Consider the following 57671-nt stretch of genomic DNA (forward strand, 5'->3'; position numbering starts at 1 on the left):
CGGGCGGCGGGCCCGCCGCCGGACCGGCTCCGGTCCCGGTCCCGAGGTACAGCGGTGCCGTGGACTCCACGTCCGGCTCCGTCCCCCGGCCCCCGTAGGCCGCCTCCGGCGGGAGCGGCGCCCCCGGGCCCGATGCCCCGTCCGCGGGCGGCGGGCCCGCCGTCGGACCGGCTCCGGTCCCGGTCCCGAGGTACAGCGGTGCCGTGGACTCCACGTCCGGCTCCGTCCCCCGGCCCCCGCGGGCCCCCTCCGGCGGGAGCGGCGCCCCCGCGCCCGGCACCGCACCGGCCGCCGGGCGCGGGTCCACGGGCTCGGGCGGCGACTGGAGGTTCACGTACGGGCGAATCCGCAGGGGGTCGAAGGCGCCCGGCGCCGGCCCGCTGCCCTCCACCCCGCCGCAGGCGCAGCCGGCACCCCGCGGCGCCGCGGGCGTGCCGCACTCAGGACAGACCGTTCCGGCCACTGTGGGTCCCTCCCCTAGAAGTCCTGCTGACTGGATCCCGCCCCCGGGAACTGGCAGCGATTATGCAGCCCGGAGTGACCCTCCCGACATCCCCGACCGTTCTCGGCAGGCCATAACGGGCCGGAACGCCCACGATGGAGGGGGAGACGGAGACAGTGAGGGAGGCGCCCATGACGCGGCCAGTCGGCACCCCGACCACCAGCCCCGCCCCCGGAACGGGGTACAACCGGCGCACGGTCCTGGTGCCCATCGGGGCGCTGCTGCTGGGCATGCTGCTCGCCGCGCTCGACCAGACGATCGTGTCGACCGCCCTGCCGACGATCGTCAGCGAGCTCGGCGGCATGGACCACCTGTCGTGGGTCGTCACCGCCTACATGCTCGCCTCCACCGCCGCCACGCCCCTGTGGGGCAAGCTCGGCGACCAGTACGGACGCAAGAAACTCTTCCAGACGGCCATCGTCATCTTCCTCCTCGGCTCCGTGCTGTGCGGCATCGCGCAGGACATGCCGCAGCTCATCGCCTACCGCGCCGTGCAGGGCCTGGGCGGCGGCGGGCTCATGGTGCTGTCCATGGCGATCGTCGGCGACCTCGTCCCGCCCCGGGACCGCGGCCGCTACCAGGGGATCTTCGGTGCCGTCTTCGGCGCGACCAGCGTCCTCGGGCCGCTCCTCGGCGGTGTCTTCACCGAACACCTCACCTGGCGCTGGGTGTTCTACATCAACGTGCCCGTGGGGATCGTCGCCCTCTTCGTCATCGCCGCCGCCCTGCACATCCCGGTCCGCCGCACCCCCCACACCATCGACTACCTCGGCACGTTCCTGATCGCCTCGGTCGCCACCTGCCTGGTGCTCGTCGCCTCCCTCGGCGGCACCACCTGGCCGTGGGGCTCCGCCCGGATCATCGGCCTCGCCGCCCTCGGCGCCGTGCTGCTCGTGGCGTTCGTGTACGCCGAGCGGCGCGCCGCCGAGCCCGTCCTGCCGCTGCGGCTGTTCCGGATCCGCACCTTCACGCTCGTCTCCGCCATCAGCTTCGTCATCGGCTTCGCGATGTTCGGCGCCATGACCTACCTGCCGACCTTCCTCCAGGTCGTGCAGCACATCAGCCCCACCATGTCCGGCGTCCACATGCTGCCGATGGTGGTCGGCATGCTGCTCACCTCCACCGTGTCCGGGCAGATCGTCAGCCGCACCGGCCGGTGGAAGGTCTTCCCCATCCTCGGCACCGCGATCACCACCGTGGGCCTGCTCCTCCTCCACCGGCTGCAGATGACCAGCCCCACGTGGGAGATGAGCGTGTACTTCTTCGTCTTCGGCGCCGGACTCGGCCTCGTCATGCAGGTCCTGGTGCTGGTCGCGCAGAACGCCGTCGGCTACGAGGACCTGGGCGTCGCCACCTCCGGCGCCACCTTCTTCCGCTCCATCGGCGCCTCCTTCGGCGTGGCCGTCTTCGGCACGATCTTCACCAACCGCCTCACCGGCAAGCTGGCCGACGCCCTCGCCGGCCAGGACGTCCCGCCCGGCGCCGACGCGCACACGATCTCCGCCGACCCGCGCGCCATCACCGAGCTGCCGCCCGCCCTGCGCCCGGTCGCGCTCGACGCGTACTCCACCTCCATCACGGACGTCTTCCTGTACGCGTCGCCGATCGTCCTGCTGGCCTTCGCCCTCGCCTGGTTCCTGCGCGAGGACCAGCTCCGCGGCTCCGTGACCGCGCCCGACCCGAGCGAGACCCTCGCCTCCAACCCCGTCGAGCGCTCGTCGTACGACGAGGTCGCCCGCGCCCTGTCCGTGCTCGGCTCCCGCGAGGGCCGCAAGGCCGTGTACGAGAGGATCACCGCCCGCGCGGGGATGGACCTGCTGCCCGCGGCCAGTTGGCTGCTGCTGCGCATCCGCCGCCACGGGACCGTGGAGCCGGGGCGGCTCGCCGAGGCCGCGTCCGTGCCGCTCAGGGCCGTCACGGACGCGTCCCGGCAGGTGGAGGAGCGGGGGCTGGCCCGCCGCGAGGGCCTCCAGATGATCCTCACCGACCGGGGCGTGGAGGCGGCGACCCGGCTGGCGCGCGCCCGCGAGGAGTCCCTCGCGGAGCTGCTCGGCGACTGGTGGGGGCCGGACCGGCCCACCGACCTCAACCAGCTCGTGCGGGAGCTGACCGCCGAGCTGTGCGGCTCGGACCGGGAGCACCCGGGGGCCGGGCCACCACCCCCGAACCACCGGACCTAGGAGGCCGCCGCACACCCGGCGACCGGTGCGGTGCGGCGCGGACCCGGGGGCCGGCACGGTGTGGACCGGTGCCCGGCGCGGCGCGGACCCGGAGATCGGCGCGGACCCGATGGCCGGCACGGTGTGGACCCGGAGGTCGGCACGGGACCGGGGGCCGGCGCGGGACCGGGGGGCCGAGGGCCGGGGCGGTCCCGCGCCGGGGTCAGGTCAGCTCCTTGCCGTACCAGACCTCCATGTACGGGCCCTCGCAGTACGCCGGGATCTCCCGGTAGCCGTGGCGGACGTACAGGGCGCGGGCCTCCACCAGGTCCAGGCGCGTGTTGAGCACCGTGCGCCGCGCGCCCAGCTCCGTGGCGGCGGCCTCCAGGGCGGTCAGCAGCAGCCCGGCGCCGCCCGTGCCGCGGAACGCGCGGCGGACGAAGACCCGGGTCAGCTCCGCCCGCCCGGCGTCCAGCAGCAGCACCCCGCCGCAGGCCGCCGGCCGCCCGCCGTACCGGCCCACCAGGAACCGGCCGGTCGGCGGCTCCAGGGCCTCCACGCCGTCGCCGGCCAGCCCCTCGTCGACCTCCCGGGGCGTGGCGGGGCGGCGCCAGTAGCGGCCGGCCACGTCGCCGTAGTAGTCGCGGCGCAACGCGGTCGCGTCGGCCGTGTCGTACCGCTCGGGGCGTATCTCCCAGTGCGCGGCCGGGTCCGTCGTCGGCACGGCCTTCAGGACACCACCCGGGCGACGAGCATCCCGTCGTAGCCCTTCACGCCGACCGTCTGGAACGCCGTCGCGTCCAGCCGGGGGTCGCGCGCGACGAGGTCGAACATCTCGCGCGTGCCGCGGACCGCCTCGTCGGCGGTCTCCCCGTCGACGACCCTGCCGCCGCGCACCACGTTGTCGACGACGATCACGCTGCCCGGGCGGGTCAGGCGCAGCGCCCACTCCACGTAGCGCGGGTTGTTCTTCTTGTCGGCGTCGACGAAGACCAGGTCGAAGGGGCCGGCGCCCTCCGCCTCCAGCTCCGGCAGCGTGTCCAGGGCGGCGCCCGTGCGGACCTCGGCCACCGCGTCGAGACCGGCCCCGGCCAGGTTGAGCCGGGCGACCTCGGCGTGCGCGGGGTCGTACTCCAGCGAGATCAGCCTGCCCTCCGGCGGCAGCGCCCGGGCCAGCCAGATGGAGCTGTACCCGCCGAGCGTGCCGATCTCCAGGATCGTGCGGGCGCCCTGGACACGGGCCAGCAGGTGCAGCAGCTTGCCCTGGTTGGGGGCGACCGCTATCTGCGGCAGGCCCGCCTCGTCGCTCGCGGCGAGCGCGGCGGTCAGCGCCTCGTCGGCGGGGGCGAGCAGGTCGGTGACGTACGCGTCGACGGCGCTCCAGCGCGCCTGGGGGTCCTGAGCGTTCTGGGTCATGATCGGGAACCTAGCCGACATCCGCCGCCGGTGCGGCGGGATTCCGCGCGGACACGGCGGAGCCCCCGGTGAACGTGGTCACCGGGGGCTTCCGCCGGGGGAGCGGCCGCGGGGGCGGCGGCTCAGTACCAGTGGTTGGTCTGCCAGAACTGCCAGGCGCCGCACGGGCTGCCGTAACGGTCGTTCATGTAGTCCAGGCCCCACTCGATCTGGGTGGCCGGGTTGGTCTTCCAGTCCGACCCCGCGGACGCCATCTTCGACCCGGGCAGGGCCTGGACCAGGCCGTACGCGCCGGACGAGGCGTTGGTGGCGGTGGGGTTCCAGCCGGACTCGTGCTCGACGATCTTGCTGAAGCACTGGTACTGGCCGGACGGGATCATCTTCTGGGCGACGGCCTGCGCCGAGCCGGTCGCGGCCGAGGCCGGGGTCGTCACCGCCATCATCGCGCCCGAGGCGCCCAGCAGCACGGTGGCGGCGGCGGCGACGGACTTGTTGCGGACGGAGAAACGGCTGGAGATGGAGCGGAACACGTCGTAAGGGACCTCACGTCGGGGACAGGGTTGCCGCGGGCATGCTGGAACCGGACCGGGGGTACCCGGGGGCTCAAGAGGCTTGCCAGAGGGCACTTCGGCGGGACCGCGAGGCGATCGCGCCGCCGTCGGTGCCCGGCGACGTCATCCACCAAAGCAAGATCGGCGGGCTATGGCAAAGCCCCCCTTGTACGAGGCACGACCGGAGACCCGTCCCCGCGGCGCGGCCCGTCCGGCGGCGGTCGGCGCAGGTCGCGACGAGCGGGCGGGCCGCCTTCCGGACCCCCGGGAAGTCCACTAACGGGGGTCGTATGTGACGTGGGCAATGTGACCCACATCACTCAGAAATGCCCCGGATGAGGGTTTTCGTCCCCTTCGAATGTGACCTGGGCCTCGAACGCCGCCCGTCGAGTCGCACGCCGGAGGGCCTTCAGGACCATCGATCCGATGGTCAGCGTCAGCACCGCCGTCAGCGCCGCCCGCCCCAGGTCCCAGCCCATGGAGGTGGCCAGGCAGTACGCCGCGAACCGCACGAGGTTCTCGTGGACCGGCTCGCCCGCGTGGAAGGCGATCCCGCTCGACCCCTCCGGCAGCGCCAGCACCCACCCCTGCAGGTTCATCGCCGTCCCGTACGCGAACGACGCCACCGCCCCGTACGCCGCCAGCACCAGCAGCTCGCCCCGGCCCCGCAGCCGGTCCGCGGCCGGCAGCAGCCCGGCGCCCATCGTGAACCACGCCATCGACAGCATCTGGTACGGCATCCACGGCCCGACCCCGCCGGTCAGCAGCGCCGACGCGAACATCGTCACGGCGCCCAGCACGAACCCGAAGCCCGGCCCCAGCACCCGGCCGCTCAGCACCATGAGGAAGAACATCGGCTCCAGGCCCGCCGTCCCCGCGCCCAGCGGCCGCAGCGCGGCGCCCACCGCCGCCAGCACGCCCAGCATCGCGACGGCCTTCGCGTCCATGCCCGAGTCGGCGATCGTCGCCACGACCACTCCGACGAGCAGCGGCAGCAGCGCCGCGAACAGCCACGGCGCGGCCCCCGCGTGCGCCTCCGCCAGGCCGGACGCGCCGTCCGCCAGCAGCGGCCAGCCGAACGCGGCCACCCCGACGGCGCTGATCAGGACCAGCGCGGCGACCGAGCGCGGGCCCAGCCGCACGGGACGCGCCGTCACAGCGCCGCCTCCACCTGCGCGACCGTCAGCCACGGCTGCGGGGCCAGCACCTTCGCGACCTGCGGGGCGAACGCCGGGGACGCCACGACGACCTCGTGGGTCGGCCCGTCGGCGACGACCTCCCCGTCGGCGAGGACCACCACCCGGTGCGCCAGCTCCGCCGCCAGCTCCACGTCGTGCGTGGCCATCACGATCGCGTGCCCGTCGGCGGCGAGGCGCCGCAGCACCTCCACGAGGCGCGCCTTCGCCGCGTAGTCCAGGCCCCGGGTCGGCTCGTCGAGCAGCAGCAGGCCGGGGCGGCCGGTCAGCACCACGGCCAGGGCCAGGGTCAGGCGCTGCCCCTCCGACAGGTCCCGCGGGTGCGTGCCGTCCGGTACGCCCGGCAGCAGCTCCGCCACCAGCGCGCGGCAGGTGCCCGGTTCGGCGCCGGCGTCCGCGTCGGCCGCCGCGCACTCGGCGGCGACCGTGTCCGCGTACAGCAGGTCGCGCGGCTCCTGCGGGACCAGGCCGACCTCGCGGATCAGTTCCGCGGGCGGGGTGCGGTGCGGGACGCGGCCCCCCACGAGGACGCGGCCGGAGGAGGGGGCGACCATGCCCGCGAGGGCGCCGAGCAGGGTGGACTTGCCGGCCCCGTTGCGGCCCATGAGGGCGACGGTCTCCCCGGGGCCGACCCCGAGGGCGACGCCCCGCAGCGCCTCCACGCGCCCCCGCGTGACGACGAGCCCGTCCACGCGGGCGAGGTCCGGGCCGGCGCTGGTGCCCCCGGGCGCCGGACGGCCCTCCTCGGCGCGGCGGCGAAACGGCCACCAGGACGGAGCCGGGCCGCCCCCGCGGCGGGCCCGCGCCCCGGCGGGAGCGGGCCGGGCGGGCGGTACGGGACCCGGGGACGCCGGTGGTACGGGGCCCGGGGACGCCGTCGGCCCGCCGGGCACTGGCGCCGGTACCCGGGACGCCAGGCGCTCGCGCAGCGGCTCCGCCCGCCGGCGGGCCTCGCGGACGGTGAGGGCCGGCGGGGTCCAGCCGGCGAGCCGGGACAGGGCGACCACCGGCGGGTGCACGGGCGACACCCGCATCACCTCCGCCGGCGCCCCCGCCACCAGGGGCGCGCCGGGCTCCCGCAGCAGCACCACCCGGTCCGCGTACTGCACCACCCGCTCCAGCCGGTGCTCGGCCATCAGGACCGTCGTGCCGAGGTCGTGCACGAGGCGCTGGAGGACGGCCAGGACCTCCTCGGCGGCGACCGGGTCCAGGGCGGACGTCGGCTCGTCCAGCACGAGGACCTTCGGGTGCGCGGTGAGGACCGAGCCGATCGCCACGCGCTGCCGCTGCCCGCCCGACAGGGTCGCGAGGGGCCGGTCCCGCAGGTCGGCGAGGCCCAGCAGGTCCAGGGTCTCCTCGACGCGGCGCCGCATCACCCCGGGCGGCAGGCCCAGCGACTCCATGCCGTACGCCAGCTCGTCCTCGACGACGTCGGTGACGAAGTGCGCGGACGGGTCCTGGCCCACCGTCCCGACCACGTCGGCCAGCTCGCGCGGCCGGTGCGTGCGCGTGTCGCGCCCGCCGACCGTCACCCGGCCCCGCAGCGTGCCGCCCGTGAAGTGCGGGACGAGCCCCGACACGGCGCCCAGCAGGGTCGACTTGCCGGCGCCGGACGGGCCGACGAGCAGGACCAGCTCGCCCTCCGGGACGGCCAGGTCCACGTCCCGCACGGCCGGCCCGGCGGAGCCCTCGTAGGTCACCGTGACGTTCTCGAAGCGGATCACCAGGGCTCCTCAGCGGTCTTTCGGTACGGGCGCGACGAACGCCGGCAGGAGGCCCACCAGCACGGACAGGGCGGGCCACAGCGGCAGCCGGGGCGCCGCCAGCGGGGTGACGCCCGGCCGCAGCGCGTCCCCGGCCGGCCCGGCGGAGGCCCACACGACCAGGGCGGCCACCGCGATCCCCGCCCCGGCGACCAGCCACGCCCGGGGCCCCCACCGGTCGGGCCGGTAGCGGGTGCGGGGCGTGCGCCGGCCGCCCAGCCACAGCCCGGCCAGCGCCGCCGCGGCGCCCCCGGCGAGCAGCGGCACGCCGTACCCGGCGCCCTCCACGGCGAGCAGCCCGTACGTGCCCGCGCACACGCCCAGCAGGCCGCCCAGCGTCAGCGCGGTCGTCGTGTGCCGCACGGCGGGCGGGACGGCCGCGGTGCGCCCGTACCCGCGCGCGTCCATCGACGCGGCCACCGCCACCGACCGCTCCAGCGCCCCCTCCAGGACCGGCAGCCCGATCTGGAGGACCGCCCGCACCCCGCCCGCGGGGCGACCGCGCAGCCGCCGGGCGGTCCGCAGCCGGGCCACGTCCGCGACCAGGTTCGGCGCGAACGTCATCGCGACGACCACGGCGACCCCGGCCTCGTACAGCGCGCCCGGCAGCGACTTCAGCAGCCGCGCCGGGTCGGCGAGGGCGTTCGCGGCGCCCACGCACACCAGCATCGCCGCCAGCTTCGCCCCGTCGTACAGGGCGAACACCAGTTGCTCGGCGGTGACCCGGCCGCCGATCCGCACGCCCCGCGCCCACTCGGGCAGCGGCACCTCGGGCAGCGTGACCAGCACGTGCGTGCCGGGGACGGGCGAGCCGAGCAGCGTGGAGAACAGCACCCGGACCACCAGGACGGCCAGGCCCAGCTTGAGGAACGCGCCGTACGAGCGGGCCCAGGGCGCGTCGGTGCGGCGCGCGGCGACCACGTACCCGGCGACGCCGACGACCAGGCCGAGCAGCAGCGGGTTGGTGGTGCGGGACGCGGCGACGGCCAGGCCGAGCGCCCAGAGCCACCAGGCGCCCGCGGGCACGGCGTTGGAGCGGTGCGCCTCGGGAGCGCGCAGCCTCATCGGCGGCCGTGCCGACGCGCCCGTACGAGGGCGGCGGCGCCGAGCGCCAGGACGGCGGCGGCCCCGGCGTACAGGCCCAGCGACGCGCCCCGGCCGCCGGGGGCGGCGCCGGGCGCGGCCGTCGCGGACGGTGACGTCGCCGGGGCGGGCGACGGCCGGCCGGCCGCCGCGGTGTCCACCTGTTCCCCGCAGCCCCGCTCCGGGTAGCCGGCGATGGCGCACAGCAGCGCCTGGCTGCTGTACCGCAGCGGCGCGGCCACGGCGGCGAGGGCGTCCGCGCCGGTCGCGTCGGGACGCACGCGCGCGCAGGCGGTGCGCCGCGCGGGCGGGGTCCCGCCCGGCGGGGCGTCGGCGGCGGTGCCGAAGTCGAGGACGAGCGCGACCCGCTTGGTGCCCTCCTCGGGCCGGGTGCCCGCGCAGATCGCGGCGAAGTCGGGGGCGAGGCGCGGCCGGTCGGCGTCCCGGCTGTCGGCGCTGACCGCGAACCGGTAGCCGTGGACGGCGCCGTCGTCGGGCCGGACGGTGGCCGGGCCCTGCGTGGCGTACGCCCACGCGCCGTCCCGGCCGCCCTCCCAGAACGACCAGTACCGGTAGCCGGCCGCGTGCGCCGTGCCGGGCACGGCCGGCACGGCGGCGAGCGCGGCCAGGCAGACCGCGAGCGCCCGGAACCGCCGGTACGCGCGCGTGGGGCCCGTCACGGCCGCCGCTTCCCGCGCCCGCTGAGCAGGAAGCCGACGCCGACACCGGCGACGAGGAACACCGCGACGATCAGCCAGACCGGGAAGCCGGACTCCTCCCGCTCCTCCCCGGCCTCCTGCCGCTCGTGGGTCTCGGGCGTCGACGCGGGCTTCGGGCCGGTCGCGTTGAGCTGCCGGACGAGGTCGGCGCCGCCGAAGTCGCGCGGGTCGGCCCCGGCCGTGTGCGCGGCGAGGACGAGCTGGGCGTACGCGGCGGGGCCGCCGTCCTTGGCCCACGCGGCCGAGTTCTCCTCCAGCCACGCGATCCCGGCGTCCGCCGCGTCGCGGTGCCCGGCGGCGGCGAGGGCGAGGACGGCGTCGGCGGTGTTGCCCACGTCGGGCTGGTCGGCGGGGGCGGTCGCGCCGGGCAGGGGCGGCAGGGTGAGGTGGCCGGTCCCCGCCAGGGCGTCCGCCAGGTACGCGGCGCCGTTGCGGGCGGCCCGCTCCGGAGTGGGCTTCGCGGCGTCCTCGCAGGTGGGACGCTGGTTGGGGGTGGCGCCGCGGACCAGCGCGTGCTTGCCGAGCCCGGCGAGGACGGCGGCCGCGGTGGCGTCGCCGTTGGGACGGAGGGTGCCGTCCTTCTCCGGCTGGTAGGCGAAGGCGCCGCCGCCCTGCCCGGCGGAGCAGGGCAGCGCGAACGTGAGCAGCGCGTCGTACGGGGTCTTGCCCGCGGCGGTCCGGAACCGGCCGGGCTCCTCGCCGGTGCCGGCGAGGGCGCTGATGACGAGGGAGGTGGAGTTGGCGTCGCTGGGGGAGCCGGGGTTGTAGCCCCAGCCGCCGTCCGGGTTCTGCACCTGCTTCAGCCACGCCACGGCGGTCCCGCGGGCCCCGCCGGTCTTCTCCGGGTGGCTGTCGACGCCCTTCAGCGCGTGCAGGGCGACGGCGGTCGCGTTGGTGTCGAGGGGCAGGTCGGCCGGGCAGGGCCGGTCCGTGTCGGCGCGGAAGGACGGGAACCCGCCGCCCGCGCACTGCTGGCCGAGGAGCCACGCCACGGCCTGCCCGGCGGGCTCGACGCCGACCGACTGCTGGGCGAGGAACGCCAGCGACTGCCGCCACACCCCGTCGTAGGCGGGGTCCGCGGTGCCGTACAGGCCGGCCGGCAGGGCGGGGGCCGCGGGCGACGACGACACGGGGGACGGCGCGGCGGACGGGGCGGCGGGGGACGACGCGGCGTCGGACGGCGCGGGGGACGGCGCGGCGAGCGCGGCGGGGGCCACTGCCCCGGCGCCGACCGCGAGCAGCACGGCGGTGGCGGCGAGTGCCGTGGCGCCGCGGCGAACGATGGTCATGGCGGGGTGCCTCTCCTCCGGGGCCGGACACCGGCGCGCGGGGGCACCAGGCTCGGCTCCGTACTCCTCGACGGTGCCGGTCACCGGGCCGTTCCCGGGGACGCGAGCCGGTCAGACCCGTGACGAGGCATTCCGGCTCGCCGCGCGGGGCGGCTCACGGCTGCGGGGTCAGCGCCGGATTCGCACCGGCTTCCCCCCGTACGGGCATGAAACGACGGGCACACTCTACCCGCGGGTCACCTGGCGGCCCGAGGGCGCTCCCCGGCCGCCTCGGGGCCGTCGATCAGCCGGCACGCCGTCTCGATGTCCAGCCGCACCTGCGCGATCGACGCCCGCCCGGACAGCCAGGTGACCAGCGCCGAGTGCCAGGTGTGCTCGATGACGCGGACCGCCGCGAGCTGCTGCGGCGTCGGGTGCTCCAGCCGCATGGCGTCCAGGATGATGGTCGTCGTCCGCCGCGACACGGTGTCCACCTCCGCGCTCACGCTCCGGTCGGCGAACGTCAGCGCCCGCACCATCGCGTCCGCCAACTGCGGCTCCCGCTGCAGCGCGCGAAACGCCCGCATCAGCGTCTCGGCGACCCGCTCCGCGGCGCTCTCCCCGGCCGGGGGCCGCCTGCGCAGCGTCGCGTGGAGGGCGTCGAGCTGGTCCTGCATCGTGGCGACCAGCAGGTGGACCTTGGAGGGGAAGTAGCGGTACAGCGTGCCCAGGGCGACCTCCGCCGCCTCCGCGACCTCCCGCATCTGCACGGCGTCGAAGCCGCCGCGGCCCGCCAGCCGCGCGCTGGCGTGGAGGATGCGGCGGCGGCGCGCCTCCTGCCGCGCGGTCAGGGGCGGTGACCCCGGCCTGCCTTCCACTGTCATAGGTCCCCGTCGATCCGTGCGTCGGACGTTTCCGCGCCGTCGTGTTCCGTGCCGTGGTGCGCGACAGTATGGCCCGGCCCCCGCCGTGGCGCGAATCACCTGTTCCGGTCCTCACAGGGGCGCTACCTGCCGGTAGATTCGAAGCTCCTCCGAGCGCCCGAGAACGACCAACTCTGAAACTTGTTCTAGATTAGCGCGACCGGTTACGCTCCGCCGGAGCGCAGGGATGGAAGGGGCCGCGAGTGACCGCTGAGGCCGTAGCAGCAGGCCCCCGGGCGGGCGCAGCAGCCGGTGGGGAAGGCCCGCTGCGCATCGCCCTCCTCACGTACAAGGGAAACCCGTTCTGCGGCGGCCAGGGCGTCTACGTACGGCACCTCTCCCGCGAGCTGGCCCGCCTCGGCCACACCGTCGAGGTGATCGGATCCCAGCCGTACCCGGTCCTCGACGCGGTCGGCGGAGGGGACGGCTCCCGGACGGGGGAGGGGAGCGTCACGCTCACCGAGCTGCCCAGCCTCGACCTGTACCGGCAGCCCGACCCGTTCCGCACCCCCCGGCGCGACGAGTACCGCGACTGGATCGACGCCCTGGAGGTCGCCACCATGTGGACCGGCGGCTTCCCCGAGCCGCTCACGTTCTCCCTGCGCGCCCGGCGCCTGCTGGCCGCCCGCCGCGGCGACTTCGACGTGGTCCACGACAACCAGACCCTCGGCTACGGGCTCCTCGCCCCGCTCGGCGCGCCGCTGGTCACCACGATCCACCACCCCGTCACCGTCGACCGGCAACTGGAGCTGGACGCCGCCCGCGACTGGAAGCGCCGCGCCTCCGTGCGCCGCTGGTACGCCTTCACGCGCATGCAGAAGCGCGTCGCGCGCCGCCTGCCGTCCGTCCTCACCGTCTCCGGCTCCTCCCGCCAGGAGATCGTCGACCACCTCGGCGTGCGCCCCGACCGCGTCCACGTCGTCCCCATCGGCGCCGACACGGACCTGTGGTCCCCGGACCCGTCCGTCGCCGAGGTCCCCGGCCGGATCGTCACCACCTCCAGCGCCGACGTGCCCCTCAAGGGCCTCGTGCACCTGGTCGAGGCGCTCGCCAAGCTGCGCACCGAGGTCCCCGGCGCGCACCTCGTCGTCGTCGGCAAGCGCGCCGAGGACGGCCCCGTCGCCCGCGCCATCGAGCGGTACGGCCTCGACGGCGCCGTCCGGTTCGTCAAGGGCATCGGCGACGCCGAACTCGTCGACCTCGTGCGCAGCGCCCAGGTCGCCTGCGTCCCCTCCCTGTACGAGGGGTTCTCGCTGCCCGCCGCCGAGGCCATGGCCACCGGCACGCCCCTGGTCGCCACGACCGGCGGCGCCATCCCGGAGGTCGCCGGACCGGACGGCGAGACGTGCCTGGCCGTGCCGCCCGGCGACGCCGGCGCCCTGGCCGCCGCGCTCGGCCGCCTCCTCGGCCCCGACGGCACCGCGCTGCGCGCCCGCCTCGGCGCCGCCGGGCGCGCCCGGGTCCTGGACCGCTTCACCTGGGCCCGCGCCGCGCAGGGCACCGCGGACCACTACCGCGAGGCCGTCGCCGCGCACGGAGCGCGCCGATGACGCCCCCGCCCCCCGCACCCCCGTCCCCCGCCACGGACCGTGAAAGCAGGCCCCGCACGTGCTGACCGTCGACTTCACCCGCTTCCCGCTCGCCCCCGGCGACCGCGTGCTCGACCTCGGCTGCGGCGCCGGGCGGCACGCGTTCGAGTGCTACCGGCGCGGGGCGCGGGTCGTGGCCCTCGACCGGAACGGCGAGGAGGTCCGCGAGGTCGCCAAGTGGTTCGCCGCCATGAAGGAGGCCGGTGAGGCCCCGGCCGGCGCCACCGCCACCGCGATGGAGGGCGACGCCCTCAACCTGCCGTTCCCCGACGCCTCGTTCGACGTGGTGATCATCTCCGAGGTGATGGAGCACATCCCCGACGACAAGGGCGTCCTCGCCGAGATGGTCCGCGTCCTCAAGCCGGGCGGCCGCATCGCCGTCACGGTCCCCCGCTACGGTCCCGAGAAGGTCTGCTGGGCCCTGTCCGACGCCTACCACGAGGTCGAGGGCGGCCACATCCGCATCTACAGGGCCGACGAGCTCCTCGGCCGGATCCGCGAGGCCGGACTCCGCCCGTACGGCAGCCACCACGCGCACGCCCTGCACTCCCCGTACTGGTGGCTGAAGTGCGCGTTCGGCGTGGACAACGACCGGGCGCTGCCCGTCCGCGCGTACCACAAGCTGCTGGTCTGGGACATCATGAAGAAGCCGCTGGCCACCCGGCTCGCCGAGCGGGCCCTCAACCCCGTCCTCGGCAAGAGCTTCGTGGTGTACGCGACCAAGCCCCACCTCCCGGCGGACGCCGCGCTGTGACGCCGCCCGAGCGCACCGAACACCTCACCCTGCCCGGCGTGCTGACCGCCGGGCAGGCCGCCGAGACCGTCGCCGGCATCCTCGCCGCCCAGCGCTCCAGCGGCGCCATCCCCTGGTTCCGCGGCCACCACCTCGATCCGTGGGACCACACCGAGGCCGCCATGGCCCTCGACGCCGCCGGGGAGCACGACGCCGCCGCCCGCGCCTACGCGTGGCTCGCCCGCCACCAGAACCCGGACGGCTCCTGGTACGCCGCCTACCACGACGGCGACGCCGACCGGCCGACGGACCTCGCCCGCGAGTCCAACTTCTGCGCGTACGTGGCCGTCGGCGTCTGGCACCACTACCTGACCACCGGCGACGAGGCGTTCCTCGACCGGATGTGGCCCGTCGTCCGCGCCGCCGTCGAGTTCGTCCTGCGCCTCCAGCAGCCCGGCGGGCAGGTCGGCTGGAAGCGGGAGGCGGACGGCACGCCCGTCACGGACGCCCTGCTCACCGGCAGCTCCTCCGTCCACCACGCCCTGCGCTGCGCCCTCGCCATCGCCGAGCACCGCGAGGAGCCCCAGCCGGACTGGGAGCTCGCCACCGGCGCCCTCGCCCACGCCGTCGCCCGCCACCCGGAGCGGTTCCTCGACAAGAGCCGCTACTCGATGGACTGGTACTACCCGGTCCTCGGCGGCGCCGTCACCGGCGCGGCGGCCAAGGAGCGCATCGAGAGCCGCTGGGACGAGTTCGTCGTCCCCGGCCTCGGCGTGCGGTGCGTCGTCCCCAACCCGTGGGTCACCGGCGGCGAGAGCTGCGAACTCGCCCTCACCCTCTGGGCGATGGGGGAGTCCGACCGGGCCGTGGACATCCTGCGCTCCATCGGCCACCTGCGCGCCGAGGGCGGCCTGTACTGGACCGGGTACGTCTTCGAGGGCAACCGCGCGGTCTGGCCCGAGGAGCTCACCACCTGGACGGCGGGCTCGCTGCTCCTCGCGGTCGCCGCGCTCGGCGGCGACGAGGCGACGGCGGCCGTGTTCGGCGGCGAGCGCCTGCCGGCCGGCCTGCCGCCGGACTGCTGCTGACCCCGCGGGGGGACGGCCACGCGAACGGGCCCGCCCACCGGCCTCTCGGCGCGGTGGGCGGGCCCGTCGTACGACACGGGGCGCGGGGTCAGCCGCGCTGGATGCCCGTCGTGTCCTGAAGGACGCCGCGGCGGCCGTCCTGCGTCTGCGCGACCAGGGCCGCGCCGCGCTGCTCCACGGCCAGGTACCAGGTGCCCGGCGCCAGCTCGGCGATCGGCGTCGGCGAGCCGTCCTCGGCGTACAGCGGACGCGCCACCGGCACGGCGAACCAGAACGGGGCGAAGTCCCCGGCCGGCGCGCCCTGCTGGGCCGTGGCCGGAGCGCCGTGCTGGTCGGGCCGCGGCTGCTGGGCGTCCACCGGACCGGGCTGGCCCGGCTGCTGGCCGCCGGCCGGGTAGCCGTAGCCGCCCGTACCGCCAGGCTGGACGCCCGGGTAGCCGTAGCCGGCGCCGCCCGTCACGCCCGGCTGGGCGCCGTACGGCTGCGGGGCCTGCGGGCGCGGCGCGCCCATCAGCGGCGCCTTCAGGGCCGGGACCAGCGGGGAGGCCACCGCGCCCGCGGCGAGCGCGATGGTGGCGAGCAGGCCGAGGATCAGACCGGCGCCCGCGGAGCTCACGTCGATGATGGTCCAGAACGCCGTCCACAGCGAGAAGACGGTGAAGGCGACACCGAACTGCCCCAGGTCCAGCCCGGCCACCTTGCGTCCCGGCACGGCCCGCGCGAGGACGATCAGCGCCGCGCCGATGACGCCCGCGAGGAACATGCTCATCAGCAGGCCGAGGCTGTCCCAGGCGTTGGGCACGTCGTAGTTCGAGCAGTCGAGCCCGCTGGGGCAGTCGATGCTGCTCAGGCCGAGGAACGAGGCGATGAACAGCACCACCGCTGCTCCGATCACCACGCCATCGCCTCGAGTGAGGGAGCGGATGTTCACGTGAAAAGTCCTTCGTCGGTTCGTGTCGTCGTCAGGGGTGGCGCGAAACACGGGGGGCGCCCCATCGTACGGACGAATGTATCGTCCGTACGGCCTACCGGAGGAGGTAGGTGCTGACCCCGTTCGCGATCCCCTGGGCGGCCTTCTGCCGCCACGCCGCGTCGGACAGCGCCGCGGCGTCCTGCGGGTCGCGCATGTTGCCGCACTCGACGAACACCTTGGGCACGGTCGACAGGTTCAGCCCGCCGAGGTCCTCGCGGACGACCAACCCCGTACCCCCGCCCAGGTAGTTGGCCGGGGCGGAACCGGTCGCCCGGGCGAACTCGGCCGCGACGCGCTCGCCGAGCGCACGCGACGGCGCGACGATCGGCGCCGTATCGGCCGCACCCGCCTTGACCAGGCCCGGGAGGATCACGTGGTGGCCCCGGTGGCCGGCCGCCGAGCCGTCCGCGTGGACGGAGACGACGGCGTCGGCGCCCCGCCCGCCGCCCGCCCCGTTGCCGATGCGGGCGCGCTCGTCGATGCACGGGCCGAAGGGCCGGTCGGCGTCGTGCGTCAGCTCCACGGTGGCCCCGAGGCGCTGGAGGGCCGCGCGGAGCCGGTGGGAGACGTCGAGGGTGAACGCCGCCTCCGCGTAACCGTCCCGGGTGGAAGTGCCGGTCGTGTCGCACTCCTTGTGACCGGTCCCGATATCCACCTTCTCGTTGATCTCCGAGGGGTGCTGAAAATTCCTCGGATTGTGACCTGGGTCGATCACGACGACCTTGCCCGCGAGCGGCGCGGACGCGGACGCACCGGCGGAGGGGGACGCGCCGGCCGGAGCGGACGCGGCGCCGTCTCCCCGGCCGTCGGCGCCCGGCCCGTCTCCCCGGCCGACGCCCGGCGGCCCGCCGGACGCCGCTCCCGTCACGGCCCACCCCCCGGCGAGCAGGGCGGCCGCGGCGAGCGGCACGGCGGCCAGGAGGACAGCCTTCCGGAGGCGGGTGCGCTGGTGCGCGTCGTCGTCGTACACGCGGGCGAGCCTAAGCGGTGGCGGGCGTTCCGGCTCGGGTCCCGGGGGCCGTTCGGCGCAGTACCCGCAGCGAGTCCGTCGCGGACACCTCCGTGAATGCCCCCGACTCCAGCGCCCGCAGGTAGATCCGGTACGGCGCCTGGCCGCCGTCCGCCGGGTCGGGGAACACGTCGTGGATGACGAGCAGCCCGCCCTCCGCGACGTGCGGCGCCCACCCCTCGTAGTCGTTCACCGCGTGCTCGTCGGTGTGCCCGCCGTCGACGAAGACCAGCCCCACCTGCCCGGCCCACACCCGCGCCACCTGCGGCGACCGGCCCACCACGGCGATGACGTGCTCCTCCAGCCCGGCCGCGTGCAGGGTGCGCCGGAACGCCGGCAGCGTGTCCATCAGGCCCACCTCGGGGTCCACGAGGGTCGGGTCGTGGTACTCCCAGCCCGGCTGCTGCTCCTCGCTGCCCCGGTGGTGGTCGACCGTGACGGCCACGGTGCCGGCCGCCCGCGCCGCGTCGGCCAGCAGGATCGTGGAGCGCCCGCAGTACGTGCCGACCTCCAGCAGCGGGAGCCCCAGCCGTCCCGCCTCGACGGCCGCCGCGTACAGCGCGAGCCCCTCCCGCACGGGCATGAACCCCTTGGCCGCCTCGAACGCGGCGAGCGTCTCCGGCGACGGCTCCGGCGTCTGCTCCGGGGTGGGTGCGGCGCTCATGGTCGGGGTCCTCCAGGTCGTACGGGCGAACGGAGGCCCATCGTCCCCCACGCCCCGCCGCCGGACGACGCCGCCCCGGCCGGTACGGGCGGGCCGTCCGCCGGTACGGGCAGGCCGTCCACCGGTACGGGCCGTCCACCGGTACGGGCAGACCGCCGGGGCAGGCCGTCCGCCGGGGCGGGCGGGTGCGACCGGCGCGAACGGCGGACCGCGCCGCGCGGGCGCCCGGCGGTGCCGCGGGTCCGGGCCCCGGGGCGCGCTCCCCGTGCGGCGACACCGGGATGTACGGGGCTCCGGCCAACTGCGACCATGACGGGCATGGCCCAGACCCGTACCGGAACCCCCGCCCCCGCCGTCGCCGCCGAATCCCAACTCCCCACCCGCCCCTGGGCGGTGATCCTCGCCGCCTGCGCCGGAACGTTCCTCGTCGTGCTCGACGTGTCCGTCGTGAACGTCGCCCTGCCGTCGATGCGCGCCGACCTCGGCATGTCCGCGCTGGCGTTGCAGTGGGTGGTGAACGCGTACTCCATAGCCTTCTCCGGGTTCATGCTGCTCGGCGGGCGGGCCGCCGACCTGTTCGGGCGGAAGCGGATGTTCCTGCTGGGCCTGGCAGTGTTCACCGCCGCCTCCGTGGCGGGCGGACTCGCCCAGGAGGGCTGGCAGTTGCTCGCCGCGCGCGCCGCGCAGGGGCTGGGCGCGGCCGTGCTGTCGCCGGCCACGCTGACCATCGTCACCAGCGCCGTACCGGAGGGCCCGGCCCGGACGCGGGCCATCAGCACGTGGGCGGCGGTCGGCGCGGGCGGCGGCGCGGCGGGCGGCCTCGTCGGCGGCCTCCTCACCGACCTGCTGAACTGGCGCTGGGTCCTCCTCGTCAACGTCCCCGTCGGCGCCCTCGTGCTGATCGCGGGCGCCGTGTGGGTGCGGGAGGCACGCACGGGCGCCGGGCGCCGCCTGGACCTGCCGGGCGCGGTCCTCGTGACCACCGGGCTCGCGGTGTTCGCGTACGGCGTGGTGCAGACCGAGCAGGCCGGCTGGACCGAGGCCCGGACGCTGGTGCCGCTGCTCGGCGGGGTGGCGCTGCTGGCCGCGTTCGTGGCGGTGGAGTCCCGTACCCGCGAACCGCTCGTGCCGCTGAAGGTGTTCCGGGCGCGGGCGGTGTCGGCGGCGAACGTCGCGCTGTTCGTCATCGGCTCGGCGACGTTCGCGTCCTGGTTCTTCCTGACGCTGTACGCGCAGAACGTCCTCGGCTACCGCCCGCTGGAGGCCGGGCTCGCCCTGATGCCCAGTTCGGCCGGGGTCGTCGCCGGCTCCAAGCTGGCGCCGCGCCTGATGCCGCGGTTCGGCGCCCGGGCCCTCGCGGTGGGCGGCGCGCTGATCACCGCGACCGGCTTCGCCTGGCAGTCGCTGATGGACGTGGACGGCACGTACGCCACGGACATCCTGGGGCCCGGGATCCTGATGATGACGGGGGTCGGGCTGGTCCTCACGCCGCTCGCCGCGATGGCCACCTCCGGGGCCGCGCCGGGCGACGCGGGCCTCGTGTCGGGCCTGGTCAACACCTCCCGCACGATGGGCGGCGCGGTCGGCCTGGCCGTCCTGTCGACGGTCGCCGCGTCCGGTGCGGCGGGGGCCGCCACCCCGGAGGCCCTCACCGCCGGGTACGCCCTCGCCTTCCGCACCGGCGCGGCCGTCCTCCTCGTGGCCGCCGCGCTGATGCTCCTCTGGCTGCCCCGCCGGACCTCCGCCCCGGCGCGGGGCGGGACGGCGCGCGACGGCGCCTGAGGGGAAAGGCGTTGCGACCCCGGTCCGGGCCGTGCCAGGGTGTCCGGGTCCGGCACCACACGCGTCCTCACCCAAGGGACTGAAGCCCATGATCGCGGCGTCCACCAGCGGCCGCCGTCGGCACTGACCGCTTCCCTCACGGCGGCCCCACGTCGTGGTGGTGCGCACCCGCGCGCACCGGTCCACCGACATCCCCGACATCCCTGCGTGAGGACACCCCACCGTGGACACAGACGTCCAGAGCTTCGCCGTCGCCCACCTCCGCCGCCGCCCCGCGGTCGTCGAGACCGGAGGCTTCGTCGTCGGCATCGACCCGGGCACCACCAGCCCGTACCTGAACTACGCCACTCCACTGCCCGGCGCGCGCCCCACGGCCCGCGACGTCGCCGCGCTCGTCGCGGCGTTCCGGGAGCGCGGGCTCACGCCCCGGCTGGAGTTCGCGCCGGACGCCGCGCCCGAGGTGGCGCCCGCCCTGCGCGAGGCCGGGTTCGCGACGGAGGCGGTGCACGAGTACCTGGTGTGCGCACCGGACACGTTCACCCCGCCGCCGGCCCCCGCGCCCCTGGTGCGGGCCCCGTCGACGGACGCGGAGTACGCCGCGGTCGACGCCGCCCTGTCCGAGGCGTTCGACGGCGGGTTCGCCCCGTCCACCGAAGGCGCGGCACGACTGCGCCGCGTCCAGGAGGGCGGCGGCGCCGTGCGTTTCGTCCGGGCCCCGGACGGCGGCTGCGCGGGCGCCGCCACCTGCTCGGCGCCCGCCGAGGGCACCGCCGAGGCGGCCGGCGTGGGCACCCGGCCCGCGTTCCGCGGACGCGGCATCGCCGGCGCGGTCACCGCGGCCGTCACCGGGGCCCTGCTGGCGCGGGGCGCCCGCTCGGTGTGGCTGGAGTACTCCGGGGAGGGGTCCAGACGCGTGTATGAACGCGTCGGCTACCGCCCCCGAGGCACCCGCCTGTACCTGGTCCTGCCGGACTGACCGGCGCGGCGAGGGCCCCGCGCGACCTGAGCGGGGCCCGTACCGTGCCCGCCCGGTGCCCGGTCCGTACGGTGTCCGCTCGGTGTCCGGTCCGTACGGTGTCTGCTCGGTGTCCGGTCCGTACGGTGTCTGCTCGGTGTCCGGTCCCCACCGTGCCCGCCCGGCGCCCGGTCCGTACCGCACCCACCCGGCACCCGGCGCCCGGTCCGTGCCGCACCGGCGCGGGTCCGCCGCCTCCTTCCCCGGGGGCCGGCGGCGCGCTATACAGGCCGGGCCGGAGCCGTCCCCTCCCACCCAAGGAGCGCCCGCCCATGCCCATCGACGCCGCGCGGGCCCTGGCCGCCGAACCCTGGTCGGACACGATCGCCTGGGACCACAAGGACGTCCAGCTCTACCACCTCGGCATCGGTGCGGGCGTCCCCGCCACCGACCCCGCCGAACTGCGCTACACGCTGGAGTCCCGGCTGCACGTGCTGCCGACCTTCGCCACCGTCGCCGGCGGCGACGGGGCGGGCGTGCTCGCCGGACTGTCCGCGCCGGGCATCGACGTGGACCTCGCCGCCGTCCTCCACGGCGGGCAGCGCGTCGCCGTGCACCGCCCGCTCCCGGCGCGCGGGCGGGCCGTCACCACCTCCCGCGTCACCGCCGCGTACGACAAGGGCACCGCCGCCGTGCTCGTGCTGCGCTGCGAGGCCGCCGACGACGACGGGCCGCTGTGGACGAGCGAGGCGGACCTCTTCGTACGCGGCGAGGGCGGGTTCGGCGGCGAGCGCGGCCCCTCCCGCCCGGCCGCCGACCGGGTCCCCGACCGGGCGCCGGACCGGACGGTCGAGCGGCCCGTACGGGAGGACCAGGCGCTGCTGTACCGGCTGTCCGGCGACTGGAACCCGCTGCACGCCGACCCCGGGTTCGCCGCGCTCGCCGGGTTCGACCGGCCGATCCTGCACGGCCTGTGCACGTACGGCATGGCGCTGAAGGCCGTCGTCGACACGGTGCTCGGCGGGGACGTCACCCGCGTCCGCGCGTACCGCGCCCGCTTCGCCGGTGTCGTCTTCCCCGGCGAGACCCTCCGCTTCCGCATGTGGGACGACGCAGGCCACGGCCGCGTCCACGTCTCCGCCACCGCCGTCGAACGCGGTGACGCGCCCGTCCTCGCGGACACCGCCGTCGAGACCCGCTGACCGCCGGCGGAAGCACCGGGGGCCGCCCCGGAACCCCGGGACGGCCCTCTCCTCCCGCCTCGCGGCGGCGGGCGTCACGCCGCGCCGCCGCCCTGGCCGGACTCCCTGCGGTGGCGGCCGTGGGGCCGCGCCGACGCGTCCTCCGCCGGCGCGGGGCCCCCGCGGTGCCTTCCGGAGCCGCCGGCGTCCCCGTGCGCCCGCGTCGCCCGGATCGTGTCGGTGCCGGCCTCGGACATGTGGTGAAGTCACCCCGTGGTGCTCGCCGTTGTCGTGCGGCCCGTGAGCCTAACCGGGCATCGCACGCCCCATGAGGGGCGCCTGCTGCAACGGCACCGGCCGGCGCACCCCCACGGTCCCCAGCGGGCCGCACCGCTTCCCACCCGCGGGTTCCGCCGGTCTGGTGCGTCCCCTTCCCTCCGGTGCGAGCGCCTGTGCCGCGCCCCCCACGCGCGCCAGCCCGCACGGCACCGAGGCGTTCGCGTACGGCAGCGCCAGCGCCCCGTCCCGCGTCCACAGCCCCGTGCCCGCGAACCAGCCTGCCGGCGCGGGGAGTTGCAGCAGCCGCCGCGCCGCCGGGCGCCACAGCCCGACCCAGCTCCCGGCCGCCGCGTCGACGCGCAGCGCCACCGCGCACGCCTCCGGCGTCAGCGCCTGCCCCGGCTGCACCGCGAACGGCGTCAGCACCGCGTCCGCCGCCCGCAGGCACTCCGGGAACCGCACCGGCCGCGTACTGCCCAGCACCCCCCAGCCCAGCCGCTCGCGCCCCGGTGACGGCGCGTCCGAACGGATCAGCACCAACCCGCTGTCCAGGTCGGCCAGGAGCAGCCGGTCCCGGCTCTCCTCCGTGAGCTGCAGCAGGGGCGTGACCTCCCCGCCCCGCCCCAGGTCCACCGTGACGGTCTTCACCGGGCCGCCGTCCACCGTCCGGTCCAGCGCGAGCAGCCGCCCCTTCCGGTCCAGCCACACCCCGCCCGAGCAGTGCCCGGGGATCTTGGCGACGTACTCCGGCCCGTACGCGCCACCCGTCACCCGCCAGACGCCCGTCGAACGCCCGCTCACCGCCAGCGCGTACGCGCACACCCCGTCCGGGGCGGGCGGCAGCAGCCGCACCGACTCCGCCTCGACCGCGCCGAGCGGCAGCTCACCGGTCCCCGGGCCCGCCGGGTACAGCAGCGAGAACAGGCACCTCCCGGCGACCCGGCGTGCGATGAGGACCCGGCCGTCCGTGAGCGGCAAGAGCTGGGCGTGCGGGTCCTCGGGCTGCCCGAGCGGCAGCGGAACGGCGTACGGCTCCGGTCCGTCGAGCGTCCACCGCTCGGGGAACAGCGCCTCGCCCTCACCGGCCAGCCGGGCCGCGTAGGAGCCGTCCGCCGCGATCGCGAACCCCGTTCCGCCGACCGCGGCGTCACCGTCCCGGACGGTGCCCTCGATGGCACAGGCTGTCATGGTTCGTCACCTCCGGCCCCGACGCTAGTTTTCGCGCACCCACCCGAAAGGCGCGAGCCCGCATCTTTCACACATAAGGGTGGCCATCGCGGGGTTTGGCTGAGGAAAAGTGGGTCGATGTGCTGGTCAGAGGCCCGGAGGGGTAAGGCGGCCCTAAGTGGAACTCGAAGGTCCGGATCCCGCGCGCCCGCCCCCGTTCCCGTCAGGAGCCACCGGCTCCGCACGGCCCGTACGGTCCGTGCGACGCCTCCGCGCCGGGTGCCGGCCCCGCCGGTACGGGGCGGTCCACCGGGGCGGCCGGGCCCGGCGGGGTTGCGGGTAGCCTTGGGGGCGTGCCACGTCTCACCGAAGTCCTCGCCGAGCTCGACGCCCTCTGGCCCCCCGAGCGGGCCGAGCAGTGGGACGCCGTCGGCACGGTCTGCGGCGACCCCGACGCCGAGGTCGACCGCGTCCTCTTCGCCGTCGACCCCGTCCAGGAGGTCGCCGAGGAGGCGGTCCGGCTCGGCGCCCAGCTGGTCGTCACCCACCACCCCCTCTACCTGCGCGGGACGACGACCGTCGCGGCCTCCCACTTCAAGGGCCGCGTCGTGCACACCCTCATCAAGCACGACATCGCCCTGCACGTCGCGCACACCAACGCCGACACGGCCGACCCCGGTGTCTCCGACGCCCTCGCGGGCGCCCTCGACCTGCGCGTGGTCGGCCCCCTCGTACCGGAGAACGGCCTCGGTCGGATCTGCGAGGTGGACCCGCCGGAGACGCTGCGCGCGTTCGCGGCGCGCGCCGCCGAGCGGCTCCCCGCCACCGCCCAGGGCATCCGCGTCGCGGGCGACCTCGACGCGACGGTCCGCAGGGTCGCCGTCAGCGGCGGCTCCGGCGACAGCCTGTTCGACGCCGTCCGCGCGGCCCGCGTCGACGCGTTCCTCACCGCCGACCTGCGCCACCACCCGGCCTCCGAGGCCACCCAGCACTCCCCGCTCGGCCTCGTCGACGCGGCCCACTGGGCCACCGAGTGGCCCTGGTGCGAACTGGCCGCCTCCCAGCTCGACGAGATCTCCGACCGCCACGGCTGGAACCTGCGGGTGCACGTCTCGAAGACGGTCACCGACCCGTGGGCCGCCCACCACACGTCCCCCTCCGCTCACCACACCTCCCCTGGAGCCCCCAACTGAACGCCGCGCCCGCCGACCAGATCCGACTCCTCGACGTCCAGTCCCTCGACACGCGCCTGTCGCAGCTCGCCCACCGGCGCAGGTCCCTGCCCGAGCACGCCGAGATCGAGGCGCTGACCAAGGACCTCACCCAGCTGAGGGACCTGCTCGTCGCCGCGCAGACGGAGGAGAGCGACTGCGCCCGCGAGCAGAAGAAGGCCGAGCAGGACGTGGACCAGGTCCGCCAGCGCGCCGTCCGCGACCAGCAGCGGCTCGACTCGGGCGCCGTCGCGTCCCCGAGGGACCTGGAGAACCTCCAGAAGGAGCTCGTCTCCCTGTCGAAGCGCCAGGGGGACCTGGAGGACGTCGTCCTGGAGGTCATGGAGCGCCGCGAGTCCGCACAGGAGCGGGTGGACGAGCTGACCGAGCGCGTCGCCTCCGTGCAGGCGAAGGTCGACGACGCGACGGCCCGCCGCGACCGCGCGCAGGACGAGCTGGACACCGAGGCGGCGGCCGTCGCCAAGGAGCGGGAGCTGGTGGCCGGCTCCGTACCGGCGGACCTGATGGGGCTGTACGAGAAGATCCGGGGGCAGCAGGGCGGCGTGGGCGCGGCCCGCCTGTACCAGCGCCGCTGCGAGGGCTGCCACATCGAGCTGAACATCACCGAGCTGAACGAGGTCCGGGCCGCCGCGGCCGACACCGTCGTGCGGTGCGAGAACTGCCGCCGCATCCTGGTCCGCACGGCGGAGTCCGGCCTGTAATGAGCGGGGTGCGGCTGCGCGAGCTGATCGTCGAGGCCGACGGCGGTTCCCGGGGCAACCCGGGCCCGGCCGGGTACGGCGCGGTGGTCCTGGACCCGGTGTCGGGTGAGGCCCTGGCGGAGGCCGCCGAGTACATCGGCGTGGCCACCAACAACGTCGCCGAGTACAAGGGCCTCCTCGCCGGGCTGCGCGCGGCGCGCGAGCTGGCGCCGGACGCGTCGGTGCGGGTGCGGATGGACTCCAAGCTGGTCGTCGAGCAGATGTCCGGGCGCTGGAAGATCAAGCACCCGGACATGAAGCCGCTCGCGGCGGAGGCCGCCCGGATCTACCCGCCCGGGCAGGTCTCGTACGAGTGGATCCCGCGCGAGCGCAACAAGCACGCGGACCGTCTCGCCAACGAGGCGATGGACGCGGGCCGCCAGGGCCGCCAGTGGCAGCCGTCCACTTCGCGCGCCGCCCTGGACGCGACCGCGGCCCGCGTGGTCGGCGACGCGGCGGCGGGCGCGGCGAAGGCCCGGGCGGCCCTGGCCGGGGCGGCGGGGCCGGTGGACCGGGAGGCGGTCGCCGGTCCCGCCGCCGCGTTGTCCGGCGGTACGGCGACCGGGGGCCCCGGTCCCGCCGCGACCGCCCCTGCCGCGACGGCGACCGTGCCCGGTCCCGTCGCGCCCGCCCCCGTTTCCGGGTCGGCCCCCGTGCCCGCCGCGACCGCGCCCGCGCCCTCCGCCGGCGCGGCGGCGACGCCCGCCACGCCTTCCGTCGGATGGGCCGCGCCCGCCGACCTCGGGGCGCCCGCCACGTTCGTCCTGCTGCGGCACGGGGAGACCGCGCTGACGCCCGAGAAGCGGTTCTCCGGCAGCGGCGGCGGGGACCCGGAGCTCTCGCCCGCCGGGCGCAGGCAGGCCGAGGCCGCCGCCGCCGCGCTCGCCGCGCGCGGCACCGTGCAGGAGATCGTCTCCTCGCCGATGCTGCGCTGCCGCCAGACCGCGCTGACCGTCGCCGGGCGCCTCGGCCTCGACGTACGGATCGAGGACGGGCTGCGCGAGGCGGACTTCGGGGCGTGGGAGGGCCTGACCTTCGCCGAGGTGCAGGAGCGCTACCCGGACGACCTGGACGCCTGGCTCGCCTCACCGAAGGCCGCCCCCACCGGCGGCGAGTCGTTCGCGGCCGTGTCGCGCCGGGTCGCCGCGGTCCGCGACCGGCTGACGGAACGTTATGCGGGCCGTACCGTCCTGGTCGTGACGCACGTGACGCCCATCAAGACGCTGGTCCGCCTGGCGCTGGGCGCCCCGCCCGAGGCGCTGTTCCGGATGGAGCTGTCCGCCGCGTCCCTCTCGGCCGTGGCCTACTACCGGGACGGCAACGCCTCGGTCCGGCTCCTCAACGACACGTCACACCTGCGCTGACCGCCGCCCCGGCGGGGGCCCGCCGAGCGCCGCCGCCTCGCGCGCCAGGGACGTGATCCGCGTCCAGTCCCGGGCGGCGAGCGCGGCGGGCGGCGCCACCCACGTACCGCCCACGCGGTCGACGTTCGGCAGGGCCAGGTACTCCCGCGCCGACACCGCCGAGATGCCGCCCGTCGGGCAGAACCGCGCCTGCGGCAACGGCCCGGCCAGCGCCGCCAGGTACGCGGCGCCGCCCGCCGCCCCCGCCGGGAAGAACTTCATCTCCCGCACCCCGCGCTCCAGCAGCGCCAGCGCCTCCGACGCCGTCGAGACACCGGGCAGGTACGGCACCCCGGACGCCTCCATCGCGTCGAGCAGCCCGCCCGTGCAGCCGGGACTCACCAGGAACCGCGCGCCCGCCGCGACGGCGTCCGCCACGGCCCGCGCCGACACGACCGTGCCCGCGCCGACCAGGCACTCCGGCACCTCGGTGGCGACCGCCCGGATCGCGTCGAGCGCGGCCGGGGTCCGCAGGGTCACCTCGACGGCCCGCAGCCCGCCCGCCACCAGCGCCCGCGCCAGCGGTACGGCGTCGGCGGCGTCCTCGACGACCACGACGGGCAGCACGGGGGCGGCCGACGCGGACAGCGCGGCCGGCGGCGGTTCCGGCGTCATGCCCGGCATCCTGCCCCGGCCCGGCACCTTCCGCAACGGCCGTTGCGCAGAGCGCAACGCCCCGTCCGCAACGCCTCCGCCCCTACCCGTTCACGCCCGTCCCCCGACCCGGTGCCCCGGCCGCGACGGCCTTGCCCACGACGCTCACCCCGCCCTGCGGCGGGGGCCCGTCCTGCGACGGCGACCGCCCCACGACGGCGGCCCGTCCCATCCCCCCCGCCGCCCCGGCGGCGGTCAGTGGACCTCGTCCACCAACACGTCCAGCGACCACGCCTTCCCGGCCCGCCCCGGCGCCTCGCACTCCACCGCGTACCCGAGGCCCCGCAGCGCCTCCACCAGCTCGCCCGGCGTCGCGGGCGCCGCACCCGACTCCAGCAGGCCGCGTACGATCCGGCCCTTCGTCGCCTTGTTGAAGTGGCTGACCACCTTCCGGGTCGGCGCGTGCAACACCCGCACCGTCGCCGTGCGCCCCGCCACCTCGCCCTTCGGCTTCCACGCCGTCGCGTACGCCGCCGACCGCAGGTCCAGCACCAGCCCGTCCCCGGCCACCTCCGGCATGACCTCCGCCATCGGCCCGCGCCAGTACGCGCCGAGCGCCCCCAGCCCCGGCAGCTTCACCCCCATCGAGCAGCGGTACGAGGGGATCCGGTCGTCGATCCGCACCGCGCCCCACAGCCCGGAGAACACCAGCAGCGACGCCCGCGCCCGCTTCCGCGCCGCCGCGTCCAGCGTCGCCAGGCCCAGCGCGTCGTACAGGACACCCGTGTACACCTCCCCGGCGGGACGGGCCCCGGCGGTCGGCAGCGCGGCGTTCTTCGCGACCTCGCCGCGCAGCCCCTCGCTCAGCCCGAGGACCTCGCGCGCCTTCTCCTCGTCGGCGGCGCACAGCTCGACCAGCTCCGCGAGCACGGCGGCCCGCGCCTCCGCCAGCCCCGGCAGGGACAGCGCGTCCGGCTCCAGCGGCGCGCCGCGCCCCGAGGCGGCCTTGCCCTCCGACGGCGGCAGCAGCACGAGCACGGTGGTTCTCCTCACATACGGACGGGGGCGGGGGATACGGCCCCCGGCCAGCGTACAAAGTGCCGCGCGACGTCCCGTCCGGCGTGCCCGCCGGAGCGGAAACCGGGAGTCTTCCACCGGCCCGCCCGGAGCCCCGGTCCACCCGGCCCCGAACCGGCCGGCCGTCCCCTCCACCCACCCGCCGGGAGTTCTGGCGGCGGCCCGTCCGGAATCCCGGTGGTGGCGGCCCGCTCGGAGTCCTGGTGGTGGCCGTCCGGAGCCCCGGCGGTGGCGGCCCGCCCGGAGTCCTGGTGGCGGCGGCCCGTCCGGAGCCCCGGTGGCGGCGGCCCGCCCGGAGTCCTGGTGGTGGCCGTCCGAAGCCCCGGCGGTGGCGGCCCGCCCGGAGGGCTGCGGGGAGCCGCCGGGGGAGCGGCGGGGCGCACGGCTCACGCGGGCGCACCAGGGGCGGGAGAAGGCGCCGTCCGTGCCCGCCCGAGCGCGGCCAGCAGCGCCCGCGGGTCATCGGCGTGGAACCGTACGACGCGCACCTCCCGCCGCTTGCCGAGCAGCCCCACGGCCTCCACCGGCGTCGCCAGCTCCAGGGTGAGCGACGTCTGCCCGCCGACCTTCAGGTCCAGCTCTCCCTCGGCCCTCTCGTGCGTGAACAGCGGTTCGTGCCGGACGGCGGCGACGGCGTCGAGCGGTACGGCGAGGTCCACGTGACACCCCTGCCGCAGCCGTAGCACCCGCCCGTCCAGCAGGTGGGGCCGGGTGACGGAGGCGGCGTGCAGACCCAGGACGAACAGCACGGTGTACACGTCGAGCACCAGGAACACCTCGTGCACCACGGGTACGTCCCGCAGCAGCCAGAACATCCCCACCGCCTCGACGGCGCACACGAACGTGAAGCCGTACATGAGCGCGGCCTGGTCCCGGGCGTGCCCGAACGCCTCGACGCCCCCGCCCACACCGTGCCGCCGCCGCCCCGCCCACCGCACCAGGCTCACCATCAGGCCCAGCTCGTGCCCGGCGATCCGGACGACGGGTTCCGGCACGACCTCGTACAGCGCCTCGCGCCGGGAGAGCCCCCGGCGGCGGGCCCCCCGGTACACGGCGACCCCCAGCAGCACGGCGGCGACGGCGAGCACCTCCAGCGCGTGCAGCACGGGCACGGGTATCGCCACCCCGGCGACCAGGCACACGGCGAGCACCGCCTCGACGGGCAGGAGGGCGTATGCGGCGCCCCGCAGCAGCCGCTTCACCGCCCGCCCCCCGCCCGGTCACCACGCCCGGCACCCCCGGCCCACCCAGGGTCCTTGGTCCGCCCGACGTCCTGGGCCTGCCCGATGTCCTGGGCCCGTCCGGTGCCCTTGGCCTGCCCGGTGCTCTCCGCCTGCCCACCGTCCTGGGCCCGTCCGGCGTTCTGGGCCTGCCCGGCGTCCTGGGCCTGCCCGGCGTCCTGGGCCTGCCCGGCGTCTTCCGTCTGCCCGGCGTCTTCGACCCGTCCGCTGCCCTCAGCCCGTCCACCGTCCTGGGCCAGCCCGGCATCCCCCGCCGGCCCCGAGTCCTCCGCTCGCCCGGGGGCCTCCGCCCGCCCGGGGACCTTCGCCCGCCCCGCGGCGATCCGCAGGGCCCGCCGGACCACCTCGGCCTGGGCGGGTGAGAACTCCGCGAGGAACGCCTCCTCGAACCCGCCGCCCCCGCCCCAGGCGTCCAGGTCGAGCTCGGCCACCCGCTCCGCCACCTCGTCCGGCAGCAGCCCGGCGAGCAGCGACGCGGTGGGCCCGACCCGCGGGTCCCCGGCCCCGGCGCCGTCCAGCTCGTCCAGCCGCGCGTACAGGTCGTAGGCCCGCTCCAGCGCCTCCGGCCCGGCCACCGCGTCCCGCATGGCGGCGACCATCCGCCGCCCCTCCTCGTTGGCGAACGAGGAGTCCATCAGGGTCAGCAGATCCCGGTCGAGCGCCGCCATCCTGGGCTCCGGCCCGCCGCGCCCGGCACCGGTCCGGGCCATGTCCGCGAACAGCGCGGCCAGCTCCGGCGACACGGGCCCCTCGGCCGGCAGCCGCCCCTCGCGGGCCTGCCCCAACAGCACCGCCAGCCGCTCCCGCCGCGCCCGCACCTCGGCCTCCTGCCGCGCCAGGTCGGCGTCCAGCTCCTCCAGCACCTCGACGAGCTCCCGCCCGGCGTCGTCGGCGAGCACGTCCCGCACCTCGTCCAGGGACAGGCCCAGCTCGGCCAGCCGCCGCACCCGCGCCAGCAGCACCGCGTCCCGCAACCCGTACTCCCGGTACCCGTTGCCCCGCCGCGGCGGCTCGGGCAGCAGCCCGATCCGGTGGTAGTGCCGTACGGCCCGCGTGCTGACGCCGGCGAGCCGGGCGATCTCTCCGATCCTCATACGGCCAGTAGAAACGTTGACGCAGCGACAAGGTCAAGCGCGCCACCGGGGCGGGTACCATGGGCGGCACGGCAGACGAGCCGGGCGGACGGCCGCGTGGGGATCGAAGGATCCCCCCGAGGAACGTCCGGGCTCCACAGGGCAGGGTGGTGGGTAACGCCCACCCGGGGTGACCCGCGGGACAGTGCCACAGAAAGCAGACCGCCGGGGGCCTCGGCCCTCGGTAAGGGTGAAACGGTGGTGTAAGAGACCACCAGCGCCTGGGGTGACCCAGGCGGCTCGGTAAACCCCACCCGGAGCAAGGTCAAGAGGGGCCGTCGCGAGACGGCCCTGCGCGGACGTTCGAGGGCTGCCCGCCCGAGTCCGCGGGTAGACCGCACGAGGCCGGCGGCAACGCCGGTCCTAGATGGATGGCCGTCACCCCGACGACCGCGAGGTCCCGGGGCACAGAACCCGGCGTACATGCCCGACTCGTCTGCCACTCAGGGTCTCCGACCAGCAAAAATGCAGGTCAGGGGCCCTTTCCCGTCCTCTGGGGGCCTGTCCAGACCCCGGTTCGTACCAGTTCAAACCGGACCTCGCGGTTACGTACGTAGCCACGAAAGTAGCCACGCCTCGTCGGACCGGAGACTGCGTCGGGGCTATCGCGGTGTCTGAGGCTTCCGGTGCTTGCCGGTCCCGGGGCCAAGCTTCGGCGCCAGCTTTGAGGAAAGGGCGACTTCGGTGGGGGAGAGAACGCGCTTCGCCTCCGCGAGGTGGGTAAAGGACGTGGCTGAAGCGTCGTCGCCACAACGCAACGGCTTGCTACGGTCCGGGCATGAAGCTGCCCGCTGCTCGAACTGTTGACCTCCGCCGCGAACCGGTCGATGACATCCTGGAGCGGGTGGAGCAGTCGCTTCAGGTACGGATTGACCGTGACACGGTGGTGCATAAGCGCCGGTCGGTCGGAGGCCGGACAGATCGCGGCACGTGGGTGCGGATCGAGCGGCGCGGGCTTGACCGGATCGGGATTCAGGGCGGTGACGGCACCCCCTCCGCTGAGGCGCTGCACGGAATCGCGAAACCCACCTGGTACGCCGGCGTTTCCTGGCTGGACGAGACCGAGCGGGTGATGTGGCGGGCGGACGAGACCGACCTTCTTCCTGGGGCGCCCGTCGGTGGTGCCATCGTGGCCGAGGCCCCGGAGCTGTCCGAGGAGTGGTGGGCGGCGCTGAACGTCTCCCTCGACGGGCTCGCCGCCCAGCGGACCAACCGCATCGCCACCCCCGACACCGAGACGATCACGCAGGAGCTCGTCACCGAGACGACCCGGCGCCTCTTCCCCGACGTCGACACCACCATCACCCAATGGGTACCTGCGCACGCGGATCTGAACTGGGCGAACATGACCGCGCCGGAGTTCTGCATCTTCGACTGGGAGGATTGGGGCATGGCCCCGCGCGGCTTGGACGCCGCGACCTTGTGGGGAGCCTCGCTTGCCGTCCCGTCCCTGGCTGACCGCGTTCGCCAGGAGCGACGAGACGACGTCGAGAGCCGGGACGGCAAACTGATGACACTGTTCGTGGCCGCGAAGATCCTGGGGCCGTACGCTCACCCCGAGGACCCGCGCCTCGACCCGGCCCGCGCCGTTGCGGATCGGGTCGTCAAGGAGCTTCAGGCGGACTGACCCGGAGGAGTTGCCGGTACTCGCTGACCGCCTGGTCATCGACCTCGAACTCCAACGTCTCTTTCAGTTCCCGCAGGTGGTCCATGTTGTCCGTGCCGACGGCGATGACCTCGACGGCTGGGAGGGCGAAGGCGACCCGGAGCGCTGCCTGCACAGGCGTGGCTGAGGGGGAATTCCGCACGAAGACCCGTGGGTCGAACTTGTCCCACACCGCCTCTGTCGTGCTGCCGCCGAAGGGGCTCATGCCCCACACTGCCGTCGGTTGCCACGCCCTCACCAGGGCCTCGGCGGCTTGCAGAGCATCGATACCGACCAGGAGCCCGGCGCGCACCATGAGCACGTCCGGCCGAGGGGTCGCGAGGTCGACCAGGGGACGCGGATCCCACGTTGAGATCCCCCAACTTCTGCACCTCCCGGCGGCGGTGGCGTCGACCAGCACGGCACACGCTTCGCTGAGCTGCTGAGCTTCTGGGGCGGAGTGCTCGGGGTTGTGGAGGAGTACGACGTCCGGCTCCCGCCCCAGGTCACTTACCGCCCGGTCGACGGCGTCACCCTCGATGTGCCGGGGGAGCTGCGACCGCAGGACGAGGAACTGTCCGAGGCCGCGTACGTGACGCTGGACAAGGCGCAGGAACTGGTGGGCCAGCGGATGAGGGTCAGGCTGGACGCGGCGGTCCGAGCCCTCGACGAGGGACGGCCGGTATATCTGCACGACGGAACGCCTGTCTGGCACTGACCATCCAGGGAATCGATCGCTGCATTGCTCTGGACGTTCAGGCGTGGTCACCATGGCTGGCAAGAGCCGCCTGCGCCCACAAGGCGATCAAGTGCACCGAACAGCTGCCGGCGACTTCATCAAGGTCAGCGAAGGGCACGCCACTCGGCTCACCCGCGAGCAGAAGGGGGTGCTTCGTCGCGATCTGCTGGACCGCCCAGATGTTCAGGCACTTCGAGGACCCGGAGCCCGGATACGTCGCCGGCTGGGCCGAGCTGCCGGCCTGGCAGCGGAGGCGGACGCGGACATCTTCGAACGCATCGAGCAGACCGTCTGACCTCCGGAACGACGACGCGCTCGTCCGGGGAGTCCGGACGGGCGCGTCTCCTTACGGAGCCATGAAGGTAGCCACGGAAGTGCCCTTCCTGCATGTTCGTGCAGGTCGTAGCATTGCGGCGACTCTCCCCGGCGTACAGCCCGACTCGTCTGCCGCCTAGGCCCCTGACCAGAAAAACCACTGGCCAAGGGCTCTTTTTGTGGAATTCCGGAGGTTGGCAAAACCCTCATTCCACACCGGTTCAAACGGGACCGTGTGGCTATGTACGAAGCCGTGTAATAGCCACGAAGGTCGGGAGAGCACGAGAACTCCACGTGCCCCAGCGGCAGCACCCGGATGACCCGAACCGCCCTCGTCCTGCTCAGGCGGGAGCACGGCCGCACCACGTGACGAAAGAATGCAGAGGGTCACCGGTCGTCACTGATGAGGGCCCGCTGTGTGCCTGTCGGTACTCAATGCGGGCATGGCACCCCGCACCCATCCGGACCGCCAGGCCGTCCAATGGCAGACACATCCGCTCCGACCAAGCGAAAAGGGTCCGTCAGTAATCTGACGGACCCTTTTGCAGAATCGAGGCTAGTGCTGGCCGGAGCTGGAGCCCCGGAGTCGTGGAGGCTCAACCGGCCTAGGTGTTGCGCGTCAACCGATCAATGAGTCGTTGGCCATGCTGACGGAGCTCGGGATCGTTCAGGGCCACGGAAGCGAAATCTTCGCCAGAAAGCTCCCGCCCAAGGTGATCCTCAAGGCAGCCGACGCACCGAATTCCATCCGGATCATGACCGGACGCAGCCCACACATCATCCCGGAGCGTGTACCACTCATCGGGGCCCGTCTGTGGAGCAGTTGATGTACCACAACCATCGCAGGCGAAGATGTCCCGTGCAAACTTTCGCCGAATGCGCAGGAAATGGCGAACATCTCACAACAAGTCTTTTGCTCGCGCAGCGACAGTAGACTTAATCTGACTGATCTTTTGCAGGAAGTGTCGATGTTCGCCCGTGGCTACCTCGCGTTCCGTCGCTTATGAAGCAACGCGACGCTCCACCTTGCCCCTCTTCAGGCAGGACGTGCAAACCTTCAGACGGGTCGGCGTACCGTTGACCGTCGTCTTCATGGGCTGCACGTTCGGGTTGAACCTCCGCGCCGAACGCCCCTGCACCCTGCGGTGAATGGCGTTCTTACCCAGGCGGGCGACAGACTTACCGAAGGAAGGCTCCTTGCCACAAACATCGCAACGCTGAGCCATTAAAATCTCCACTTCCAGAAACGGGCCGCCGCGCATTTCGATTAGACGGGCACCATGCAACGACAGTAGACCAAGGAAGTCTAACACAGCCCCCAACGCCAATCTCACGCCGTATGCAGTAGGGGGTTTCACTCTGAAGATGCAGGTCACGGGGGTGGTGCGGGCCCTGGGGGAAGCCGTGCTTGTTCGCCACGCCCTCACGGCTGACCAGCCGGTTCGCCCCTTCTGAGCGACAGCGGGCGGATGGCCGCGACTCGTCAACGGCCGGTTGCGATCACCGGCGGGCCGGGGTCGTCTTCCAGAGCGGTGAAGCTGCCGTCGACGTCACGACTCAATCACTTCCCGTAGGCAGGGATCTGGTCCGTGCCGCATGTCGGCATCCAGCGGGAGCATCCGCCCCAGGAGCCGGGCTTCGGCTCGGGCCTGGGCTGTCGGCGGTACCTGGCCGCCTGGAACGAGGTCGGCGTGTGGGACGAGCCGCCACCTGGTGCTGCTGAGGCCGTGGCCGGCGTCGCGCGCCGGCCCGGACGCCGACCCGACGGTCTCCCGTCTCGTCGACACCTTCGCCGGCCCCGGGGGAGAAGGCTACTGCTGCCTTCGAATGCCTCGCGCACCTGCCGAGCCCCGGCCGACCGACGGCTTGCCCGTCCCCACGACAGCACCGCCCCACCCGACCCGCCCGGAGCAGTGGAACCCGGCGCCCCCGAGACGACGCGCGGGCCCTCGGTCCGCCCCACCTCAATCCGCGGCGCGAAAACGGTCCGCCGACTCCGTCGGCGGACCGTCACGCGAGATCGAGGCCGATCGCTCTCGCTCCTGGCTGCCCGGGCGAGGGCGACTTCGTCATGGTCGACGGGACGCTGACCCCCACCGACCGCGTCCGGGCCGACGAGCCGTACGGTACGCCGCTGTTCGTCCGTGCAGTTCACAACCTCCCGACCTGCACGGACCCCGAACGAAAGAGGCTCACTCGCCGGGCGGAACGGTGTCCTTCGGAGGAGCTACACCCAGTGCCCTTTCAATGGGAATCAGAGTGTCCTCGTTCCACCCCGCGGGCAGCTCGCCCAAACGTGCCGGGCGGAAGGCCAGGATCGGATCAGTGATGTCGATGCGGCCCTGGTGCTCTTCGATGTGGTCAAGCAGTTTTGTGGCCTCGTTCCGAATCCAAGGTCCAGTCTCCCGCCAAGCGCCGTTTGTGTGGTTCACGACACGTCGACGCAGGTCCTCAAGGATTCCCGCGCGCCATTTGAAATGGTGTACGGGAACGATGGGGCGATTGACCGGTGCCTCGTCCAGGCACCGGTGGCTTCCCAGGCTGAGCCTGGCCGAGGAATGGGCGGCGACCACCTTGCCGGGATTCCCTCCGAGCAACCTGGCGGTGAGGTACCCACCCAGCGGGAACGACTTGTCCAACCCCGCTTCCAGGGACCACGGACTGACGCTTCCATCTCCAGCGACGCGGTCGAACAGGATGCCACCCACTACGGAGCTGTGCTGGTCTTCGGCATCGCCGATGATCTCATCCAGCGGAGCCGGGTAGTCATGGAACTCATCGATGTCTGCGATCACGTGCCAGCCGTCGCCGGCTCGGACCCGCAAATGGTCGCGCAACTCGCTGTGCACCGTCTCGTGCCACGGGCCTTGACTGATGACAACCGGCGGCCCCACCAGCTCTTCGCAGGTCCGCAGGAGCCGATCCCGCACCTCTGCTGGAGCCTGTTCGGTGAAATGGAACCCGAGATAGAACTCTCGTATTCCATGGCCCCGGTAATGTTCAATGAAAGCCCTGAGCAAATCAGGTTCGACCGGGCCGATTACAGAGACCAGCGGTGGCATACCCGCTCCCTAGTGATATCGAGAATGCTTGAATTTATGAATGGATTGCGACGCAATTCAGCTTATTGTCCGACCGGGGTGAACTTCAAGGTCATGGAATGGCCTTGGCGGACTGTTCGGCCGATGTCGCTTTCAGGCGGAAAAAGTTTTGTGGCGCAGCGCTTGATCGAGGGAGCCCATGCCCTTCACGCCATCTCGTACGCCGTGGCCTGGACCGTGTAGAGATCGGCATATCGGCCGCCCTCGATCTTGACGAGCTCGTCATGCCGTCCCGCCTCGACGAGCCGTCCCTTGTCCAGCACGAGGATGAGATCCGCGCCCGTCACCGTGGAGAAGCGGTGCGAGACGACAACGGTGATCGCGCCGGTCCGGGCGCCCAGCGCGCGGGCGCGGGACATGTGCCGCTCGAGGATCTCCTTCTCGCTGGCGGCGTCGAGCGACGCAGTGGGCTCGTCCAGGACGAACAACAGCGGCTCCCGCCGCATGAGGGACCTGGCCAGTGCGGCCTTCTGCCACTGCCCCTCGGACAGGTCGATGCCGCCGTTGGCGGTGCCGAGCTCCGTGTCCAGACCTTGCGGGAGCCGGGCGACCAGCGTGTCGGCGTTCGCCTCGCGCACGGCCCGTTCGATCTCCGGGCGGTCGTCCACGTGCGGGAGGTCGCCCACGCCGACGTTGGCGGCGAACGTCGTCTCGAAGCGGCCGAAGTCCTGGAACACCGCGGCCGAGCGGGCGCGCCAGCCGCGGGTCTCCAGATCGGCGAGGTCGATCCCGTCCACTGAAATCGTGCCCTCGCTCGGCTGGTAGAACTTGCCGAGCAGTTTGACGAGGGTGGTCTTGCCCGAGCCGTACTCACCGACGACGGCCACCACCGCGCCCGGTGGAATGTGCAGGCTGATGCCTTCCAGCGCCTTGCGATCAGTCCCCGGGTACGTGTAGCCGACACCGTCGAACACGATGCCTTCAGTCAACGTCCGCGGTGTCTCTCTGCTCCCCTTCGATCGCGCCCGATCCATGGCGACGTAATCCTGGAACCACAGGTATGCCTCGATCAGGCTGCGGGACGACGCCGCCTCGACGGATTGCCGACCCGTTTCGTGCAGTGCCTGCCGCAAGCTGGTGGCCACGGTGATCGTGAGGACGATGTCGCCGATGCTGCCGTGGCCGCGGGCCGCGCGAAAGACGATCAGGCCGATCGCGACGGCGAAGCCGACGGTGAACAGCGCCCAACCGACGATCTTCCACGCGGCGGCGTTCACGCGCGCGCGGTATCGACGCGTGATCATCTCGTCCCAAGCGGCACGCTGGCGACGGGCCAGTTCGACTTTGACACCCGAGATGCGGATCTCCTTGCCCCCGGATGCCTCCGTGCCCAGTTCGAACAGGTGGCGTTGCAGCCGGAACTGTTCACCCGTCTCGGTTTCCGCGTCCACCACCGTCTTCTTGCCACGCTGTTCGAACCACGGCGGGACGGCCGCGAAAGCCACCAGGGACAACAGCCACGGGCTGACCGACCCGAGGAGCGTCATCATCACGACCAACTGCACAACGGCGAAGGCCACGCGCACGGCGTTCCACAGGCTCTGCATCAGGCCCCAGCCGGAGCCACGCACGATTTCCATCCGGTCGAGGAATTCGGGGTTCTCCAGGTGCTCGATGCCCTCGAGCGTGGCGATCTCGAGGTGGATTCGCCGGTAGAGCTCGGTCATGGCGACCTTCTCCACCACCAGGACCGTCGAGCCGCCCAGAATGCCCTGGAGAACGACGCTGAAAGTGCCGGCCAGCGCGGCGGTGCAGGCCGCGAGGACCGCGCCGTGGACATCGCCGCGTAGCGAAGCGTCCACCGTGTCGCGCATTTCGAGTGCCGCGACGGCCCCGGCGGCGATCGCGGCGGCCGAACCGCCGAACATGAGGCACACCCGGCCGGGGACAAGCCGCCAGGACATGGCCAGCAGCTCGGCCCACAATGTGAGATAGCGCATTCGGCTCATGTCAGTGCTCCCTCTTCGAGGGCGTCTTCACGGCCCGAGTTGAATCTGCCGGCCTGGGCGACGAACATCTCCGCGTACGTGCCGCCACGTGCCAGCAACTCCTCGTGCGTACCGGACTCGGTGATCCGACCGCCGTCGAGCATGACGATCCGGTCCGCCTGGCGCACCGTCGAAAGGCGGTGCGAGATCAGCACGACACTCGCCTTTCCCTTCCGCTGCGCGAGCCGGTCGAACACGTTGAACTCGGTGCGAACGTCCAGGTGCGCGGTCGGCTCGTCCAGGACGAGGACCTTCGCTCCCTGGCGTACGGCGTAGAACGCCCTCGCGAGCACGACCTGCTGCCATTGGCCGCCCGACAGGTCCACTCCGCCGGTACGGGTACGGGCCAGCGGTGTGTCCCAGCCCTGTGGCAGTCGGCTGATGAGCTCATCGAGGCCGGCGTCCCTCGCGGCCGACTCCATGACCGCCCGGTCGAACGGCACCGACGCGTACCCCAAGGCCACGTTGTCGGCGATGCTGAACTGGTACTTGACGAAGTCCTGGAACACCACCGAGATCTGCCGGCGCCACGGCTCGGAGCCGAGGTCCCAGATGTCCACGCCGTCCGCCGTGATCCGCCCGCCGGTCGGCTCGTACAAGCCGGCCAAGAGTTTGATCAGCGTGGACTTCCCGGCTCCGTTCAATCCCACGATCGCGAGCAGTTCCCCCGGCTTGATCTCCAGGTCCAGGCCGTCGGTGACGACCCGGTCCGTTCCGGGATACTGGAAGCGGACGTCCTCGAAGCGGATCAACGGCGGCGTATCGCGCTGCGCGAGCCGGACTCGCCCCGAACCCCGCTCCGGCGCGGCCACCAGCCGTTGCCGCAGTTCGTCGGCGGCGGCCAGACACTCCCCGGCATTGATCGCGGTCAGCACGAAGTCGTTCCAGCCCAAGGACAGGAAGATCGACCAGGAGGCGGTCATGACCGCCGCCGCGACGGCCACGGAGTCGTGCCCGTTGGCAGCGCCGTTCGCGACGAGCCCGAAGGCCAGCGTCATGGGCACGCCGACGGTGAGCAGCGCCACGATGTCGTACCAGAAGTTGCTGAACGTCTTCCAGATCGGCGTGTACGCGGTCCGCAAGTGCTGCGCGCACTGGTCGACGATCCAGTTCGCCGCCCCGTAGACGCGGATGTCCTTGCCCTCTCCCGGCAGGGTCACCGTACGTTCGAGCCTTGCGGACCGCACCATGTGCGGCACTTGAGCACGCCACTTGCCGACGTACTTCACGTAGTCCCGCGTCATGTACTGCCAGCGGAGCACGGCGGGTACGAGCAGCACCGGGACGAGCCACCACGCGTATTGGCCCACGACGGCGCAGGACGCCGCGACGCCGAGGAACATGGTGCCCATCCGGATGAGGGCCACGGCACCCTCACCGGGTTTGCGCTCGGTCCAACTCGCCGGGTCGGCCTTCGCCGAGCGGATCAGACGCTGAGTGCGCTCGTCCTCCAGTTGGCCGATCGTGGAACTCGACGCGGCGAGCATGATGATCCGTTCGCGGTGCGCTCCGTCGATCCTGGACTCGAACAGGAAGATCAGCGGTTCGGCGAGGGACTCGATCACGTGCCCGAGCCCCAACAGCAGCGCGAACACGGCCAGAGGCATGAGGGCCGCGCCGAAGAGACCTTCCCCGTGCGCATGCTGCACGTGCCCCAGGAGAACGGCGGTGGCCTGCGCGAGGGCGGCCGGTATGAGACTGTGCAGCAGCGTCAGGGCGATGACGACGGAGGCCAGCCTCCCCCCGCCGTCCCCCATGGCACGCAGCAGCCTCTGCATACACTGGAATGTCACTGTGCTTCCCCAAAGACGGCCTCAACGCCGAAGCGACGAGTGTGACGGCCGACCATTACGGACACCTCGCGGTTTCCCTCAGCCGAGTTTCCGGCGGGTGTCACCGGTTTCCGCCGGTTCGGGGGTGCGAAGGACGACGACGCCGAAGGGCTGCAGCGGCACCGAGCCGTCGTACCTCACCCCGCTGAGCAGGTCGGTGCCGGTCGCCGGGACGTCGACCGGCGCTTTGCCGTGGTTCATCAGGAACCGGTAGCTCACCCCGTCGCCGACCCGGGTCACCATTTCCACCTCGGCCGGGATCTCCGGCCGGTGCGGTATCGCCGGGTTCTGCTCCCGCACCATGTCCAGCACCTGTTCCAGGCCGGCGATGTCGAGCCGGGTGGCCAGGTACCAGGCGGCACCGTCCCCGACCGTGTTCCGGGTCAGTGCCGGGTGTCCCCGGTCCGGACCGCTGCGGAAGGTCAGGACGCTCTCGGCGCCGCGGGGGACCACCCGCTCCGACCAGTAGTCGCCGCGGAGCGTTCCGTCGAGGTCGACCTCCTGGTCGACGTACAGGGGGTGGAACTCCTCGATCGTCAGGCCGAGGACGTCGCGCAGGCCGCCCGGGAACGGTCCCTCGTGGATCCGGTCGTTCTCGTCGACGATGCCGGAGAAGTACGAGACCAGCAGCGTGCCGCCGGCTTCGACGTAGCGCGTGAGGTTCGCGGTCCCCTCGCGGGACAGCAGGTAGAGACTGGGCAGGAGAACCAGCGGGTAGTTCCCGAGGTCGTCGGTGGCCTTGACGAAGTCGACCGTCAGGTTCTGGTTCCAGAGCGCTTCGTAGAACGCCTGCATCCCGTCCCCGTAGGCCAGGTCCGCGATGGGCTTGTCCTCGAACTCCATCGCCCACCAGGACTCGTAGTCGAACACGACGGCGACGTCGGCCCGCACGCGGGTGCCGCGGATCTCGCCCAGTGCCCGAACGTCACCGCCCAGCGCGACCACGTCCCGCCAGACGGCTGCGTCGGTCCCCGCCTGGGGGACCATGGCGGAATGGAACTTCTCGCTGCCGAAGCGCGAGGCTCGCCATTGGAAGAACATGACGCCGTCGGCGCCCCTGGCGATGTGGGTGAGGCTGTTGCAGCGCATCTGCCCCGGCAGCTTGGCGATGTTGCGGCGCTGCCAGTTGACGGCACCGGTGGAGTGCTCCATCAGGAGCCACGGCTCGCCGTGCGCCAAGGACCGGGACAGGTCCGCGGACAGGGACAGACCGAGGTGGTTCCTGGGCTGCTCGGCCATCAGGTAGTTGGTGCTGCCGATCAGGTCCATCTCCGGTGCCCAGCGCCAGTAGTCCATCGCGTCGTGGGCCCCGGCCATCAAGTTGGTGGTGATCGGAACGTCCGGGGTCGCCGCGCGCAGGATGTCGCGCTCCAACAGGTAGCACGCGAGGTACTCGTCGGTGGTGAACCGCATGAAGTCCAACTTCTGGGCCGAGTTGACCGGCATGGGTGCGATCCGGGGGGTCTGGATCTCACTCCACGCGTAGTAGCGCTGGCTCCAGAAGGTCGTTCCCCATGCCTCGTTGAGTGCCTCCAACGTGCCGTAGCGAGCCGCCAGCCAGTCGCGGAACGCCTCGGTGCTCCGGTCGCAGTAGCAGGTCTTGACGTGTGCGCCGTACTCGTTGTGGCAGTGCCACAGGGCGAGTGCCGGATGGTCGTGGTAGCGCTCGGCGAAGGCACCGGTGACACGGGCAGCTGCGTCACGGAACTCCGGCGAGCTCGGGCAGTAGGATTCGCGGGCGCCGATGCCCAGCACCTTGCCGTCCGCCGTGACCGGGCGGGCCTGGGGATGCTTCGCGAAGAACCAAGCCGGCGGGGCAGCCGTCGGCGTGGCCAGCGCGACCTTGATCTCGGCCTCGGCCAGGAGGTCCAGAGCCCGGTCCAACCACTCGAAGTGGAAGTCACCCGGAGCGTGTTCCACCAGTGCCCAGGAAAAGATCCCCACGCTCAGCAGGTTGACGCCGGCCTCCTGCATGAGCCGTACGTCCTGCTTCCACACCTCCTCCGGCCACTGCTCCGGGTAGTAGTCCGCTCCGAACGCCAGACGGTCCAGGCGCGGCAACATGTACGGCTTCTGGCCGGCATCCGCCTTCTGTTCCGGATCGCTCAATCTGGCTCATCTCTCCTTCGCCACGGGACGCGCCCTGCTCGTGAGTGCGTCCCATGATCCACTGGGAGCGTTCACAGTAACAGGGCCAAAGTGCCCACGATAGTGATCTGAAAGTCTTGCGAAAGCCCTTGACCAGACACGGGTCCGACTGCCCGACGACTCAGGTACGGGCGGGCCGGTGTAGGGCAACTAGCCGTGTAGCAGCCTCGATGGCCAACGGCCCGTCTTGGTCCGCGCCCATCACCAGGGGACGCGCTCTACTCGTGAGCGCTTGGATGATCTACTGGGAGCGTTCACAGTAGCAGGCCCCGAGTGCTCACGGTAGTGATCGGGGAAGCCTTGTGAAGGCCGTTGAACGGACACGGATCCACCGGCCCGGGGGCCTCGGGTGCGGGCGGGCCGGCGCGGAACACTGGGGACCTCGGCGACCCGAACCCCTTCGTGGACCACGGCCTCGAAGCGTTCCGGCGCCACCCGCGCGACACCGCCCCGGTGCACCGGAACCCTCCGGTCGACGGCCACCGCGGGTTCTGGGTGGCCTCCCGCCACGAGGACACCAGGGCCCCACCGGGACAGCGCGGGTTTCCCGCCCGAGCGCGGCAACGTGGAGGTCCGCGAACTGCTCATGGTGCTGCGGGACTTCACCACCGGCGTGGGGCAGACCGACGGGGCGCTGCCCATCCGGTCCGACTTCTGACCGGGTTCTCCACTCTCCCGGTGCGGTTTCTGCCCGATCGCTCCGGACCGAAAGGGGTCGACCGACGAGCGGCAACCCCTTCGACCGCAACGGTGAGGCCGGCCGGCGGTGACGAACGCCGAAGAGCGGTACTCCCCGTGGCGCCCGCGCCCGGACGTGCCGAAGGGCCGGCGGATCGCCCCCTCCCGTCCGGACCGGGAGAGTTCCCTCGGCCACGTCGAGCCTTCACCACGGCGGTGGGAACGCCGACGGCCCGACGCTGCCGGGCCAGTCGTTGCGGTTGCCGGTGACCGGCCGGCCGACGGTGACGGCGAGGCGGGTGTCGGCGTCGAGGACGACCCGGTGGTCGGTGGAGCAGCGGTGGCTCCTGGACTGCCCGGCGACGGCGTGGTCGCGGGTGGGGACCGGGGTGCCGTCCACGGTCAGCACGGTGTCCTCGCGGGAGCCCTTGCGCTGCTGGAGCGCGAGCGACGGGCCGGGGCGGTCGATGACGCGGTCCGCGGCCGGCTTCGACGCCCCGAACAGCGGGGCCGGTTGCCGCAGGGAGGGGTTCGTGCGCCAGTACGCGGCGACCAGCAGCACGCCTCGGTCGCGGAACCGGGGCGGTGGTCGTTGCCGCGAGGACACAAGGACCGGACACGCCACTTCCGTCAAGGCCGGTCGAGGAAGAGGTGGGTGCCGTGGTGCAGCAGGTGAACGCGGGCACGGCGCCTCTCAGCCGCCGCCTCCTGCGTGGCGGGGACCGCGGCGGGGCCGTCCGGGCCCGCTCGGATCACGGGGCTGATCGCCAGGTGGTGCGTGCCCCGGGACGAGACCACAGGGCAGAGGAACGACGACGTACGCGGCCGGGTTCGTACGCGTCCTCACCGGTGGCACCGCTGCGCCCCGCCGACATGGGCCCTTGCCGAAGACGGCAGCAGCGGGGCCGCGCCGTAGCCGAACCCGGCACCGGAGAAGACCGGCGCCACCCCGTTGCCCTCACGAGTGAAGGGGGTGCCGTCGGTGGAGGACCCGTCGGCAGGCGTGCCCGAGCCGACGTCCCTGTCGGTGACGTGCTCGCGGAAGCCGCAGGTCGCTACAGCAAGGTGGGTGTTCGAAATTTCGGCAACCGCCCGTAGCGGCGAACGCGATCCTAGGGTCGACGTGCTGCGACGTCAACGGCCACCCCTGCCGCGGCAGTTGCGCGCGGTGGACCAGCGGGCTCGCCCGCACTGTCGGGTGGACGCCGGTGGTGGGCGAGGATCCGCGGTCGCCGCCCCGGTGGACGCGCTTCCCCCTCGGGTCGTGGATCGACAGCCGCCGATTGCCCGCGGGGGCGCCGCGGTGCGAAGCGAGGCCCCGAAATGGGATAAAACTAGTCTACGGACGGGTCAAAAGGGATTTACTCCGCACACTCGGCGCCTTGACAACCCGACTTATCGATGTTGATCTAATGTCGGAGGGCCGCGCGGCAGACGTGGGCAGCACAACGGCTGCGCTGGCCTCTATTCCTGCTACTTCTCTTGCGTGCCGGATCCACGCATGCCGTCAGCCTGAAGTCGGCTTCACCCGGATGGGGTGGAGCTCTCATGGGCAAAGTCTGAAGCCCGCTGACAGTCACCAGAAAGAGACTGCAGAAGTAATCAATCAGTAAACCAGCCTGCACGTTGACTCGAACCGTGACATGGCGCGGTTGAAGAGGTACCCATGGAGAGACTTCAAAGGCGGGTAATATGTGGACCAATTTGCTGCTGAAGCAAACAGAGACTGTTCGCGCAGCCATTCTGAACGCAGCGGACAGCGCGGATCACATCGAAGCAGACCGGAAGGTCTACGATTTTCTGACGCAAGCCTGCCCGGCAGGCGGACCGGAGAATCCGGACAACCGAACTCGCTGGTACCTCGGCTCCTCGGCGCTCCACGACGACACGGAGTCCGTCATCGGCTACACCACGTCCCTTGCCTGGACGACTGCCGGCGTTCTCACCAGCGCCGCAGTGTATGTCTCGACAACCGGGTCGGTTCACAGTGCGACGCTGGGCGAAAGGTCGGTGCCGCGCCACGAGGAGACGGACTCGGGCACCCCGGAGGCGGAGACGGCTCAGAACGTGGGCTGGTCGGTGCCTGCTGGAGAGCGGCTGGACGCCGTTGAGAAAGCATGTACAGAATCCGGTTACCGCGTCATTCCGGCCGGGTCGGAAGTTCTTGCTCTGCTCGACGTGGCCGAGGGCCGTGCGGCCGGTTTCCTGGGCCGGGTGGCCAACGAGGCCGCCAGGCTTGCCGCTTCGCTGCTGATCTCCGAAGCGCACGGCCAGGTCAGTGATTGGTCGGGCGGATATCCGGGCCCGGGCGACGACTCGCTCATCGCCGGATCTCATTTCACGCATTATCAGCGTCTCGCCCGACTGCTGGCCGCCACACAGCCGGCCGCGGCACCGGCGATCGATCCGCAGGAGGTAACGCGCAATGCGTGAGCGCGCAGTCACGTTCTCCACCCTCGGCCTCGAGGGCAGGCTCGGAAACCAACTGTGGCAGATCGCCGCCGTGATAGGCCGCTCGCTGGAACTCGGCCTGCCCATACGGCTGCCGGCCTGGATATACGCCGACGCCTTCAACCTTCCGCGTTCATGGTTCGCGCTGCCCGACGAGAACGACGTTCAAGTCTACGAGCTCGTGGATTACCTCAAGCCGGTGGACAGGTTTGTGCTGCAGGACCTCCGACTGTGGTGGCCGTACCAGCAGCAGGTCAGAGAGTATCTGACGCCGGCCAAGCATGTCCTCGATGAAGTCGACGCGCTCTACGGCGAGGTCCTCGAGCGCGGTGATGTGACCGGCATCCATGTCCGACGCGGCGACTACCTTCAATACCCGGACAAATATCCTCTGCCGACGGCACGCTACTATCGCGAGGCGATCGAGCGCTTCTCGGCCACGAACATCATCGTCTTCACCGACGATCCGCAGTGGGTCACGGAACACATGCCGTTCCTCGACGGCGCTCGTATGACCTGCCAGCCGGCCGGCTTCCTCGATCTCGCCTGCATGACGCGCTGCAGCCGGCTCGTCATCGCCAATTCGTCATTTTCCTGGTGGGGTGCCTTCCTCTCCGGCTCGACCGAGATCGTCTACCCCCGTCACTGGTATACGCCCGAGCACAGCGATGTCGTATCGGAGTGGATAACTCCCGCACATTGGATACCGGGCGACTGACGACATCGGCCCCCACTCCTCACCGTCATAAGATTTCCATCCAAGAAGAGAAATGCAAGGATATGACCAAGAAGGCATTGATTACCGGCCTGACCGGCCAAGACGGTTCATATCTGGCGGAACTCCTACTGGAAAAGGGATACGAGGTTCACGGGGTCGTCCGGCGAGCGTCCACATCCAACGTCGGGCGCCTGGCGCATCTGAGCACCGCGTTGAACGCGGAGGAGCCCAGACTGCACCTGCACTACGGAGACCTCACGGAGGGCTCGCGTCTGATGGCCCTCCTCCAACAGGTCCAGCCCGACGAGGTGTACCACCTCGCCGCCCAGAGCGACGTGCGACTCAGCTTCGACCAGCCCGAGTTCACCGGTGACGTCACCGGCATGGGGACGACTCGGATCCTGGAGGCGATCAGGCTCCTGAAGCTCGACTGCCGTTTCTACCAGGCCTCCAGCTCGGAGATGTTCGGCGCCTCGCCGCCTCCGCAGAACGAGAACACCGCCTTCTGGCCCCGGAGCCCGTACGGCGCGGCGAAGACTTACGCGTATTGGGTGGCCCGGAACTACCGGGAGGCACACGGGATGTTCGTCGCGAACGGCATCCTGTTCAACCACGAGTCGCCGCGACGAGGCAAGGCGTTCGTCACGCGCAAGATCACGCATGCGGTCGCGCAGATCAAGGCCGGGTACGACAGGAAGCTCCACATGGGCAACCTCGACGCAGTGCGGGACTGGGGATACGCCAAGGAGTACGTCGAGGCGATGTGGCTCATGCTGCAGGCCGACGAACCCAGCGATTACGTCGTGGCCACCGGGACCGCCTACACCGTCCGGGATTTCTTGGAGCAGGCGTTCGGGCACGTCGGGCTGGACTGGGAACGGTACGTCAGGTTCGACGACCGCTACCTGCGTCCGACGGAAGTGGACTCGCTGATCGGCGACGCCTCGAAGGCCGCCGTCGAACTCGGCTGGAAACCGAAGACGCTCATGCCGGAGCTGGCTTCGCTGATGGTCGACGAAGACCTCAAGACCGTGCTCGCGCAGCGTTCAGGATGAACGAACAGCCGGCACAACTGAACGATTTTCGACTCCCTGATGGAGGAGGTCCCGCATGAGCACAGAAACGATCGATGCGCAGCTGGAAGGCATCGTCAGGGAGTATTGCCCCGACCTCGAACCCCATGTTCCCATCCGTCCGGATGACGATCTGAAGGACTTGGGCTTGAATTCGGTGGGCACGATCGGAATCGTCGTGGCAGTGGAGCAAGCCTTCAACATCTCACTGTCCGACGAGGATCTTTCTTTTGAGACCTTCAAGAGCATCCGCAGTCTACGGCTCACGGTGCTGAAGTACCTCGCGTAGCCCCACGTAGGCCGGTGCCTCCCTCAGACCGCGCAGCCTGCGCCGGTCAAAGGTCGGCGCACCACGTGAAAGAAAGAAGGTAGAGCGACAATGTTCGATGCCCGATTCGAAGGCATATTGCGGTCCGTCGCGGAACTTCCGGAGGACCTGGTGATCACCGGTGAGCAGAACCTGCGGAGTGAGCTAGGCGTCGATTCGCTGAAGCTCATGGACCTCATCGTGAACCTGGAGAGCGAATACAACGTCGAGTTGAGCGATGACGTTTCGGCGAACGTGGAAACCGTCGAAGAACTTTGGCTCGAGGTCAGCCGGGCGGCGAGCTGAATGCAAGGAGCGCAGGAGGTCTCCAAGGCACGCGGCGATGCCATGCTCGACGAGTTGCACGCCCAGCGATTGATTTCCTCAGTAGTGAATGAGACCGGGCTCATCGGCTACCGGTTCCACGGTCCGCTCTTCGAAGCCTTCGAAGCACTGGACCGTGCGCTGGTTCGCTTCTTCGAGAAGCGCTTCCAGCTTGTTCCACATTCCTGTACCACTTTGGTTCAGCGGGATGTGCTCGAGGCGATCGACTTCTTCGACAAGCTCCCCTGCATCCCCATGAGCGCGGTGCCCCACGAGGTCGCTTCGGTTGAGATTTCGAAGCAGGACGAGTGGGTTCTCAGCCCTTCCACCTGCTACCACACCTTCGCCCACCTCTCGGGCATCGACCAGCGCTGGGACCTGCGTTGCTACACGGCACGCGGGACCTGTCACCGGTTCGAGCCCTCGTCCGAGGCCTTCCGACTGGCGAGCTTCACGATGCGTGAGTTCGTCCTCATCGGCGATGAAGACCTGGTGGCGAGCCGCGGCGAGTCGGCGTTCAACGAAGCCGTCGACCTGGTCGGCAAGCTGCACAGCCAGGTGTCCGTCAACAAGGCGAACGACGTCTTCTACGGCGACCGCGCAGAGGTGACGCGCAGGGTGCAGCTCGCACGCGGCGTCAAGAGGGAGATATCCGTTCCCTGGGGCGACGGGAGCGAGGTCGCCATCGGCTCTCGCAACCTGCACCAAGACCTGTTCACCACGGCCTTTCACATAGGTACCGCGGCGGAGGGCCCCGCGATGCATTCCATGTGCATCGCCTTCGGTATCGAGCGCATGCTGCTGGGCCTGCTGGCCCACACGGAGGACCACGACCCCCAGCGTCTCATCGCCGCGCTCGACGAGATCTGAAGGTCCGCTCATGGAATCTGACATCGAGCGCGTGGAGGCGGGCAAGGTCGAACAATTCCCCGTAGCGGCCCGCAACTGCTTCTCGGGGAGTTTCCAGCGGATGGCCCTCCTCCTCGGCCGGCAGGTCGAGGAGGCGGCCATCATGGAGGCCGGGGACGGCTACCTCCTCCAGGCCGGCCTGGATGAACGGTCGTGCCCGGAGCTGGTGTTCGGAGTGGAGTCCGTCATCCTCTCCGGTCTGACCTCGCTCGGGTACGAGACCCGAGCCGTCGCGATCAAGCCGGACGAGTGGCGTGAGCAACTGCGGGACTTGCTGGCCGAGTACGCCGGCGTCGTCGTCTGGGTCAACTCCGCGCATCTGGACTATGCCGATGTCTACTCCTCCCATCCGGGCTTCATGCACGCCGTCCTGGTCCTGGAGCAGTCGGCGGACCTGAGACAGGTCAAGGTCTTCGACTCGCTCGTCGATGAGCGCAGCCGTTATTCCTGTGTTGCCTGGATGACGGACACCGCGTTCGAAGGCGCAATTCTTGACCGCATACGCTCCAAGTCCCTCGATCACATGGGACGCTTCCACACATTGGTCGCGGCGCGTGAACACGCGGACGACAGCAGGAACGTCGCGGTGACGGGCCTCCTGAGACAAGCGGAGGCATTCCGCGCGAATTCCCGTTACTCCAACGCCATCCACGAGTACGGGCTTCTGTGCCGAGAAGCCATGGCGGGCCCAGAGGGCGTCTCCAAGCGTGCGGCACGACGTCTCTTCGACCATGTGAACGTTCTCTACGTTCTCCCGAGCCTCAAACTGCTTGAACACTCATTGCGCCGGGCCGGAGCACCGGAGCACGTCTCCGACCTGTGCCGGGCGCTCATGGACGACTGGCGTGTGCTCGGGCTGCAGTCGCTCAAGTTCGAAGCCACGTCCTCGACATCGATCGCGGCTCGCATGGACGAGCGCTTCGAGCGTTTGAGTACGGCCACCGACCATCTATGGAAAACTCTGGCCACGGAGTTGAGGAACAAGAAATGACGACTTCGCGCGAGGCGCAGCGCGGTGACGACGAACGGCTCTGCGGGCTTTCGGTAGTAGTCGGCGTCGGCGGCAGTTGGGAGAAAGAGGGCTGGCGGGCGGTGGTGGAAGCCGCGCGTATCGCGGAGCTCTGCGGATTCCACTCGATATGGCTGACGCAGGGTGACCGAGGCATCGACGAGGCCCAGCCCAATCCCGCGCTCGTAGCCGCGGCCGTGTCGGTCAGCACCCGGCGCATCCGAGTGCGTGTCGAAATGGCGGAACGACCGGGACACGATCCCCTGCGCGTAGCGGAGGACTGGTCGGTCGTGGACAACCTCTCGAACACGCGCGTTGAACTGCTCTCGGGGGTCGGGCGCCGAAAGGAGGGGGAGCCGGTCGTAGGCGGTCGTGCCGAGGGCGCCGACCGCGTCCGTGCGCAGATCCTCTCCCTCCGGCACCTCTGGAGCGGGAAGGACGTCCTCCGAACCGGGCCCGGAGAGGAGGAGTACAGCGTGCGCACCTACCCTGCCCCGCAGCAGGCCGATCCGGCGTTCTGGCTTGCCGACCGCGGCGACGGGCTGGGACTCGGGCTCTCCGCCGAGATGAACACCGGCGTCTACATCACCGATGACCTCGCCTTCGATCAGGTCGCGGAGCGGGTCGCACTGCTGCAAGAGCAGTTCCGGGAAGTGAACGGAAGGCCGGGACGAGTGGCCGTCGCGGTCGGCACGGCACTGGGGCCGGAAGAGGTCCAGGGAATCCATGCCCTCGGCGTCGAGGAAGTCGTACACGAGCTCGACATCGAAGCGGCCCGCGGCCGTCTCACCGAGGCCATCGCAGAGCTCGCGCGCGCCAACGACTTGACGGCGACGAGCGGGACCGCGCGACGAGAGTGATCTCATCTTCATTTTGCTTCAAGGGTGAGTGGACATGGGATACGACGATATAGACCCGCAAAGGCTCGAACAAGCCGTAGATCGTGCACTGGTGAAACCCGAGTGGTGCAGGTCGTACAGCGTGTCACCGGCAGAGGCCCGTACGGTCTACGGCGTCAACAGCGAGCTTGTCGACGTTCTGATCGGCATGGGATTTCCCCGTAAGGGCCGGGGTGATCAGGTAGCGTTCGACCCGCTGGACCTTGAAAATCTGGGGTTGGACCTGGAGCTTCCGTCGGCGAGCCGTGCCGCCATGTCGCTCTGGGCGAGAACGTTCAAGAACCCGGCTCGTTTGGCCACGGCCCGCTGTACGGTACAGATTTCATGGTCCTGTCCGGTCCCGGGGCACGCAGGGGATTGTGGCTGCAACTTCACCATGAGCCCTCGAATCGAAAGCCAGTCAGCAGGACCGGCAGCGCGTGGCAGCTCCGGCTGGAACGCGGACCTGGACGTACAGCTACTGAATGACGACCATACGTTCCGGGACGGTTTCGCTGCTCTCGTCGAGGAGGCCGAAAAGCTCCACTTCCACAGGCTCAGTCCCGAACTCGCGCAGGACATGGACTTCCTCCGCGAGTACCGCATCGCCGACTGCAGGTCAGCAAGTATCCATCTCGCCGACGTGGCCGCCGAAGCCGGACTGCTGGTGCGTCAGGCATCGGGGTACTTCGTGGGCACCCCTTTTCTCGTACCGCACATATGGCTCGACGTCGACGTGAACGGGCAGTGGGTCGCTGCGGACCCGTTCTTCCTTCAGACTCTCGCACACTGGGGCGTGGTCAGAGCGGACGACTGGCCGCCCACGAGATCTCCGCGCAACGTTCTGTGGCGGATACGAAGTGACCACTTCGAAGAGCCGTTGATACAACACGGTGCAGCGGATGTACCTGTGAAACTTGTAGCCCGGATGAGTTATGAGCGCCGCACCTAGCGGCTGAAGGTGAAATCTTGAAGTTCAATTTCGGCGAGGTTGACCTGGTCGCCCTCGACCTACCAGGTGACTCCTCTGAGCCTTCCTCTCCGCCCGATGACCTGTACGACGTCATAGGAACCGGCGGCGACCGCTATCGCGACTGGTTCACTCGCATGTGCCTCTACGCGGTGGGGAGGTCCCACGACGCATCCCAAGAGGCCGCCAACCAGGTCATCGTCGTCGGCACCGAGTACGGGAACACCCCCGCTCTCCTGGGACTTCAGCGTGCGGCAGAGTCCCAGGGGCGGCGACTGTCCCCGCAGTACTTCCCGAGCGCGACCTCAAGTTCCGCTGCGGCATTTCTGAGCATGCGCATCGGAGCCACCGGCGGAAACTACACGATCAACGCCGGCCTCCTCACTCCGATCATGGCATTCTGGCAGGCGCTGTGTGCCCTGGGGTACCCGGAGAGCTCCGGGAGCAGGTTGCTCGTGGGGGACGTCTACTGCCCGGAATCCCGTGAGGACGCCAGGAAAGAAACACCGGAACTCGCGTGTGAATCCGGGCTCGTTCACGCGTGTCTCACGGCGGGCTCCGAATTCGAAGCACGCTTTGATTTCGACGCGCCGGACGAAGAAGACGAGACCGGCGAACCGCGGCTCCCCCGGATATGCCTGCACGGGCCGACCGGAACCACCGGAGATCGCTACGGCCGCAACAGTGCCTTCGCCCTGGCGGATCTCCTCCGGGCCGCCCAGCGCATGGAAATCGGGGAGGGCGTCAGCATGGAATGCCTCGGCTTCGGAGGGCGCCGCGGGAAAGTGACGATCACCCGTCTGTCAGAGTCGGGTGCGAACATGGGACGGAGCGGCCGATGACAGCCACCGCGCCGAGGGTGTTTGTGACGGGTGTCGGAATCATCTCACCCGCAGGAGCGGGCAGGCATGCCTACTGGGACGGCCTCTGCTCAGCCACACCCCTCTTCGACGAACTGCCGCCCCTTTACGCCGGAATGAAGCCCGGAGCGCTGGGGGCGCGGGTGCCGGAGCCGGCCCGCGAGGCCGCCATCGCCGCGACCGGGACCGAGGCGGGCGCGAAGCCCCGGATGGCGGAGGTCTACGCCGCGTACGCCGCGACGGAAGCCATCGAGGACGCCGGTCTCCTCGCCGGAGACCCCGCACTGTCCCGATCGGTGGTGTGCGTCGGCACCAGTGACGGTCAGGCCGACGCCCTCGAGGCGGTGTGTGCGGGCGGCGGTGACGGGTCCGCACGCTTTTCGAGCGCCGGCATCCCGTCCTCAGTCGCCCGGGTCGTCGGAAGCGCCGGGCCGGCCTTCGCGGTACAGGCCACTTGCGCATCGACGAACGCCGCCCTCTCCTGCGCGCGGGACGCGCTCGCCTCGGGCCTCGCCGAGACCGCGGTGGTGGTGGGGTGCGATGCCTATTCGCAGAAGAACATCATCGGTTTCAGCAGTCTGCAGGCCATCGGTCCGACGGGATGCCGACCCTTCTCAAGGGACCGGCGCTTCGTCACACCCGCCGAGGGTGCCGGAGCACTGGTCCTTCAGACGGAGCGCTCCCTGCGGCAGGACCAGCACCCCTACGCGGAACTGGTCGCGGCATCGATCAGCAACGACGCCAGCCACCCGACGACGCCTGATCCCGCGGGAGTCAGAAGGTGCCATCGCCGTGCGCTCGAAGAGGCGGGCCTCGAAGCGTCCCACATCGATGTCGTCTACGCCCACGGCACCGGCAGCCGCATCAACGACGAGATCGAGGGACGCATCTTCGTCGACGACTTTCCCCGCGCCGCGGTGACGGCGGTGAAGGGAACGATCGGGCACATGATGGGCGCTGCGGGCGCGGCCGGCGCCGTGGCGGCCTGCTTGACGCTGAGGCATCGCCTGGTGCCGCCGACCGTGGTCGATGCGAACGAGGTCGAACTCGACCTGAACCTCGTCACCGGGGCGGCCCGCCCGGTCCCGGACGTCCGCTACGTCCAGAACAACGCATTCGGATTCGGCGGGAACAACGCCATCAGCATCTTCCGGCGGATGCCGTGAACGATCCGGTACCCGACTCCGATTCGGGCGGCACCACGGTGCCTGCGGCCCTGGGCGGTCCCGACGCTCCGCTGCACCTGTCGGTCGACGGCCCACTCGCCGTGCTCACGATGGACAATCCACCGCACAACCTCTTCGACGACGGAATGTGGCGGGCATGGTCCGCAGCCGTCGACTGGTTGGGACACAACGTGCCGCGGGCCTTGTTGATCAGGGCGGAGGGGCGCGTCGTCAGCGCGGGTGTCGATGTCCGGATCTTCCGCGACACCCCTGCTGACGAAGTGGAGGAGTACTGGCGCCGCAATCTGGGCATCGTCCAAGCCTTGGAGCGGCTGCCGTGCCCTACGGTGTTCGCAGCCCATTCACTCACCCTCACCGCCGCCTTCGAAATCGCGCTGGCCTGCGACTTCATCGTCGCCGTGGGCGGAGCGCGGTTCGGGTTGGTCGAGCGGAAAGTGGCGTTCACGCCCGCGATGGGCGGGACGCAACGCCTCGCCGAACGGGCAGGTGTTTCACGGGCTCGGGAGCTCGTGATGACGGGCAGGCTGTACCGGGCGTCGACGCTCGCGGACTGGGGGGTCGTCAACGCCCTGTTCGAGCCGGCGACGTTCGCGGATGAAGCACGCACGTTCTCGTTGGATCTCGCCACCGGCCCCACTCGGGCACACGCGGCGACGAAGCAGGTCATCGGAGAGTACCTCCGTGGCGGTGTGGCGGCGGCAGACGCCGTCCTGCCGGCGGTGGCGCACCGCGTCTCGCGGACCGCAGACCACGGTCGCGCGGTGGCGGGCTTCTTGGCCCACGGCCCCGATCACGGCACCGAGTACTTCGGCCGGTAATCGGTCTCGAACACCCCCTCAACAATCGGCCAGGCCGGAGAAAGGAAGCCCGACCGTGGATCTCAGCCTGTTCTACTTCGCGGATGATTCGGCCCGGCAAGCCGCACAGCGTTACGACCTCTTGCTGCGGGGCGCGCGGTTCGCCGACACCCATGGCTTCACCGCGGTGTGGACGCCCGAGCGTCACTTTCATCGCTTCGGTGGAAACTATCCGAACCCCGCTGTCACCGGGGCAGCCGTTGCGGCTGTTACGGAAAGGGTCGCGGTGCGTGCGGGAAGCGTTGTCGCGCCGCTTCACGACCCCGAGCAGATCGCCAGGGACTGGCGGCTGATCAACGCCTCCTCGAACGGGCGGGCCGGTGTGTCGCTCGCTTCAGGGTGGAATCGTGGCGATTTCGTCCTGAACCCGGCCGGCTTCGACGACCGCATCCGGTCGGTCACGGAGGTCGTGCGTGCTCTGCGGGAAACGCGGGGGGACGGCGGTCCGGGAATTCCGCTCTGGCTTTCTTCCGGGGGCAGCCCTGAGACCTTCGCCGCGGCCGGCCGTCTCGGTGTCGGCGTCCTGACCCATCTGGCCTCCCAGGCCCCCGCGGTGCTGGCCCAGCGGATCCAGGAGTACCGCAGGGCTTTTCGGGACAGCGGAAGCCCGGGCCCAGGACACGTCACGCTCATGCTCCACACCTACGTGGGGGAGAGCAGGTCCGAGGTCGAGCAAGAGGTTCGCCGCCCGCTGGAGGACTACCTCATCAGCGCGATGAACCTGATGCGGACCGCGGACGACGCCCGCGCGGATGCCCAGAGCCAACTGAGGCTCGCTCGGCTCGCGGTCCAGCCGGCGTATGAGAAGTACCTGCACGGCCGCAGCCTCATCGGCACGGTTGACCATGCCCTTTCCGTCGCCGACGAGTTCAGCCGGATGGGCGTCGACGAAATCGCCTGCCTCATCGACTTCGGCCTTCCGGCGGAAGCCGTGTTGAGCAGCTTGAAGAATCTGGACGTCTTGCTTCAAGAAATTCAGGGAAGGTCCTAGCGGTGGAGATCCTGAAGACGCACAGAATTTCTTACTCAGGCTGCAACGCGGGCATCTACGCACTCGGCTGGGCGCAGGACGAGATGCTCAGCTACATTCACACGCGCGAGCCCGGGGACCTCGTTTACGTCACGAAGTTCGGCTCGCTGGGCGGCCACCCGGTCGACATCGAAGGGGTCCTTGAGGCCGTTCGCCGGACCTACGAGAGCAACGACGCTCTTCGAACACGCTATGTCCGCAGGGACGGACGATGGGTTCAGGAGATACTGGGCAGCGGTGAGATCGCCGTGGCCGAGCTGTCCGCCGCGTCACCGCAGCTTGACGCGGCAGAGGTCGTGTCCCTTCTCGGACCCCTGTCGCCCGAACCCGACGAGGTCCCCGTGAGGGTCGCGGTGGTCACCTTCGAAGGCAGGCCGACCCATGTCTACTTGGCCATGCACCACGCTTCCGTGGACAACATGGGTGCCGAGATCGCGTGCCAGGAGATCTGCCGCAGGAGTCTCGGTCTGCCCGTGCTGACGTCCTCCGCATGGCAGCCGCACCACATCGCCGAGTTCGAGGCGAGCGCTGCCGGACGGGCATTGGCGGAACGGGCCGACAGGTACCATCGCGCCAGGTTCCACGATCTGGCCGGATTCGACATGCCGTCGACCGACCGCTCCGTAACTCCCTTGCGGGAGCACCGGCTCACCTCGCCGGCCGTGGTGGTCGCGGCCCAGCACATCTCCCACAGGGTGAACGTGAGCGCCTTGAGCGTCACGCTGGCAGCCTACTGCACCGTCCTCTCCGCCAGGTTGTCGAGGGACAGGTTTCCGCTGGCGCTGACGAGCGGAAACAGATTCAACCCGAACCTCCAGATGTCCATCGCCGCACTTGCGCAATCCTCAAGCATTTCAGTCGACGCCGCGGTGCCGACATTCGAAGAATTCTGCCGCCAGATACACAACGCCACGATCTTGGCATATCGCCACGGCGCGCACGATCCCGCACTCATGGGAAAGCTGTTCGACGAGATGAGGGCGGAGTACGGGAAGGACGTCTTCTTTCCGTACTTGGTGAATTTGAACCTGACGACGCCCGTAGAGGGCCTGGACCCGGAATCGCGGAGCAACCAGCAGCGTCTACTCGAGGACCACCTGAGGACCGGCCCCCGAGAGCTGAGGCAACTGCTCGACCGCGGGGTGTGCGGTCCCGGGGACCCTGGGGACGGAGTGCGCTTCTGCGACCTGACACTGGACATCCATGAATTCTCCGAGCAAGCGGACATGAGACTGCGCACCGACCTGGCGTTCTTCCCGGATGCCGATGTGCGGGGCCTCCTGCTCTCAACCGAGCGGCTTTTGGTCGAGATCGCCTGCGGCTCTGAGAAAATCGAGATGCAGCGCCTCTTCGCACTCGCGCAGGAGGGTCGCACCGCGGACTCGGTGCCGGCAGCCGACTCCGACAGCGACCGGTGAGAGGGGAGGGGGACCCGGTGGTTGCGGACCGGGGGTCCCCGCCTCCTCCCGCGGGTGAGGTGACGTCTCCGCCGGCCGGCCGACGCGCGCGGGCCGCCGGGCACGGGGCGATGGTGGGGCCGGCGCTCGTCGGACGTCTCGCGGAGAGCGATGTGGAGCTCGTCGCCGCAAGGCGCGACGGACTCGGCCCGCGCCCCGGTGACGCGCACCGCAGGCCGGACGCGGCGCGAGGGATCGTTCCCCCGTGTCGTCCATGGCCGGGGGCTCCCCGGACCGCGCCGGTCGTGTGCCGGGACCGTGCGGGCTCCGGCGCGGGCGTCACATGCGGGTGCCCGTGCCGGACACGTGGACGCGCGGGTCGCCGGCGCGCAGCTCGACCGTCAGTTCCGCCGGGCGGCCCAGGTCCTCGCCCTGGTGCAGGGTGAGGACGGACGGCTCCGGGACCAGGCCCAGGGCGCGGGCGTACGCGCCGAAGGCCGCCGCCGCCGCGCCCGTCGCCGGGTCCTCGACCACGCCGCCCACCGGGAACGGGTCCCGCACGTGGAAGACCGTCCCCGACTCCCGCCACACGAGCTGCACGGTCGTCAGATCCAGGCGCAGCATCAGGGACCGCAGCCGCTCGAAGTCGTAGTCCAGGTCCGCCAGCCGCTCCCGCGAGCCCGCGGCGAGCACCAGGTGCCGGGCGCCCGCGAAGGCGATCCGCGGCGGCAGGGCCGGGTCCAGGTCCGCGACCGGCCAGTCCAGCGCGGCCAGCGCCTCCGCCACGTCCCCGGCGGCGGCCTCCTCGACGTACGGCTCCACGCTCGTCAGCGTC

The 57671-nt window shown here is 71.9% G+C and carries 50 protein-coding genes, 1 other RNA gene, 3 pseudogenes and 1 riboswitch (1 of these 55 only partly in view); of the genes and pseudogenes, 29 read left to right on the top strand and 25 right to left on the bottom strand.

Going from position 1 to position 57671, the window contains the following annotated elements:
- Nucleotides 1-633: 633 nt before the first annotated feature.
- A complete protein-coding gene (locus AC07D6_RS02160) occupies nt 634-2682 on the top strand; it encodes a DHA2 family efflux MFS transporter permease subunit (RefSeq protein ID WP_315878725.1) in 2049 nt (682 codons plus the stop codon).
- 202 nt (nt 2683-2884) lie between these two features.
- Here AC07D6_RS02160 and AC07D6_RS02165 read toward each other — a convergent pair whose 3' ends face one another.
- From AC07D6_RS02165 to AC07D6_RS02205, 9 genes are all read right to left on the bottom strand, one after another.
- Nucleotides 2885-3352 carry a GNAT family N-acetyltransferase gene (locus AC07D6_RS02165; RefSeq protein WP_391653583.1) on the bottom strand — a complete coding sequence of 156 codons (468 nt, stop codon included), beginning with the start codon at nt 3350-3352 and terminating at the stop codon, nt 2885-2887.
- 38 nt (nt 3353-3390) lie between these two features.
- On the bottom strand, nt 3391-4077 hold the full coding sequence (locus tag AC07D6_RS02170; protein WP_479041223.1) for an O-methyltransferase: 687 nt from the start codon (nt 4075-4077) through the stop codon (nt 3391-3393).
- A 122-nt stretch (nt 4078-4199) separates the two neighbouring features.
- A complete protein-coding gene (locus AC07D6_RS02175) occupies nt 4200-4607 on the bottom strand; it encodes an aggregation-promoting factor C-terminal-like domain-containing protein (RefSeq protein ID WP_479041225.1) in 408 nt (135 codons plus the stop codon).
- A 341-nt stretch (nt 4608-4948) separates the two neighbouring features.
- Nucleotides 4949-5785: an ECF transporter S component gene (locus AC07D6_RS02180; protein ID WP_479041227.1), complete on the bottom strand. Its 837-nt coding sequence runs from the start codon at nt 5783-5785 to the stop codon at nt 4949-4951.
- A complete protein-coding gene (locus AC07D6_RS02185) occupies nt 5782-7548 on the bottom strand; it encodes an ABC transporter ATP-binding protein (RefSeq protein ID WP_479041229.1) in 1767 nt (588 codons plus the stop codon). Before AC07D6_RS02185 ends, AC07D6_RS02180 begins: the two co-directional genes overlap by 4 nt.
- Nucleotides 7549-7557: 9 nt before the next feature.
- The gene (locus AC07D6_RS02190; RefSeq protein WP_479041231.1) at nt 7558-8652 is read right to left on the bottom strand and encodes an energy-coupling factor transporter transmembrane protein EcfT; all 1095 of its coding nucleotides are present in this window, start codon (nt 8650-8652) and stop codon (nt 7558-7560) included.
- On the bottom strand, nt 8649-9350 hold the full coding sequence (locus AC07D6_RS02195) for an SCO2322 family protein (RefSeq protein ID WP_479041233.1): 702 nt from the start codon (nt 9348-9350) through the stop codon (nt 8649-8651). The genes AC07D6_RS02190 and AC07D6_RS02195 overlap by 4 nt, the downstream gene beginning before the upstream one ends.
- Complete coding sequence (locus AC07D6_RS02200) at nt 9347-10678, bottom strand: prenyltransferase/squalene oxidase repeat-containing protein (protein WP_479041235.1); 1332 nt, start codon at nt 10676-10678, stop codon at nt 9347-9349. Before AC07D6_RS02200 ends, AC07D6_RS02195 begins: the two co-directional genes overlap by 4 nt.
- A gap of 126 nt (nt 10679-10804) precedes the next feature.
- Nucleotides 10805-10873, bottom strand: a riboswitch (cobalamin riboswitch).
- Between the two features lie 41 nt (nt 10874-10914).
- Complete coding sequence (locus tag AC07D6_RS02205) at nt 10915-11541, bottom strand: TetR family transcriptional regulator (protein ID WP_479041236.1); 627 nt, start codon at nt 11539-11541, stop codon at nt 10915-10917.
- 242 nt (nt 11542-11783) lie between these two features.
- Here AC07D6_RS02205 and AC07D6_RS02210 point away from each other — a divergent pair, with 242 nt between their 5' ends.
- The 3 genes from AC07D6_RS02210 to AC07D6_RS02220 are packed head-to-tail and all read left to right on the top strand — an operon-like array spanning nt 11784 to nt 14990.
- Nucleotides 11784-13130: a glycosyltransferase family 4 protein gene (locus AC07D6_RS02210; protein ID WP_315878715.1), complete on the top strand. Its 1347-nt coding sequence runs from the start codon at nt 11784-11786 to the stop codon at nt 13128-13130.
- Between the two features lie 58 nt (nt 13131-13188).
- Entirely contained in the window at nt 13189-13923 is a 735-nt protein-coding gene (locus tag AC07D6_RS02215; protein ID WP_315878714.1) for a class I SAM-dependent methyltransferase, read from the top strand.
- Entirely contained in the window at nt 13920-14990 is a 1071-nt protein-coding gene (locus AC07D6_RS02220) for a prenyltransferase/squalene oxidase repeat-containing protein (RefSeq protein WP_479041239.1), read from the top strand. Before AC07D6_RS02215 ends, AC07D6_RS02220 begins: the two co-directional genes overlap by 4 nt.
- Nucleotides 14991-15078: 88 nt before the next feature.
- On the opposite strand, the gene AC07D6_RS02225 is transcribed toward AC07D6_RS02220, so the two are convergent.
- The 3 genes from AC07D6_RS02225 to AC07D6_RS02235 form a co-directional block, all read right to left on the bottom strand.
- Complete coding sequence (locus tag AC07D6_RS02225) at nt 15079-15921, bottom strand: DUF5336 domain-containing protein (protein ID WP_479041241.1); 843 nt, start codon at nt 15919-15921, stop codon at nt 15079-15081.
- A gap of 94 nt (nt 15922-16015) precedes the next feature.
- The gene (locus AC07D6_RS02230) at nt 16016-16933 is read right to left on the bottom strand and encodes an N-acetylmuramoyl-L-alanine amidase family protein (protein ID WP_479041243.1); all 918 of its coding nucleotides are present in this window, start codon (nt 16931-16933) and stop codon (nt 16016-16018) included.
- Between the two features lie 10 nt (nt 16934-16943).
- Entirely contained in the window at nt 16944-17636 is a 693-nt protein-coding gene (locus AC07D6_RS02235) for a class I SAM-dependent methyltransferase (RefSeq protein WP_315878710.1), read from the bottom strand.
- Nucleotides 17637-17945: 309 nt separating this feature from the next.
- Here AC07D6_RS02235 and AC07D6_RS02240 point away from each other — a divergent pair, with 309 nt between their 5' ends.
- From AC07D6_RS02240 to AC07D6_RS02250, 3 genes are all read left to right on the top strand, one after another.
- Complete coding sequence (locus AC07D6_RS02240) at nt 17946-19418, top strand: MFS transporter (RefSeq protein WP_479041245.1); 1473 nt, start codon at nt 17946-17948, stop codon at nt 19416-19418.
- A gap of 223 nt (nt 19419-19641) precedes the next feature.
- Nucleotides 19642-20394, top strand: a complete 753-nt coding sequence (locus AC07D6_RS02245) for a GNAT family N-acetyltransferase (protein WP_479041247.1) — start codon at nt 19642-19644, stop codon at nt 20392-20394.
- Between the two features lie 311 nt (nt 20395-20705).
- On the top strand, nt 20706-21575 hold the full coding sequence (locus tag AC07D6_RS02250) for a MaoC/PaaZ C-terminal domain-containing protein (protein WP_479041249.1): 870 nt from the start codon (nt 20706-20708) through the stop codon (nt 21573-21575).
- A gap of 285 nt (nt 21576-21860) precedes the next feature.
- Here AC07D6_RS02250 and AC07D6_RS02255 read toward each other — a convergent pair whose 3' ends face one another.
- Nucleotides 21861-23021, bottom strand: a complete 1161-nt coding sequence (locus AC07D6_RS02255) for a hypothetical protein (protein ID WP_479041251.1) — start codon at nt 23019-23021, stop codon at nt 21861-21863.
- A gap of 332 nt (nt 23022-23353) precedes the next feature.
- On the opposite strand from AC07D6_RS02255, the gene AC07D6_RS02260 reads away from it, so the two are divergent.
- The 3 genes from AC07D6_RS02260 to AC07D6_RS02270 are packed head-to-tail and all read left to right on the top strand — an operon-like array spanning nt 23354 to nt 26336.
- Nucleotides 23354-24193, top strand: a complete 840-nt coding sequence (locus tag AC07D6_RS02260; RefSeq protein ID WP_315878705.1) for a Nif3-like dinuclear metal center hexameric protein — start codon at nt 23354-23356, stop codon at nt 24191-24193.
- The gene (locus AC07D6_RS02265) at nt 24190-24933 is read left to right on the top strand and encodes a zinc ribbon domain-containing protein (protein ID WP_479041567.1); all 744 of its coding nucleotides are present in this window, start codon (nt 24190-24192) and stop codon (nt 24931-24933) included. The genes AC07D6_RS02260 and AC07D6_RS02265 overlap by 4 nt, the downstream gene beginning before the upstream one ends.
- Nucleotides 24933-26336, top strand: coding sequence for a bifunctional RNase H/acid phosphatase (locus AC07D6_RS02270; RefSeq protein ID WP_479041254.1), 1404 nt, complete (start codon nt 24933-24935; stop codon nt 26334-26336). The genes AC07D6_RS02265 and AC07D6_RS02270 overlap by 1 nt, the downstream gene beginning before the upstream one ends.
- Here the strand turns inward: AC07D6_RS02270 and eda are convergent.
- The 4 genes and pseudogenes from eda to AC07D6_RS02290 all read right to left on the bottom strand — a co-directional run.
- The gene (gene eda / locus AC07D6_RS02275; RefSeq protein ID WP_479041255.1) at nt 26322-26990 is read right to left on the bottom strand and encodes a bifunctional 4-hydroxy-2-oxoglutarate aldolase/2-dehydro-3-deoxy-phosphogluconate aldolase; all 669 of its coding nucleotides are present in this window, start codon (nt 26988-26990) and stop codon (nt 26322-26324) included. The two genes, AC07D6_RS02270 and eda, sit on opposite strands and share 15 nt — an antisense overlap.
- A 234-nt stretch (nt 26991-27224) precedes the next feature.
- The gene (gene yaaA, locus AC07D6_RS02280) at nt 27225-28007 is read right to left on the bottom strand and encodes a peroxide stress protein YaaA (RefSeq protein ID WP_479041257.1); all 783 of its coding nucleotides are present in this window, start codon (nt 28005-28007) and stop codon (nt 27225-27227) included.
- Between the two features lie 425 nt (nt 28008-28432).
- Nucleotides 28433-29248, bottom strand: a complete 816-nt coding sequence (locus AC07D6_RS02285) for a hypothetical protein (protein ID WP_479041259.1) — start codon at nt 29246-29248, stop codon at nt 28433-28435.
- Nucleotides 29249-29589: 341 nt separating this feature from the next.
- Nucleotides 29590-30381 (bottom strand): annotated as a pseudogene (locus tag AC07D6_RS02290) (MerR family transcriptional regulator); the annotation flags it as partial.
- A 76-nt stretch (nt 30382-30457) separates the two neighbouring features.
- Here AC07D6_RS02290 and rnpB point away from each other — a divergent pair.
- Nucleotides 30458-30859, top strand: an RNA gene (gene rnpB, locus AC07D6_RS02295) — RNase P RNA component class A.
- A 339-nt stretch (nt 30860-31198) separates the two neighbouring features.
- Complete coding sequence (locus tag AC07D6_RS02300; protein WP_479041261.1) at nt 31199-32047, top strand: hypothetical protein; 849 nt, start codon at nt 31199-31201, stop codon at nt 32045-32047.
- On the opposite strand, the gene AC07D6_RS02305 is transcribed toward AC07D6_RS02300, so the two are convergent.
- Nucleotides 32025-32630 carry an aldo-keto reductase family protein gene (locus tag AC07D6_RS02305; RefSeq protein WP_479041569.1) on the bottom strand — a complete coding sequence of 202 codons (606 nt, stop codon included), beginning with the start codon at nt 32628-32630 and terminating at the stop codon, nt 32025-32027. The genes AC07D6_RS02300 and AC07D6_RS02305 overlap by 23 nt on opposite strands.
- Here AC07D6_RS02305 and AC07D6_RS02310 point away from each other — a divergent pair.
- The 3 genes and pseudogenes from AC07D6_RS02310 to AC07D6_RS02320 all read left to right on the top strand — a co-directional run bounded on the left by AC07D6_RS02310 (nt 32538) and on the right by AC07D6_RS02320 (nt 33946).
- Nucleotides 32538-32783, top strand: a complete 246-nt coding sequence (locus AC07D6_RS02310) for a hypothetical protein (protein ID WP_479041586.1) — start codon at nt 32538-32540, stop codon at nt 32781-32783. The genes AC07D6_RS02305 and AC07D6_RS02310 overlap by 93 nt on opposite strands.
- A gap of 112 nt (nt 32784-32895) precedes the next feature.
- Nucleotides 32896-33099 (top strand): annotated as a pseudogene (locus AC07D6_RS02315) (hypothetical protein); the annotation flags it as partial.
- 664 nt (nt 33100-33763) lie between these two features.
- Complete coding sequence (locus tag AC07D6_RS02320) at nt 33764-33946, top strand: hypothetical protein (protein WP_479041263.1); 183 nt, start codon at nt 33764-33766, stop codon at nt 33944-33946.
- Nucleotides 33947-34120: 174 nt separating this feature from the next.
- On the opposite strand, the gene rpmB is transcribed toward AC07D6_RS02320, so the two are convergent.
- The 6 genes and pseudogenes from rpmB to AC07D6_RS02350 form a co-directional block, all read right to left on the bottom strand.
- Nucleotides 34121-34381, bottom strand: a complete 261-nt coding sequence (gene rpmB / locus AC07D6_RS02325) for a 50S ribosomal protein L28 (protein ID WP_479041571.1) — start codon at nt 34379-34381, stop codon at nt 34121-34123.
- Nucleotides 34382-35311: 930 nt separating this feature from the next.
- A complete protein-coding gene (locus AC07D6_RS02330; protein WP_479041265.1) occupies nt 35312-36181 on the bottom strand; it encodes a glycosyltransferase family 2 protein in 870 nt (289 codons plus the stop codon).
- A 185-nt stretch (nt 36182-36366) separates the two neighbouring features.
- Nucleotides 36367-38169 (bottom strand): ABC transporter ATP-binding protein, encoded by a 1803-nt coding sequence (locus tag AC07D6_RS02335; protein ID WP_479041267.1) that lies wholly within the window; start codon nt 38167-38169, stop codon nt 36367-36369.
- Nucleotides 38166-39986: an ABC transporter ATP-binding protein gene (locus AC07D6_RS02340; RefSeq protein ID WP_479041269.1), complete on the bottom strand. Its 1821-nt coding sequence runs from the start codon at nt 39984-39986 to the stop codon at nt 38166-38168. Before AC07D6_RS02340 ends, AC07D6_RS02335 begins: the two co-directional genes overlap by 4 nt.
- A 93-nt stretch (nt 39987-40079) precedes the next feature.
- The gene (locus AC07D6_RS02345; RefSeq protein ID WP_479041573.1) at nt 40080-42104 is read right to left on the bottom strand and encodes a beta-galactosidase; all 2025 of its coding nucleotides are present in this window, start codon (nt 42102-42104) and stop codon (nt 40080-40082) included.
- A 1012-nt stretch (nt 42105-43116) separates the two neighbouring features.
- Nucleotides 43117-43425: pseudogene (locus AC07D6_RS02350) on the bottom strand (helix-turn-helix domain-containing protein); the annotation flags it as partial.
- Nucleotides 43426-44558: 1133 nt separating this feature from the next.
- Here AC07D6_RS02350 and AC07D6_RS02355 point away from each other — a divergent pair.
- From AC07D6_RS02355 to AC07D6_RS02420, 14 genes are all read left to right on the top strand, one after another.
- Nucleotides 44559-45299, top strand: a complete 741-nt coding sequence (locus AC07D6_RS02355) for a hypothetical protein (RefSeq protein ID WP_479041271.1) — start codon at nt 44559-44561, stop codon at nt 45297-45299.
- A complete protein-coding gene (locus AC07D6_RS02360) occupies nt 45292-46035 on the top strand; it encodes an alpha-1,2-fucosyltransferase (RefSeq protein WP_479041273.1) in 744 nt (247 codons plus the stop codon). The genes AC07D6_RS02355 and AC07D6_RS02360 overlap by 8 nt, the downstream gene beginning before the upstream one ends.
- Before the next feature lie 62 nt (nt 46036-46097).
- On the top strand, nt 46098-47090 hold the full coding sequence (gene gmd, locus AC07D6_RS02365; RefSeq protein ID WP_479041275.1) for a GDP-mannose 4,6-dehydratase: 993 nt from the start codon (nt 46098-46100) through the stop codon (nt 47088-47090).
- A gap of 55 nt (nt 47091-47145) precedes the next feature.
- Nucleotides 47146-47397: a phosphopantetheine-binding protein gene (locus AC07D6_RS02370; protein WP_479041277.1), complete on the top strand. Its 252-nt coding sequence runs from the start codon at nt 47146-47148 to the stop codon at nt 47395-47397.
- Nucleotides 47398-47487: 90 nt separating this feature from the next.
- Nucleotides 47488-47721, top strand: a complete 234-nt coding sequence (locus AC07D6_RS02375) for an acyl carrier protein (protein ID WP_479041279.1) — start codon at nt 47488-47490, stop codon at nt 47719-47721.
- A 42-nt stretch (nt 47722-47763) separates the two neighbouring features.
- The gene (locus AC07D6_RS02380) at nt 47764-48609 is read left to right on the top strand and encodes a class-II aminoacyl-tRNA synthetase family protein (RefSeq protein ID WP_479041280.1); all 846 of its coding nucleotides are present in this window, start codon (nt 47764-47766) and stop codon (nt 48607-48609) included.
- Nucleotides 48610-48619: 10 nt separating this feature from the next.
- The gene (locus AC07D6_RS02385; RefSeq protein ID WP_479041282.1) at nt 48620-49639 is read left to right on the top strand and encodes a hypothetical protein; all 1020 of its coding nucleotides are present in this window, start codon (nt 48620-48622) and stop codon (nt 49637-49639) included.
- Complete coding sequence (locus AC07D6_RS02390) at nt 49636-50517, top strand: LLM class flavin-dependent oxidoreductase (RefSeq protein ID WP_479041284.1); 882 nt, start codon at nt 49636-49638, stop codon at nt 50515-50517. The genes AC07D6_RS02385 and AC07D6_RS02390 overlap by 4 nt, the downstream gene beginning before the upstream one ends.
- A gap of 34 nt (nt 50518-50551) precedes the next feature.
- Nucleotides 50552-51487 (top strand): hypothetical protein, encoded by a 936-nt coding sequence (locus AC07D6_RS02395; RefSeq protein WP_479041286.1) that lies wholly within the window; start codon nt 50552-50554, stop codon nt 51485-51487.
- A 17-nt stretch (nt 51488-51504) separates the two neighbouring features.
- A complete protein-coding gene (locus AC07D6_RS02400) occupies nt 51505-52347 on the top strand; it encodes a hypothetical protein (RefSeq protein WP_479041288.1) in 843 nt (280 codons plus the stop codon).
- Nucleotides 52344-53531 carry a beta-ketoacyl synthase N-terminal-like domain-containing protein gene (locus AC07D6_RS02405; RefSeq protein ID WP_479041289.1) on the top strand — a complete coding sequence of 396 codons (1188 nt, stop codon included), beginning with the start codon at nt 52344-52346 and terminating at the stop codon, nt 53529-53531. The genes AC07D6_RS02400 and AC07D6_RS02405 overlap by 4 nt, the downstream gene beginning before the upstream one ends.
- Nucleotides 53528-54370 (top strand): enoyl-CoA hydratase/isomerase family protein, encoded by an 843-nt coding sequence (locus tag AC07D6_RS02410; RefSeq protein ID WP_479041291.1) that lies wholly within the window; start codon nt 53528-53530, stop codon nt 54368-54370. Before AC07D6_RS02405 ends, AC07D6_RS02410 begins: the two co-directional genes overlap by 4 nt.
- A 55-nt stretch (nt 54371-54425) precedes the next feature.
- Nucleotides 54426-55400 (top strand): LLM class flavin-dependent oxidoreductase, encoded by a 975-nt coding sequence (locus tag AC07D6_RS02415; protein ID WP_479041293.1) that lies wholly within the window; start codon nt 54426-54428, stop codon nt 55398-55400.
- 2 nt (nt 55401-55402) lie between these two features.
- The gene (locus AC07D6_RS02420) at nt 55403-56857 is read left to right on the top strand and encodes a condensation domain-containing protein (protein ID WP_479041295.1); all 1455 of its coding nucleotides are present in this window, start codon (nt 55403-55405) and stop codon (nt 56855-56857) included.
- 318 nt (nt 56858-57175) lie between these two features.
- Here AC07D6_RS02420 and AC07D6_RS02425 read toward each other — a convergent pair whose 3' ends face one another.
- Nucleotides 57176-57671, bottom strand: partial view of a PhzF family phenazine biosynthesis protein gene (locus AC07D6_RS02425; RefSeq protein WP_479041297.1) — the 3' portion only. Its footprint extends 374 nt past the window's final position; 496 of the gene's 870 nt are visible here — the last part of the coding sequence; the start codon falls outside the window, past its right edge; the stop codon is at nt 57176-57178.

It is taken from the genome of Streptomyces sp. NPDC045287 (assembly GCF_056432325.1).

Excerpts from the sequence above, each read along its gene's own strand:
- AC07D6_RS02190 (WP_479041231.1), bottom strand. The coding sequence starts at position 8,652 with ATGAGGCTGCGCGCTCCCGAGGCGCACCGCTCCAACGCCGTGCCCGCG.
- AC07D6_RS02330 (WP_479041265.1), bottom strand. The coding sequence starts at position 36,181 with ATGCCACCGCTGGTCTCTGTAATCGGCCCGGTCGAACCTGATTTGCTC.
- AC07D6_RS02300 (WP_479041261.1), top strand. The coding sequence starts at position 31,199 with ATGAAGCTGCCCGCTGCTCGAACTGTTGACCTCCGCCGCGAACCGGTC.
- AC07D6_RS02345 (WP_479041573.1), bottom strand. The coding sequence starts at position 42,104 with ATGTTGCCGCGCCTGGACCGTCTGGCGTTCGGAGCGGACTACTACCCG.
- gmd (WP_479041275.1), top strand. The coding sequence starts at position 46,098 with ATGACCAAGAAGGCATTGATTACCGGCCTGACCGGCCAAGACGGTTCA.
- AC07D6_RS02370 (WP_479041277.1), top strand. The coding sequence starts at position 47,146 with ATGAGCACAGAAACGATCGATGCGCAGCTGGAAGGCATCGTCAGGGAG.
- AC07D6_RS02360 (WP_479041273.1), top strand. The coding sequence starts at position 45,292 with ATGCGTGAGCGCGCAGTCACGTTCTCCACCCTCGGCCTCGAGGGCAGG.
- AC07D6_RS02395 (WP_479041286.1), top strand. The coding sequence starts at position 50,552 with ATGGGATACGACGATATAGACCCGCAAAGGCTCGAACAAGCCGTAGAT.
- eda (WP_479041255.1), bottom strand. The coding sequence starts at position 26,990 with ATGACGCCGGAACCGCCGCCGGCCGCGCTGTCCGCGTCGGCCGCCCCC.
- AC07D6_RS02205 (WP_479041236.1), bottom strand. The coding sequence starts at position 11,541 with ATGACAGTGGAAGGCAGGCCGGGGTCACCGCCCCTGACCGCGCGGCAG.
- AC07D6_RS02355 (WP_479041271.1), top strand. The coding sequence starts at position 44,559 with ATGTGGACCAATTTGCTGCTGAAGCAAACAGAGACTGTTCGCGCAGCC.
- AC07D6_RS02200 (WP_479041235.1), bottom strand. The coding sequence starts at position 10,678 with ATGACCATCGTTCGCCGCGGCGCCACGGCACTCGCCGCCACCGCCGTG.
- AC07D6_RS02160 (WP_315878725.1), top strand. The coding sequence starts at position 634 with ATGACGCGGCCAGTCGGCACCCCGACCACCAGCCCCGCCCCCGGAACG.
- AC07D6_RS02390 (WP_479041284.1), top strand. The coding sequence starts at position 49,636 with ATGACGACTTCGCGCGAGGCGCAGCGCGGTGACGACGAACGGCTCTGC.
- AC07D6_RS02270 (WP_479041254.1), top strand. The coding sequence starts at position 24,933 with ATGAGCGGGGTGCGGCTGCGCGAGCTGATCGTCGAGGCCGACGGCGGT.
- AC07D6_RS02340 (WP_479041269.1), bottom strand. The coding sequence starts at position 39,986 with ATGCAGAGGCTGCTGCGTGCCATGGGGGACGGCGGGGGGAGGCTGGCC.
- AC07D6_RS02385 (WP_479041282.1), top strand. The coding sequence starts at position 48,620 with ATGGAATCTGACATCGAGCGCGTGGAGGCGGGCAAGGTCGAACAATTC.
- rpmB (WP_479041571.1), bottom strand. The coding sequence starts at position 34,381 with ATGCGCGGCGGCCCGTTTCTGGAAGTGGAGATTTTAATGGCTCAGCGT.
- AC07D6_RS02170 (WP_479041223.1), bottom strand. The coding sequence starts at position 4,077 with ATGACCCAGAACGCTCAGGACCCCCAGGCGCGCTGGAGCGCCGTCGAC.
- AC07D6_RS02335 (WP_479041267.1), bottom strand. The coding sequence starts at position 38,169 with ATGAGCCGAATGCGCTATCTCACATTGTGGGCCGAGCTGCTGGCCATG.
- AC07D6_RS02235 (WP_315878710.1), bottom strand. The coding sequence starts at position 17,636 with ATGAGCGCCGCACCCACCCCGGAGCAGACGCCGGAGCCGTCGCCGGAG.
- AC07D6_RS02240 (WP_479041245.1), top strand. The coding sequence starts at position 17,946 with ATGACGGGCATGGCCCAGACCCGTACCGGAACCCCCGCCCCCGCCGTC.
- AC07D6_RS02380 (WP_479041280.1), top strand. The coding sequence starts at position 47,764 with ATGCTCGACGAGTTGCACGCCCAGCGATTGATTTCCTCAGTAGTGAAT.
- AC07D6_RS02255 (WP_479041251.1), bottom strand. The coding sequence starts at position 23,021 with ATGACAGCCTGTGCCATCGAGGGCACCGTCCGGGACGGTGACGCCGCG.
- AC07D6_RS02320 (WP_479041263.1), top strand. The coding sequence starts at position 33,764 with ATGCTGACGGAGCTCGGGATCGTTCAGGGCCACGGAAGCGAAATCTTC.
- AC07D6_RS02405 (WP_479041289.1), top strand. The coding sequence starts at position 52,344 with ATGACAGCCACCGCGCCGAGGGTGTTTGTGACGGGTGTCGGAATCATC.
- AC07D6_RS02375 (WP_479041279.1), top strand. The coding sequence starts at position 47,488 with ATGTTCGATGCCCGATTCGAAGGCATATTGCGGTCCGTCGCGGAACTT.
- AC07D6_RS02250 (WP_479041249.1), top strand. The coding sequence starts at position 20,706 with ATGCCCATCGACGCCGCGCGGGCCCTGGCCGCCGAACCCTGGTCGGAC.